At 70.9% G+C, this 57,671-nt stretch carries 43 protein-coding genes and 2 pseudogenes (1 of these 45 only partly in view); 25 read left to right on the top strand and 20 right to left on the bottom strand.

The features are described 5' to 3' along the window. The 5 genes in view from H305_RS0101470 to H305_RS0101450 are tightly spaced (at most 27 nt apart) and all read left to right on the top strand, a layout consistent with a single transcriptional unit that may run on beyond the window. Window positions 1–437, top strand: the end of a protein-coding gene (locus H305_RS0101470) for a beta-ketoacyl-[acyl-carrier-protein] synthase family protein (protein WP_028798843.1). The gene continues 841 nt to the left of window position 1, outside the view; the window shows 437 of its 1,278 coding nt (coding positions 842–1,278); its start codon lies beyond the left edge, outside the window; the stop codon is at window positions 435–437. Next, window positions 434–1,681 (top strand): ketosynthase chain-length factor, encoded by a 1,248-nt coding sequence (locus H305_RS0101465; protein ID WP_028798842.1) that lies wholly within the window; start codon window positions 434–436, stop codon window positions 1,679–1,681. Before H305_RS0101470 ends, H305_RS0101465 begins: the two co-directional genes overlap by 4 nt. A gap of 25 nt (window positions 1,682–1,706) precedes the next feature. Continuing rightward, window positions 1,707–1,964: a phosphopantetheine-binding protein gene (locus H305_RS0101460; protein ID WP_028798841.1), complete on the top strand. Its 258-nt coding sequence runs from the start codon at window positions 1,707–1,709 to the stop codon at window positions 1,962–1,964. Window position 1,965: 1 nt separating this feature from the next. After that, entirely contained in the window at window positions 1,966–2,445 is a 480-nt protein-coding gene (locus H305_RS0101455; RefSeq protein WP_028798840.1) for an SRPBCC family protein, read from the top strand. Between the two features lie 27 nt (window positions 2,446–2,472). Beyond that, a complete protein-coding gene (locus H305_RS0101450) occupies window positions 2,473–2,805 on the top strand; it encodes a TcmI family type II polyketide cyclase (RefSeq protein ID WP_028798839.1) in 333 nt (110 codons plus the stop codon). 86 nt (window positions 2,806–2,891) lie between these two features. On the opposite strand, the gene H305_RS0101445 is transcribed toward H305_RS0101450, so the two are convergent. The 6 genes from H305_RS0101445 to H305_RS0101420 all read right to left on the bottom strand — a co-directional run bounded on the left by H305_RS0101445 (window position 2,892) and on the right by H305_RS0101420 (window position 9,533). Further along, the gene (locus H305_RS0101445) at window positions 2,892–3,920 is read right to left on the bottom strand and encodes a methyltransferase (RefSeq protein WP_028798838.1); all 1,029 of its coding nucleotides are present in this window, start codon (window positions 3,918–3,920) and stop codon (window positions 2,892–2,894) included. A gap of 52 nt (window positions 3,921–3,972) precedes the next feature. Continuing rightward, window positions 3,973–5,037: a right-handed parallel beta-helix repeat-containing protein gene (locus tag H305_RS0101440; RefSeq protein ID WP_028798837.1), complete on the bottom strand. Its 1,065-nt coding sequence runs from the start codon at window positions 5,035–5,037 to the stop codon at window positions 3,973–3,975. Window positions 5,038–5,216: 179 nt separating this feature from the next. Then, the gene (locus H305_RS0101435) at window positions 5,217–5,807 is read right to left on the bottom strand and encodes a hypothetical protein (RefSeq protein ID WP_158690462.1); all 591 of its coding nucleotides are present in this window, start codon (window positions 5,805–5,807) and stop codon (window positions 5,217–5,219) included. Window positions 5,808–5,924: 117 nt separating this feature from the next. Next, window positions 5,925–6,155 carry a DUF397 domain-containing protein gene (locus tag H305_RS0101430; RefSeq protein ID WP_037761976.1) on the bottom strand — a complete coding sequence of 77 codons (231 nt, stop codon included), beginning with the start codon at window positions 6,153–6,155 and terminating at the stop codon, window positions 5,925–5,927. Continuing rightward, window positions 6,152–7,015 carry a helix-turn-helix domain-containing protein gene (locus H305_RS0101425; RefSeq protein ID WP_028798834.1) on the bottom strand — a complete coding sequence of 288 codons (864 nt, stop codon included), beginning with the start codon at window positions 7,013–7,015 and terminating at the stop codon, window positions 6,152–6,154. The genes H305_RS0101430 and H305_RS0101425 overlap by 4 nt, the downstream gene beginning before the upstream one ends. A 298-nt stretch (window positions 7,016–7,313) precedes the next feature. Continuing rightward, window positions 7,314–9,533, bottom strand: coding sequence for an NADP-dependent isocitrate dehydrogenase (locus H305_RS0101420; protein ID WP_028798833.1), 2,220 nt, complete (start codon window positions 9,531–9,533; stop codon window positions 7,314–7,316). 322 nt (window positions 9,534–9,855) lie between these two features. Between H305_RS0101420 and H305_RS0101415 the strand changes: the two genes are divergently transcribed. Further along, a complete protein-coding gene (locus H305_RS0101415) occupies window positions 9,856–11,412 on the top strand; it encodes a M1 family metallopeptidase (RefSeq protein ID WP_037761975.1) in 1,557 nt (518 codons plus the stop codon). A 55-nt stretch (window positions 11,413–11,467) separates the two neighbouring features. Here H305_RS0101415 and H305_RS0101410 read toward each other — a convergent pair whose 3' ends face one another. From H305_RS0101410 to H305_RS0101400, 3 genes are all read right to left on the bottom strand, one after another. Beyond that, window positions 11,468–12,568, bottom strand: coding sequence for a mechanosensitive ion channel family protein (locus H305_RS0101410; RefSeq protein WP_028798831.1), 1,101 nt, complete (start codon window positions 12,566–12,568; stop codon window positions 11,468–11,470). A 410-nt stretch (window positions 12,569–12,978) separates the two neighbouring features. Further along, window positions 12,979–13,743: a crotonase/enoyl-CoA hydratase family protein gene (locus tag H305_RS0101405; RefSeq protein WP_028798830.1), complete on the bottom strand. Its 765-nt coding sequence runs from the start codon at window positions 13,741–13,743 to the stop codon at window positions 12,979–12,981. A gap of 82 nt (window positions 13,744–13,825) precedes the next feature. Continuing rightward, on the bottom strand, window positions 13,826–14,800 hold the full coding sequence (locus H305_RS0101400; RefSeq protein ID WP_234020591.1) for a lysylphosphatidylglycerol synthase transmembrane domain-containing protein: 975 nt from the start codon (window positions 14,798–14,800) through the stop codon (window positions 13,826–13,828). 288 nt (window positions 14,801–15,088) lie between these two features. Between H305_RS0101400 and H305_RS44165 the strand changes: the two genes are divergently transcribed. Next, window positions 15,089–17,011 (top strand): ABC transporter ATP-binding protein, encoded by a 1,923-nt coding sequence (locus H305_RS44165; RefSeq protein ID WP_234020603.1) that lies wholly within the window; start codon window positions 15,089–15,091, stop codon window positions 17,009–17,011. A 143-nt stretch (window positions 17,012–17,154) separates the two neighbouring features. On the opposite strand, the gene H305_RS0101385 is transcribed toward H305_RS44165, so the two are convergent. The 3 genes from H305_RS0101385 to H305_RS0101375 form a co-directional block, all read right to left on the bottom strand. Then, window positions 17,155–17,745 carry a TetR/AcrR family transcriptional regulator gene (locus H305_RS0101385; RefSeq protein ID WP_028798828.1) on the bottom strand — a complete coding sequence of 197 codons (591 nt, stop codon included), beginning with the start codon at window positions 17,743–17,745 and terminating at the stop codon, window positions 17,155–17,157. Window positions 17,746–17,865: 120 nt separating this feature from the next. Further along, window positions 17,866–18,087, bottom strand: coding sequence for an alcohol dehydrogenase catalytic domain-containing protein (locus H305_RS56275; protein ID WP_420707997.1), 222 nt, complete (start codon window positions 18,085–18,087; stop codon window positions 17,866–17,868). Window positions 18,088–18,261: 174 nt separating this feature from the next. Then, a complete protein-coding gene (locus tag H305_RS0101375; protein WP_028798826.1) occupies window positions 18,262–18,960 on the bottom strand; it encodes an NADPH-dependent F420 reductase in 699 nt (232 codons plus the stop codon). 578 nt (window positions 18,961–19,538) lie between these two features. Between H305_RS0101375 and H305_RS0101370 the strand changes: the two genes are divergently transcribed. Then, a complete protein-coding gene (locus H305_RS0101370) occupies window positions 19,539–21,026 on the top strand; it encodes an alpha/beta hydrolase family esterase (protein ID WP_078628824.1) in 1,488 nt (495 codons plus the stop codon). 70 nt (window positions 21,027–21,096) lie between these two features. Here the strand turns inward: H305_RS0101370 and H305_RS0101365 are convergent, their stop codons facing one another. Next, complete coding sequence (locus H305_RS0101365; RefSeq protein ID WP_051370333.1) at window positions 21,097–23,457, bottom strand: glycogen debranching protein; 2,361 nt, start codon at window positions 23,455–23,457, stop codon at window positions 21,097–21,099. Window positions 23,458–24,056: 599 nt separating this feature from the next. Between H305_RS0101365 and H305_RS49170 the strand changes: the two genes are divergently transcribed. Then, on the top strand, window positions 24,057–27,536 hold the full coding sequence (locus H305_RS49170) for a S8 family peptidase (protein ID WP_158690461.1): 3,480 nt from the start codon (window positions 24,057–24,059) through the stop codon (window positions 27,534–27,536). 101 nt (window positions 27,537–27,637) lie between these two features. Then, window positions 27,638–27,769 (top strand): annotated as a pseudogene (locus H305_RS55650) (trehalase-like domain-containing protein); the annotation flags it as partial. A gap of 25 nt (window positions 27,770–27,794) precedes the next feature. Here the strand turns inward: H305_RS55650 and H305_RS44155 are convergent. The 4 genes from H305_RS44155 to H305_RS44145 form a co-directional block, all read right to left on the bottom strand. Beyond that, the gene (locus tag H305_RS44155; protein ID WP_028798821.1) at window positions 27,795–28,784 is read right to left on the bottom strand and encodes a helix-turn-helix domain-containing protein; all 990 of its coding nucleotides are present in this window, start codon (window positions 28,782–28,784) and stop codon (window positions 27,795–27,797) included. 775 nt (window positions 28,785–29,559) lie between these two features. Then, window positions 29,560–30,903, bottom strand: coding sequence for an FAD-binding oxidoreductase (locus H305_RS0101340; RefSeq protein WP_234020590.1), 1,344 nt, complete (start codon window positions 30,901–30,903; stop codon window positions 29,560–29,562). A gap of 406 nt (window positions 30,904–31,309) precedes the next feature. After that, the gene (locus tag H305_RS44150) at window positions 31,310–32,812 is read right to left on the bottom strand and encodes an ATP-binding SpoIIE family protein phosphatase (protein WP_234020589.1); all 1,503 of its coding nucleotides are present in this window, start codon (window positions 32,810–32,812) and stop codon (window positions 31,310–31,312) included. Window positions 32,813–32,928: 116 nt separating this feature from the next. After that, window positions 32,929–33,921 (bottom strand): PP2C family protein-serine/threonine phosphatase, encoded by a 993-nt coding sequence (locus tag H305_RS44145; protein WP_051370332.1) that lies wholly within the window; start codon window positions 33,919–33,921, stop codon window positions 32,929–32,931. 942 nt (window positions 33,922–34,863) lie between these two features. On the opposite strand from H305_RS44145, the gene H305_RS0101325 reads away from it, so the two are divergent. Further along, window positions 34,864–35,436: a TetR/AcrR family transcriptional regulator gene (locus tag H305_RS0101325; protein ID WP_037761970.1), complete on the top strand. Its 573-nt coding sequence runs from the start codon at window positions 34,864–34,866 to the stop codon at window positions 35,434–35,436. Between the two features lie 542 nt (window positions 35,437–35,978). Here H305_RS0101325 and H305_RS0101320 read toward each other — a convergent pair. Beyond that, window positions 35,979–36,773, bottom strand: a complete 795-nt coding sequence (locus H305_RS0101320) for an SDR family NAD(P)-dependent oxidoreductase (RefSeq protein WP_028798817.1) — start codon at window positions 36,771–36,773, stop codon at window positions 35,979–35,981. 715 nt (window positions 36,774–37,488) lie between these two features. On the opposite strand from H305_RS0101320, the gene H305_RS0101315 reads away from it, so the two are divergent. The 9 genes and pseudogenes from H305_RS0101315 (at window position 37,489) to H305_RS0101275 (ending at window position 46,655) form a co-directional block, all read left to right on the top strand. Next, window positions 37,489–38,331 (top strand): GNAT family N-acetyltransferase, encoded by an 843-nt coding sequence (locus tag H305_RS0101315; RefSeq protein WP_028798816.1) that lies wholly within the window; start codon window positions 37,489–37,491, stop codon window positions 38,329–38,331. Window positions 38,332–38,500: 169 nt separating this feature from the next. Continuing rightward, entirely contained in the window at window positions 38,501–39,337 is an 837-nt protein-coding gene (locus tag H305_RS0101310) for a GNAT family N-acetyltransferase (RefSeq protein ID WP_234020588.1), read from the top strand. 82 nt (window positions 39,338–39,419) lie between these two features. Further along, entirely contained in the window at window positions 39,420–39,617 is a 198-nt protein-coding gene (locus tag H305_RS54295; protein WP_078628822.1) for a transposase, read from the top strand. A 199-nt stretch (window positions 39,618–39,816) separates the two neighbouring features. After that, window positions 39,817–40,608: a GNAT family N-acetyltransferase gene (locus H305_RS44140; RefSeq protein WP_051370315.1), complete on the top strand. Its 792-nt coding sequence runs from the start codon at window positions 39,817–39,819 to the stop codon at window positions 40,606–40,608. 159 nt (window positions 40,609–40,767) lie between these two features. Continuing rightward, window positions 40,768–41,019 (top strand): annotated as a pseudogene (locus H305_RS0101300) (ABC transporter permease); the annotation flags it as partial. A 486-nt stretch (window positions 41,020–41,505) separates the two neighbouring features. Continuing rightward, window positions 41,506–41,925, top strand: coding sequence for an aspartate 1-decarboxylase (gene panD / locus H305_RS0101295; protein WP_028798813.1), 420 nt, complete (start codon window positions 41,506–41,508; stop codon window positions 41,923–41,925). Window positions 41,926–41,983: 58 nt separating this feature from the next. Continuing rightward, window positions 41,984–42,328 (top strand): GNAT family N-acetyltransferase, encoded by a 345-nt coding sequence (locus tag H305_RS0101290; protein WP_028798812.1) that lies wholly within the window; start codon window positions 41,984–41,986, stop codon window positions 42,326–42,328. Further along, window positions 42,328–43,038: an aspartate/glutamate racemase family protein gene (locus H305_RS0101285; protein ID WP_234020587.1), complete on the top strand. Its 711-nt coding sequence runs from the start codon at window positions 42,328–42,330 to the stop codon at window positions 43,036–43,038. Before H305_RS0101290 ends, H305_RS0101285 begins: the two co-directional genes overlap by 1 nt. Before the next feature lie 515 nt (window positions 43,039–43,553). Then, window positions 43,554–46,655 carry a hypothetical protein gene (locus H305_RS0101275; RefSeq protein WP_028798809.1) on the top strand — a complete coding sequence of 1,034 codons (3,102 nt, stop codon included), beginning with the start codon at window positions 43,554–43,556 and terminating at the stop codon, window positions 46,653–46,655. 118 nt (window positions 46,656–46,773) lie between these two features. Here H305_RS0101275 and gndA read toward each other — a convergent pair whose 3' ends face one another. Next, the gene (gene gndA / locus H305_RS0101270) at window positions 46,774–48,213 is read right to left on the bottom strand and encodes an NADP-dependent phosphogluconate dehydrogenase (RefSeq protein WP_028798808.1); all 1,440 of its coding nucleotides are present in this window, start codon (window positions 48,211–48,213) and stop codon (window positions 46,774–46,776) included. Between the two features lie 599 nt (window positions 48,214–48,812). On the opposite strand from gndA, the gene H305_RS0101265 reads away from it, so the two are divergent. Continuing rightward, the gene (locus H305_RS0101265; protein ID WP_028798807.1) at window positions 48,813–50,012 is read left to right on the top strand and encodes a transglycosylase family protein; all 1,200 of its coding nucleotides are present in this window, start codon (window positions 48,813–48,815) and stop codon (window positions 50,010–50,012) included. Here the strand turns inward: H305_RS0101265 and H305_RS0101260 are convergent. Continuing rightward, a complete protein-coding gene (locus H305_RS0101260) occupies window positions 50,002–51,264 on the bottom strand; it encodes a DMT family transporter (protein WP_028798806.1) in 1,263 nt (420 codons plus the stop codon). The genes H305_RS0101265 and H305_RS0101260 overlap by 11 nt on opposite strands. Window positions 51,265–51,474: 210 nt before the next feature. Between H305_RS0101260 and H305_RS0101255 the strand changes: the two genes are divergently transcribed. From H305_RS0101255 to H305_RS0101240, 4 genes are all read left to right on the top strand, one after another. Continuing rightward, window positions 51,475–52,224, top strand: a complete 750-nt coding sequence (locus H305_RS0101255; RefSeq protein ID WP_028798805.1) for a (2Fe-2S)-binding protein — start codon at window positions 51,475–51,477, stop codon at window positions 52,222–52,224. Between the two features lie 98 nt (window positions 52,225–52,322). Next, window positions 52,323–53,474 carry a glycogen synthase gene (glgA, locus tag H305_RS0101250; protein WP_028798804.1) on the top strand — a complete coding sequence of 384 codons (1,152 nt, stop codon included), beginning with the start codon at window positions 52,323–52,325 and terminating at the stop codon, window positions 53,472–53,474. A gap of 79 nt (window positions 53,475–53,553) precedes the next feature. Further along, window positions 53,554–54,774, top strand: a complete 1,221-nt coding sequence (gene glgC / locus H305_RS0101245; RefSeq protein ID WP_028798803.1) for a glucose-1-phosphate adenylyltransferase — start codon at window positions 53,554–53,556, stop codon at window positions 54,772–54,774. Between the two features lie 257 nt (window positions 54,775–55,031). Beyond that, window positions 55,032–57,641: a glycoside hydrolase family 2 gene (locus H305_RS0101240; RefSeq protein WP_028798802.1), complete on the top strand. Its 2,610-nt coding sequence runs from the start codon at window positions 55,032–55,034 to the stop codon at window positions 57,639–57,641. Window positions 57,642–57,671: the final 30 nt, after the last annotated feature.

Genomic DNA, 57,671 nt, shown 5'->3' with positions numbered 1-57,671 from the left:
AGGGACTGGAGATGGCCCGGGCGATCGACACCACGCTCGACCAGGCCCGTCTCGACCCCACCCTGATCGACTACGTCAACGCGCACGGCTCCGGAACCCGGCAGAACGACCGGCACGAGACCGCGGCGGTCAAGCGGTCCCTGGGTGCCCACGCCTACGACACGCCCATGAGCTCCATCAAATCCATGGTGGGGCACTCGCTCGGCGCGATCGGCGCGATCGAGGTGGTCGCCTGCGTCCTGGCACTGAAGAACCAGGTGGTGCCGCCGACGGCGAACTACGAGACCCCCGACCCCGAGTGCGATCTGGACTACGTGCCGCGCAACGCACGTCCGCGGAAGCTGAACAACGTGCTCTCCGTGGGCAGCGGATTCGGCGGCTTCCAGTCCGCGGTGCTCCTGACCGGGCCGGGCGGGAGGAGCGGGAGGACAAGATGAGCACTGAGCGCCCCCGGGGTGCGGCCATCACCGGCATCGGTGTGATCGCGCCCAACGGCCTGAGCGCCGAAGCCTACTGGAAGTCCGTCAGGGAAGGCCTCGGTGTACTCGACCGGATCACCCGCGAGGGATGCGGGCACCTTCCGCTCCGCGTCGCGGGCGAGGTCCGGACCTTCGACGCCGCGGCCCTCATCGAGGAGCGGTTCCTCGTCCAGACCGACCGGTTCAGCCACTTCGCGATGGCCGCGGCCGCCCTCGCCCTCGAGGACGCCGGGCTCGGAAACGGAGACGCCGCGGAGCCCTATTCGATCGGCGTGGTCACCGCGGCCGGGTCCGGCGGCGGCGAGTTCGGTCAGCGGGAACTCCAGAAGCTGTGGGGACAGGGCTCCCGCTTCGTCGGCCCGTACCAGTCCATCGCCTGGTTCTACGCCGCGAGCACCGGCCAGATCTCCATCCGCAGCGGCTTCAAGGGTCCCTGCGGTGTGGTCGCCAGCGACGAGGCCGGCGGCCTGGACTCCATCGCGCTCGCGGCCCGTGTGGTGAGGCGCGGCACGGACGCGGTGGTCGTCGGAGCCGCGGAGGCGCCCCTCGCCCCCTACTCGATGGTCTGCCAGCTCGGTTACCCCGAGCTCAGCACCGTGGAGGACCCCGAGCGGGCCTACCGGCCCTTCACCTCGGGTGCCTGCGGTTTCGTACCCGCGGAGGGCGGCGCCATCCTCGTCGTGGAGGACGAGGAGCACGCCCGCGAGCGCGGCACGCCCGTCCGGGCCACCGTGGCCGGACACGGCGCCACCTTCACCGGAGCCTCTCGCTGGGACAAGTCCCGTGAGGGACTCGCGCAGGCGATCCGGGTCGCCCTCGACGAAGCGGGCTGCGCGCCGGAGGAGATCGACGTCGTCTTCGCCGACGCCTTCGGCGTACCCGAGGCGGACCGTGCCGAGGCGCTGGCCATCGCCGACGCGCTGGGCGCGCACGGTACCCGCGTGCCCGTCACGGCTCCCAAGACCGGGATCGGGCGCAGCTACTGCGCGGCACCCGTTCTGGACACGGCGGCGGCGGTGCTCGCCATGGAACACGGTCAGGTACCGCCCACCCCGAACGTGTTCGACATCTGCCACGACCTCGACCTGGTGACCTCCAAGGCTCGCCCCGCCGAGCTGCACACGGCCCTGGTCCTCTCCCGGGGACTCATGGGCTCCAACGCGGCGCTGGTCGTGCGCCGCGGCGGCGACTTTGCCCGGTAGGACCGGGCGGGAAGGGAGAACAGACATGATCACCGAAGTGACTGTCGGCGAACTGGCCACGCTGATGAAGAAGGCGGCCGGTGTAACCGTCGACCCCATGGAGCTCGCGAAGTCGTCCGACTCGCCGTTCGGCACCCTCGGACTCGACTCGCTCGGCCTGCTGGGCATCGTCGGCGAACTGGAGAACCAGTACAGCCGGCCGCTGCCCGTCGACGCGGAGCGCTGCAGGACGCCGCGGGAGTTCCTCGACCTCGTGAACACCACCCTCCAGACTGGAGCCTGAAGTGGCCGGACACACCGAGAACAGCATCACCATCGACGCCCCTCTCGACCTGGTCTGGGACATGACCAACGACATCGAGAACTGGCCCCGCCTGTTCAGCGAGTACGCGTCCGTCGACGTCCTCTCCCGCGAGGGCGACTCGACGACCTTCCGCCTGACCATGCACCCGGACGAGAACGGCACGGTCTGGAGCTGGGTGTCGGAGCGCACCGTGGACCGCGCCAACCGGACGGTGCGGGCGCGCCGCGTCGAGACGGGCCCCTTCGCCCACATGAACATCCGGTGGGAGTACGAGGAGACCGCCGACGGCGTCCACATGCACTGGGTGCAGGACTTCGCGATGAAGCCCGACGCTCCGGTCGACGACGACTGGATGACGGACAACATCAACCGCAACTCCGTCACGCAGATGGCTCTCATCCGCGACAAGATCGAGAAGGCGGCGCGTGAACGCCAGAGCGCGCCCGCCATGCCCCGCTGACCGCAGGACGAGGAAGGACGACCCCCGATGCACCACGCCCTGATCGTCGCCCGCATGGCGCCCGGCTCGGCGCCCGCGATCGCCGACGTGTTCGCCGCCTCCGACCGCGGTGAGCTCCCGCACCTGATCGGCGTCGACCGGCGCAGCCTCTTCCAGTTCGGTGATGTGTACCTGCACCTCGTCGAGTCGGAGCAGGACCCAGCGCCGGCCATCGCGAAGGTGGCCGGGCACCCCGAGTTCCGCAGCATCAGCGAGCAGCTGTCGGCGTACGTCAGCGCGTACGACCCGCAGACATGGCGCAGCCCCAAGGACGCCATGGCGCACTGCTTCTACCGCTGGGAGCGGGAGCCCGCCTCCTGACCCACGCAGCGACAGACCCGAGGCCGCCGGCTCCGCGACGAAGCGGAACCGGCGGCCTCGGGTCTACCGGGAAAGACCGGGGAGGATCAGGCGGGTGTGGTGCACTCGAAGGCGTGCAGATACGGGTTGACCGGGCGGACCTCACCGATGACCAGGCCGGCGTCCGTCAGTCTGTCGACCATGCTCTGCCGGGTGTGCTTCGCGCCGCCCACGTTGAGCAGCAGCAGCAGGTCCATGGCCGTGGTGAACCCCATCGACGGGGTGTCGTCCACGAGGTTCTCGATGACGACGACCCGGGCACCGGGCCGGGCCGCCTTCCGGACGTTCGCCAGCGCTCTGCGGGTGCTGTTGTCGTCCCACTCCAGGATGTTCTTGATGATGTAGACGTCCGCCTGGACGGGGATGTCCTTGCGGCAGTCGCCGGCCACGATGCGCACCCGGTCGGCGAGCGGGCCTCCGTCGCGCAGGCGCGGGTCGGCGTTCTCCACCACCCCGGGCAGGTCGAGCAGCGTGCCGTGCATCGAGGGGTGCTTCTCCAGCAGGCTGGCCACGACCTGGCCCTGGCCGCCGCCGATGTCCGCGACCGAGGACACGCCGCTCAGGTCGAGCAGGGCGGCGACGTCACGTGCCGACTGCTCGCTGGACGTCGTCATGGCCCGGTTGAACACGTGCGCCGACTCGGGGGCGTCGTTGTTGAGGTAGTCGAAGAACTCCTTGCCGTACACGTCCTCGAAGACGTTGTGGCCGGAGCGGACCGCCTCGTCGAGCTTCGGCCACACGTTCCACGTCCAGGGCTCGGTGCACCACAGGGCGATGTACCGCAGGCTCTGCGGGTCGTCCTCGCGCAGCAGCCGGGACATCTCCGTGTGGACGAAGGTGCCGTCGGGGCGCTCCGCGAAGACACCCTGGCAGGTCAGGGCGCGCAGCAGCCGGCGCAGCGTCTTCGGCTGCGTCTTCACCGCCGCCGCCAGGTCCTCCGCGCTCATGGGCTTGTCGTCGAGGGCGTCGGCCACGCCCAGGCGGGCCGCGGCCCGGACGGCGGCGGCGCGGGCCGCGCCGAAAACGAGCTCCCTGAACCGCATGGACGGTGGGGGAGCCTGCTCAACCGTGGTCATCCATTGCCTCGCTTCTGCTGTCGTGCTCTGTGGGGGGTGAGGGAGGGGCCGGTCAGCACATGCCGGAGGGCTGGGAGACCGCGCACCGGTTGCCGAGGAAGGTGTTGCCCTTGCCGGTGTCCCGGTTGGCCAGGTCGGCCGCGCCGTTGCGCAGCACGACGTTGTCGCGGATCACGTTGTTCCGGTTCTGCGCGCCGACGAAGCTCTTGAAGAGGACGATGCCTCCGGACAGCGGGGAGTTGCCGACGTTGTCCTCCACCCTGTTCTTCGTCACGCGCGCGTCCTCGGCACCGGTCAGGACGATGCCCGAGCCTTGGAGGAAGGGCAGGCGGGGGGTCTTGGCGCAGTACTTGTTGTTGGCGTGGACGTAGTTGTGGTCGATGCTCAGGGCTCCGACGCGCGGCTTGTTCTCGTCGCCGACGACGAACACCGCGGTGCAGTTGCCCGTGGCCTCGTTGTGGTCGACGCTCAGGTTGCGCAGCCGTCGCACCGTGACACCGATCCGGTTCCCGGATGTCAGGTTGTGGCTGATCACCGTGCCCTTGGCGTCCCGGGCGCCCTCTTCGGTGTCGACGGTGTTGGACACGAACAGTCCGGCGTCGCCGTTGTTCCTGACGGTGTTGTGGCGGAACACCCCGCGGACGGACCGCTCCTGGGCGATGCCCCACTGGCCGTTCTTCTCGGAGATCACGTCCCGGACGGTCAGCCGGTCGGTGCCGGACGCCCACAGGCCCTGCTTGGCGAAGCCGCTGAGGGTCAGTGACCTGACGGTGACCCCGGTGACGGGGTCGCCCTCGGTGCCCGTCACGCAGATGCCGTTGCCGGCCCTGGCGCACGTGCTGCTCTTGTCGGCCTTGTCCGGCACGATGACGGTGGACCGGGCGTCGGAACCGCGCAGCGTCAGGTTCGACACCGTGACGCTGACGCTCTCGTGGTAGGTACCGGGGGAGAGGAGGACGGTGTCCCCCGGCCGGGCGGAGTTCACGGCCTTCTGGATCGACTCGCCGGGGCTGACCCGGTGCACCGTCAGGTGGTCGGCGGACGGGGCGGCGGCGCCCAGACCCGATGCCACGACGACCGCGGTGCAGGCGAGGTAGGCCATCTGTCGTTTGGTCATAGGCCGAAGCTATGAGGGGGTGTTCCGGGCCGCCACCGCTGATCCCCCAGGCGGGCAGCGCTTGTCGCCCTTCCGCGCGGGCGGTTCGGCCGTACGCGTGTCCGCCACCCGTCACCCGCGCCTTTCCCCGTGTCAGGGGGCCGCCGCGCCGGGTGGCTTCGGCCGTCCCCGCGGCGCGGTCACGGCCTCACGAGGGGGAGCTGGCGGGGCACGCGCCGAGCGGGCGGCACGGGTAACTGCTCGACCCGGACGTCGAGCAGCGAGTGCCGGCAGTGGTACGAGGGGACGGTGTCGACGAGCAGCAGATACGTGATCGTCGTGCCGCTGCCGATCCGCCCGGGGCCGATGCTCAGCTCCGAGCCGAGCACCGAGACCGGCGGGGGCTGCGCCGCGCTCGGCTCCGACTCCGTGGCGACCATTTCGAGGTACGGCACGGCGAGGTCCACGCGGAACGGCTGCCCCCGGTCGAACGCGCTGCTCGGTATGTCGCGCCGGCCGGGGTTGGTGAGCACCAGCCGCACCAGGTGCGGGTCGGTCAGCAGGGTGCCGTTGCGGCGGATCTCCAGACGGCCGCCGAGGAGCTGGTTGACCAGTGGGTCGTGGCCCGTCGTGTACGTCAGGCGCCGCCTGGGGTGCGAGGCGCGCAGCGCGGCCCAGATCGCGCCGCCTCCCATGAGGACGGCCACGGCGACTCCGGCCGCGGTCCAGAAGGTCTCCGCGGTGTAGAAGGCGCCGGACGCGACGGGCGCGAGGGTTCGAACGTGGTACACGGGCAGCCCGACGCGCCGAGGGGCCGGCCGCGCGTCGTACTCCATTCGTACGTGCGGCAACGTTCCGGTACTTTGCTCACCGCCCCGGCCCGCCGACGGTCCCGTGCTGACGAAGGATCAGGTACGGCCCCCGTCGCCGTGGCCCGCCGCGTCCAGGAACGCGGTCCACTCGGCGGGGGCGAAGACGAGCGCGGGGCCGCCGGTGTCCTTGGAGTCCCGTACGGCGACGAGGCCCTCGACGAGGGCGACCTCGACGCACGCGCCGTTCCCGGAACTGCGACGGCTCCTGCGCCACGCGGCGCCGCTCAGGTCGACCTGCCGGCCTGTTTGTCCGTCGTGCCTGCTCATGTGCTGTACATCTCCCTTGCGATCTTCTCCAGGGTGGCGGGGGTCTCCTGCGGATCGGGGGCCGCGGCCCGCACCAGGTCGAAGGTCTGGATGAAGGTGCGGACGTCGCGCTCCTTCTCCAGGTACACGTTTCCCGCGATGGAGTTGACGTAGACGACGGTGGGCGTGCGGGGTTCGAACTCCAGCAGGGAGAACATCCCGGCGAGCGCCGCGTGGGCGCCCTTCGCCGTCGGCATGACCTGGATGGTCACGTTCGGCAGGGCCGTCGTCTCGGCCAGATGGGCGAGCTGGGCCGCCATGACGTCCCGGCCGCCGATCGGGCGGCGCAGCGCGCTCTCCTCCAGCACGACCCACAGCTCCAGCGGTTCGGGCTCCCGGGTGAGCAGCCCCTGGCGTTCCTTGCGGAAGCGCACCAGCTGGTCCACCTCGTACGGCTCGTTGGGCCGGGCGGCGGCGATCACCGCGCGGGCGTAGTCCTCGGTCTGCAGCAGACCGTGGACGAAGGTGGGTTCGTACGAGCGCAGGGCGCGCGCGTCGGACTCCAGGCCCGCGTAGGTGGCCATGCCCGAGGGCAGCACCTCCCCGTAGTGCGCCCACCAGCCCTGCTGCTGGGCGTCCTTGTGGATCTGCATGACCGTCTCGGTCAGCGCGGGATCGGTGACGCCGTACCACTGGAGCAGGTCCCGGACGTCGCGTGCCTTGATGGGCGCCTGTCCCGTCTCCACGCGGCTGATCTTGGACATGGAGCACTCCAGGTGCGCCGCGACGTCCTCGATCTTCTTGCCCGCGTGCTCACGCAGTCTGCGCAGCTCGGACCCGAGCTGACGGCGTCGTACGGTCGGTCCACCGGCTGTGGCCATCGTCCCTCCCCACACCGGACGTCTCGGCGTCTTGCTCAACGCAAGTGTGCCCGCATGCCAACTGCCCTGTCATCCCTTTCAGTTGGTTCGAGACACTTGGCAGACGCACTTGCGTGGAGGAAGTCGCCCGGTCGCGCCGAGGCGTGCGCCCCCGACAGTACGAAACCGCCCCGGCCGGAGGATCCGGCCGGGGCGGCGCGTCACGGACCAGGTCCGCGGAGGTGTCACGGTCACGGGCCGCAAAGGGCCCGCGCGCGTCGCACGGTCACGGACCGGGGTCCGTGGCGGGGCGCGTCGATCAGGCGAGGGTCGCCAGCGCCTCGTTCCAGGTCGCCGACGGACGCATGACCGCGGCGGCCTTGGCGGGGTCGGGCTGGTAGTAGCCGCCGATCTCGGCCGGAGAGCCCTGGACCGCGATCAGCTCGTCGACGATGGTCTGCTGCTGCGCGGCGAGCGTCTCGGCGAGCGGTCCGAACGCCTTCGCGAGGTCCGCGTCGTCGGTCTGCGCGGCCAGCTCCTGCGCCCAGTACAGGGACAGGAAGAAGTGGCTGCCCCGGTTGTCGATGCCGCCGACGCGACGGGTCGGGGACTTGTCCTCGTTGAGGAAGGTCGCCGTGGCGCGGTCGAGGGTGTCGGCGAGGACCTGGGCGCGAGCGTTGCCCGTGGTCGTCGCGAGGTGCTCGAAGCTGGACGCCAGCGCGAGGAACTCGCCGAGGCTGTCCCAGCGCAGGTAGTTCTCCTTGACCAGCTGCTGCACGTGCTTCGGGGCGGAGCCGCCGGCACCGGTCTCGAACAGACCGCCGCCCGCCATCAGCGGGACGATCGACAGCATCTTGGCGCTGGTGCCCAGCTCCAGGATCGGGAACAGGTCGGTCAGGTAGTCGCGCAGCACGTTGCCGGTGACGGAGATGGTGTTCTCGCCGCGGCGGATGCGCTCCACGGACAGCTTCGTCGCCTCGACGGGGGACAGGATGCGGATGTCCAGGCCCTCGGTGTCGTGCTCCGGCAGGTACTGCTTGACCTTCTCGATGAGCACGGCGTCGTGCGCGCGGGCCTCGTCCAGCCAGAAGACCGCCGGTTCGCCGGTCGCGCGGGCACGGGTGACGGCCAGCTTCACCCAGTCCCTGATCGGGGCGTCCTTGGTCTGGCAGGCGCGGAAGATGTCGCCCGCGGAGACCGTCTGCTCCAGCACGGCGTTGCCGGCCTCGTCGACGAGGCGGACCGTACCGGTGGTGGGGATCTCGAAGGTCTTGTCGTGGCTGCCGTACTCCTCGGCCTTCTGCGCCATCAGACCGACGTTCGGGACGGTGCCCATGGTCGACGGGTCGAAGGCGCCGTTGGCGCGGCAGTCGTCGATGACGACCTGGTAGACACCCGCGTAGCTGCTGTCCGGCAGAACCGCGAGGGTGTCCTGCTCCTGGCCGTCCGGGCCCCACATGTGGCCCGAGGTGCGGATCATGGCCGGCATGGAGGCGTCGACGATGACGTCCGACGGGACGTGCAGGTTGGTGATGCCCTTGTCGGAGTCGACCATCGCCAGCTCCGGGCCCTCGGCGAGCTCGGCGTCGAAGGAGGCCTTGATCTCGGCGCCCTCGGGCAGGGACTCCAGGCCCTTGAAGATGCCGCCGAGACCGTCGTTCGGGGTCAGGCCGGCGGCGGCCAGCGTCTGGCCGTACTTCGCGAACGTCTTCGGGAAGAAGGCGCGCACCACGTGGCCGAAGACGATCGGGTCGGAGACCTTCATCATCGTGGCCTTGAGGTGCACGGAGAAGAGCACGCCCTCGGCCTTGGCACGGGCGATCTGAGCGGTGAGGAACTCGCGCAGCGGCGCGACGTGCATCACGGACGCGTCGACGACCTCGCCGGCGCGGACCGGCACGGACTCGCGCAGCACGGTGGTGGAGCCGTCGTCGCCGACCAGCTCGATGCGGAGCGCGCCCGCCTCGGAGATCACCGTGGACTTCTCCGTCGAGCGGAAGTCGTCGGCGCCCATGGTGACGACGTTCGTCTTCGACTCGGGGGTCCACTTGCCCATGCGGTGCGGGTGGGTCTTGGCGTAGTTCTTGACGGACGCGGGGGCGCGGCGGTCGGAGTTGCCCTCGCGCAGGACCGGGTTCACGGCGCTGCCCTTGACCTTGTCGTAACGGGCGCGGATGTCGCGCTCCTCGTCCGACTTCGGGTCGTCCGGGTAGTCCGGAAGCGCGTAGCCCTGCCCCTGGAGCTCGGCGATCGCGGCCTTCAGCTGCGGGATGGACGCCGAGATGTTCGGCAGCTTGATGATGTTCGCGTCGGGCGTCTTGGCGAGCTCACCGAGCTCCGACAGGGCGTCCGCGATGCGCTGGCCCTCCGAGAGGAACTCGGGGAAGAGGGCGATGATGCGCCCGGCCAGCGAGATGTCGCGGGTCTCCACAGCGACGCCGGCCTGCGAGGCGTACGCCTGGACCACCGGCAGGAACGAATACGTCGCCAGGGCCGGGGCCTCGTCAGTGTGCGTATAGATGATGGTCGAGTCAGTCACCGGGTGCTCCGCTCCACGTCTGCAACATTGCTCGACATCAAGATATCTCGTCAGTGACCCCGGATCGACAGGGGTCCGCTCCGGTCCGCCGCTCGGCGGACCCGGTCGCAGGCCGCCGGCCCGGGGAAGCGACCGAGTGTGACGGCCAGGACACCGGTGACAGCAGTAACCGCATGTGAACGGAGAAGTGAACAGAGAAAAGGCGTGCCGCAGGCAACCGCACTCTCCTCTCACGCGTACTGCAAGTGGATCGATCAGCACAGTCGATCACCACATCCGACGGCCCGGCGCCAGACCCTGGCCGTCCGAACGAAAGCGGACCATGAGATATCGCACCAGAGTGACGGCCCCGGTCGCGGCCCTGATAGGCACGGCCGCCGCGCTCGCCACGGGGCCCGCGGCCCACGCGCGGACCTCGGACTTACAGGGTGCCGGCGCGGGAGCCCCGGGCGCGGAGACCCTCGGCGACCCCGTCTTCCCGGCACTCGGCAACGACGGTTACCGCGTGGCGGCCTACCACCTCGACCTCGCGTACGACGCGGCCACCCGCCTCGTGGACGCCACCGCGGCCCTCACGCTGCACACCACCCAGGCCCTGACCCGCTTCTCGCTCGACGCCCTCGGCCTGGACATCCGCGCCGTAAGCGTCGGCGGCGCGCCCGCCGTCTTCGAGCAGGTGGAGGAGAAGCTGCGCGTCACGCCCGCCCGGACCCTGCCGGACCGGGCCCGGGTCACCGTCTGCGTCGAGTACACCGCCGACCCCGCCAAGCCGCTCGCGCACACCGCGTGGGTCCCGACGCCCGACGGGTTCGCCGTGTGCCCGCAGCCGAACTCCGCGCACACCGTCTTCCCGTGCAACGACCACCCCACGGACAAGGCGTCCTTCACCTTCCGCGTCACCGTGCCCGGCGCGCTGCACGCGGTCGCGAGCGGCACCCTCGTGCGCACGGAGAGCCTCGACGGCGACCGGACCGCGTATACCTACCGCTCGCGCTCCCCGATCGCCACCGAACTCGTCCAGATCACGGTCGGCGACTACACCGTCACCTCACGGCAGGGCCCGAACGGCCTGGCGCTGCGCGACGTGGTGCCGACCGCGCGGGCCGCCGCGCTCGAACCCGCGCTCGCCCTGACTCCCGGCCTGCTGGAGTGGCTGGAACAGCGGCTCGGCGCGTACCCCTTCGAGACGTACGGCCTGCTGCCTTGCAACTCGGACGACCCGAACGCCTTCGACTTCACCGGCCTGGAGACGCAGACGCTGACGCTCTACAAGCCGAACTTCCTGCTCCAGGAGGAGAAGAAGATCGGCTCGCACATGATGCACGAGCTGGTCCACTCCTGGTTCGGGAACAGCGTCAGCCCCGCCACCTGGGCCGACCTGTGGCTCAACGAGGGCCACGCCGACTTCTACGGACTGCTCTACCGCTACGAGCGCGGCTGGCCCGACTCGCTCGGCCTGACCACCATGGAAGCCCGCATGAAGGACACCTACGCCAGGGGCGACCAGTGGCGGCAGAGCTCCGGGCCGGTCGCCGCGCCGAACGCCGCGAACCTCTTCGACAGTCAGCGCTACCTGGGCGGCGTGCTGGTCCTGTACGCGCTGCGCGAGGCCGTCGGCGAGGACGTCTTCAACCGCATCGAACGCACCTTCCTGGAGCGTCACCGCAACTCCGCGGCGACCACCCAGGACTACATGGCGGTCGCCTCCGAGGTCTCCGGCCAGGACCAGACAGGCTTCCTCGGGGACTGGCTGTACGGCACCAGGACGCCGCGCATGCCGAACCATCCCGACTGGACGGTCACCCCGGTGACCCCCGGCTTCGTCGCTCCCCGCGACCGTGGGAGCGGCCACTACCGCGACGCGTCCGCCACGCTCTGAGCGGACAGGGGCCGGGCGGACGCGTTCCGCCCGGCTCCGTGGCCGTACGTCGTGGCTACGGCAGCGTCGTGGCCTCGCGCTGGTGGGGGATGCCCGCCTCGGGGATGACGGCCTCGGGGACGCCCGGCCCACCGGGTTGCAGAGCCACCGTGCGCGCGGGCGCCGGAATGCGGATGCCCTCCTCCCGGTAGCGCCTGTGCAGGCGCTTGATGAACTCGTGCTTGATCCGGTACTGGTCGCTGAACTCGCCCACCCCGAGGATCACCGTGAAGCCGATCCGGGAGTCGCCGAAGGTGTGGAAGCGCACGGCGGGTTCGTGGTCCGGCACGGCACCGGTGGTCTCGGTCATCACTTCCGTCACGACCTCGCTGGTCACCCGCTCCACGTGCTCCAGGTCGCTGTCGTAGCCGACGCCGACCTGGACCGTCAGCGTCATCTGCTGTTCGGGCCGGGTGAAGTTGGTCATGTTGGTGCCGGAGAGCTGGGCGTTGGGGATGATGACCAGGTTGTTGGAGAGCTGACGGACCGTGGTGTTGCGCCAGTTGATGTCGACCACGTAGCCCTCCTCACCGCTGCTGAGGCGGATGTAGTCGCCGGGCTGGATCGTCTTCGACGCCAGGATGTGCACACCGGCGAAGAGGTTGGCGAGGGTGTCCTGGAGGGCGAGGGCCACCGCAAGACCGCCCACGCCCAACGCGGTGAGCAGCGGGGCTATCGAGATGCCCAGCGTCTGGAGGACGACGAGGAAGCCCATCGCCAGCACCAGCACCCTGGTGATGTTGACGAAGATGGTCGCCGACGCGGCCACGCCCGAGCGGGACTGCGCCACGGCCCGGACCAGTCCGGTGATCACCCGCGCCGCGGTGATCGTCGAGACCAGGATGAGCAGGACGGTCAGGGACCGGTTGACGTTGCGTCCGACGGCCGAGGTCAGCGGCAGCACCGCGGCGGCCGACGCGACGCCGCCGGCGAACGCCGCCCAGGGCACCAGGGTGCGCAGCGCGTCGACGATGACGTCGTCGCCGCCCCACCGGGTGCGCTCCGCGTGCTTGCCCAGCCAGCGCAGCAGTATGCGCAGCAGGAACGCCGCCAGCAGGCCGGCGGCGACGGCTATGCCCGCGACCATCAGGTCGTCCAGGGTGAGGGCGCGTTTCACCGGTGACCTCCCTCGTGTCCGGGGCCGGGGAGAGGGCCCGCGGGCCGAATGCGCTGTGTCGTCACTTGCCACCTGCTCGAATCCGGGAATGCACGATCGCGCCCGGACCGGTGTTCGCCGTCCGGGGGCGACCGCTCATCCTGCCGTATCCGGCTGTCCACCCGTCACCACCCCCGAACGGAACCGGCCTTGACGTCCGGAGCGGGCGCGGCGAATCCACTTGGCGGTTGGAGCATCCGGGACGGTACCGGACTTGACGTCCGGAGCGGGCGGGACGGAAGCAGCCTCGACGTGCGGACGGCGCCCGGACGGAAACCGGCTCCGGCGTCCGGATCCGCCACCGACGAGGGCCCGAGGCTTCCGGCCGGTCCGTGTCCACCTGCCCCGGAGACCGGGGTGGTGAGCTTCCGTCAGGCCGGGTCGAAGGAACCGTGGCGGCCCGCGCCCGCGCTGAAGCGCGCGGCTCCCTCCCGGCTCTCGGCCAGCACGCCCATGCCGTGCAGGAGTTCCGTGCGCATGGCGGCCTTCTCGACCAGTCCCTCCTGGTCGAGGACCGAGGCGCGGTCGCTGCGCAGGCACGCCTGCGGGAAGTCGGCGATCGCGGCGGCGAGGATTTCCGCCTCCGCGCGGGCCCGGCCGGTCGGGACCAGGCGGTTGGCGAGGCCCATCTCGAACGCCTCGCGTGCGGGCACCGCGCGCCCGGTGAGGATCATGTCCATCGCGCGACTGGTGCCGATGAGACGGGGGAGCCGTACCGTCCCGCCGTCAATGAGCGGCACACCCCAGCGACGGCAGAACACGCCGAAGACGGCATCCTCCTCGGCGACCCGCAGGTCGCACCACAGAGCCAGCTCCAGGCCTCCGGCCACGGCGTGGCCCGCGACAGCCGCGATCACCGGTTTGGACAGCCGCAGCCGGGTGGGACCCATGGGCCCGTCGCCGTCCTCGGTGACCTCGTTGCCGCGCTCGGTGCCGATGGCCTTGAGGTCCGCGCCCGCGCAGAACGTGCCGCCCTCGCCCCAGAGCACGGCGACCCTCGCCGTCTCGTCCGCCTCGAACTCACGGAAGGCGGCAGCGAGTTCGGCGGCTGTCGGCCCGTCCACCGCGTTGCGGGCCGCGGGCCGTGAGAGGACCACCGTGCTGACGTGGCCCTGGCGTTCGATACGGACCGCCATCGGTGGACTCCTTCCTTGGAATTCCTTCGAATTCCTTCGAACGGTGCGCTCGGTGCGGGCCGAGGTTACCCGCGCCGACGGCTCAGATCACCTTCCAGCGGACCAGCGCGCCCAGAGTCAGCGCCCCTGGCACCAGCGGCAGCCACACCGTGATGATCCGGTACGCCAGGACCACCGCCGTCGCCACGGCGGCCGGGCCGCCCGCCGCGACGAGGGCGACGACCAGCGCGGCCTCCACCGAACCGATACCGCCCGGCGTCGGTACGAGCGCGACCGCGGCCGTCGCGGCCAGATAGGCGACCGCCATGTGCGCGGGCGGCACCGGCAACTCCAGGGCCTGCCCCACGGCCGCCAGCCCTGCCGCCTGGAGCAGCGGGAAGGCCAGCGATCCGCCCCACAGGGCGAGCGCCCGTGCGGGACGCGAGTGCACCGAACGCGCCTCGGCGAGCGCGGTGCGCACGAAGGAGAGGACGGCCGCGCGCAGTCGCCGTACGAGGGTGAGGACCGCCACCGCCGCGCACGCCGCCACGCCGACGCACAGCAGCAGCGGGCCGAGCGCCCCCTCGGGCAGCAGGCTGCCGAGCCGCAGCGCGCCCGGGAACGCGATCAGCAGTCCCACGAGCAGACCGATCCGGGCGATGGACTCCGCCAGCATGTACAGCGCGAGCGCGGCCGACGAGCGGGCGAGGGGCACGCCGCACACCGTCATGAACCGCAGATTGACCGCGCCTGCGCCCAGGCCCGTCGGCAGCAGGTGGTTGGCCGCGCCCGCCGCGAACTGGGTCGCGAGCAGCCGCCGTGCGGGCAGCCGCTCCACGACCGCTCCCTGGCGGGTGACGGCAGCCGCGACCCAGGTCAGGCAGGTCGCCACGGCCGCCGCGACGAGCCAGGGCCACTCGGCGGACTCCAGATGGCCGAAGCCCTCGGCGAGCACCGACCGATGGCGCGCCCCGACCACCAGGACCAGAGCGAGCGGGAGCAGACACAGGGCCGGCCGGACGGCAGGCCGCAGGGGGAAGCGTCGGGAGAGTCCCTGGGGGAGTCGTACCGCAGTCACATCGGGAGAGGTTTTCCACACCGCACCAACGTGGGGTTGCGGGAGCGGAGACGGCGGCTGACACGCCGGGCAAGGTGCGGGAGAGGCCGCTTCCCGGTGCTGAGGGTGCATGGGCTCCTTCATGTGGACGGACACGCGTGCGAAGCGCGCGGACCCGGCGCCGGACTTCACGAAGAAGTCCGCGGACTTCTTCGTACAAGGCGGGATGTTTTTCGCGCAACGTTGCGGCTTCTTCGCCCGGTCGTTGACCTCAACATTGCTTGAGGTCCTACCGTCTCTCTCATGAGCATGGAGACCACAGCCTGGACACAGCTGCACAGCGTCATGACCGCGCAGCAGGAGCGCCGGCCCTTCGCCCGCGCGACGCTGCGCCGCATCGGCGCCTTCGCCCGCCCGCACCGCCGCCGTATCGGACAGTTCGTGAGCCTCAGCGTGGTGACCGCGCTGCTCGCCGTCGCGACGCCGGTGCTCGCGGGGCACGTCGTAAACGCCATCGTGTCCGGCGGCGACGAGGACACCGTCATCCGCCTTGCCGTGCTCATCGCGGTCATCGCCGTCGCCGAGGCGGCGCTCGGGCTGCTCGGCCGCTGGCTCTCGTCGACGCTCGGCGAGGGACTCATCCTCGATCTGCGGACGGCTGTGTTCGATCATGTGCAGCGCATGCCGGTCGCGTTCTTCACACGCACTCGTACGGGCGCGCTCGTCAGTCGTCTCAACAACGACGTCATCGGCGCCCAGCGCGCCTTCAGCAACACCCTGTCCGGCGTGGTCGGCAACCTCGTGACGCTGCTGCTCACCCTCGTCGTCATGCTCACCCTGTCGTGGCAGATCACCCTGCTCGCGCTCGTGCTGCTGCCGGTGTTCGTGGTGCCCGCACGGCGGATGGGCGGCCGCATGGCCAGGCTCCAGCGCGAGGCGGCCGACCTCAACGCCGCCATGGGCACCCGGATGACCGAGCGCTTCTCCGCACCCGGCGCGACGCTCGTCAAGCTCTTCGGGCGGCCCGAGCAGGAGTCCACGGAGTTCGCGGCGCGCGCCCGGCGGGTACGGGACATCGGCGTGCGCACGGCGATGGCGCAGTCCACGTTCATCACCGCCCTGACGCTCGTCTCCGCGCTGGCCCTCGCGCTCGTCTACGGACTCGGTGGCTGGTACGCGCTGCGCGGCTCCCTGGACCCGGGCGCCGTCGTCTCGCTGGCGCTGCTGCTCACCCGCCTGTACGCGCCGCTCACCTCGCTCGCCGGAGCACGCGTCGAGGTCATGAGCGCCCTGGTCAGCTTCGAGCGCGTCTTCGAGGTCCTCGACCTGAAGCCGCTCATCGAGGAGAAACCGGACGCCCGCACCCTGCCCGAGGGGCCCGCGTCCGTGGAGTTCGACGGCGTCCGCTTCACCTACCCGTCCGCCGACAAGGTCTCCCTCGCTTCCCTCGAAGAGGTCGCGGCGCTGGACAGCCGGGGCGGCGCGGAAGTCCTGCACGGCATCTCGTTCCGCGCCGAAGCCGGGCAGACCGTCGCGCTCGTCGGCTCCTCCGGCGCGGGCAAGTCGACCATCGCGCAACTGCTCCCGCGCCTCTACGACACCGACGAGGGCGCCGTCCGGGTCGGCGGCGTCGACATCCGCGACCTGAGCGCCGTGACGATACGCGAGACCCTCGGCATGGTCACCCAGGACGGGCACCTGTTCCACGACTCTGTCCGCGAGAACCTGCTGCTGGCCCGCCCGTCCGCGAGCGAGGACGAGCTGTGGGACGTGCTGCGCCGCGCCCGCCTCGACGCACTCGTCCGCTCCTTGCCCGACGGCCTGGACACGGTGGTCGGCGAACGCGGCTACCGGCTCTCCGGGGGCGAGCGCCAGCGCATGACCATCGCCCGGCTGCTGCTGGCGCGTCAGCGCGTGGTCATCCTCGACGAGGCCACCGCCCATCTCGACAACACCTCGGAGGCGGCCGTCCAGGAGGCGCTTGGCGAGGCGCTGGAGGGGCGTACCGCCGTGGTGATCGCCCACCGGCTCTCGACCGTGCGGGCCGCCGACGTGATCCTCGTCGTCGAGGCGGGCCGGATCGTGGAACGCGGCACGCACGACGAACTGCTGGAGGCCGGCGGCCGGTACGCGGAGCTGTACCGGACGCAGTTCGACAACCACGCGGTGACCGAGGCGACGCGGGACGCGGGCGTACAGGACATCGAGGCGGCGGGCGAGGCCGTGGCGTGACCGCCACGGTGGCCGGCCCGTGGCTCCCGTCCCCCGCGGCGCCTTGACCCGGTGCGTACCGGCCCGCTCATGCCGTCCGCCACCGCATTGTGCTCGCCCGGTGAACGCGGGGACCCCTTCCCGCGCCGACCGCGGTCAGGCGATCAATGGTCGACGTGAATTCCGGCGAGGACCAGGTCGACGGCCTCCTCGGCCCACCGCGGGTGACCGCCCCGTCCTGCCATGTAGTCGGCGTAGAACGGGCCGAGGAGTGCCGACACGGCCGCTTCGAGATCAGCGTCCTGGCGGAGGTGTCCGGCCTGCTGGGCCTGTTCCAGGGCATCTCGCAGGAGGGCCCGGCGGGGGAGTACGGTGCGTTCGCGCAGCAGGGCGAGGAGTTCCGGGGTGTGGGTCTCTTCGGCGAGGCAGGTGCCGATGAGCGCCATGCCGTTGACTCGCTCGATGGTGGCGGCGAAGTCCTTGAGGATGTTCACGAGGTCGGTGCGGAGGTCTCCACCGGGGGACGGAGCGTCTGTCATGCGGGCGGCGGCGAGCGCCGCGGTGAGGAGGTCGGCCTTGGTCTTCCACCGCAGGTGGATGGTGGACTTGCTGACCTGTGCGGCAGTGGCGACCTGGCTGAGGCTCATGCGCGTGTAGCCCTGGGAGGCCAGCAGTTCCAGAGCGGCCCGCAGGATGGCGGCGTCCTTCTCGGCGGAGCGTGGCCGCCCCGCGGCTTTGGTTTCCGTTCCACTCACCCGGTCAGAATAGTTGAGCTTCCGTACCGAGCGGTTCGGTACGGAATGCGCGAAGCGCGGATGCGGGTGGCGGTCAGGCCTTGCCCGTGTCGCCGTCGACCCGCTGACGGACGGCGCCGGTCAGGGCGTACGCCTCGCCGGTGCGCCCGCTTCGTCGGAAGCCGGGGCCTGTGCAGCGGCCGCCGCGAGTGCGTACTCGGCGAAGCCACCGCGGCGGTGCGGGCCACCGTGGTGAGCGACGCGCCGCCCGACGTGGGTGTGGGCGACCCCGGCGCCGAGCGCGTCGGCGATGCCCGCGCCGTCGAGACCAAGGCCGTGCGGGCAGGGCGGGTCCGGACGCACGCACGTCCGACCGGGCCCGGGATGGGTACCGACAGTTCGGCCGGACGCAGCGGCCGGGTCGCCCGGGACCGTCGATGACCAGCGCGTCCCTGCGGGAGCGAGCTGCCGTACGAGAAGGAGGAGGCGGGGCGGGCGCAGTCCGGCGCCTTTGTGTCCGGTCGCCGGGACCGCGGGTCAGGCACTCGTGCGGGTGCCCGCGATGTGGAAGTTGAAGTCGGCGTGGCCGAGCGTGCCCCACAGGCGCAGCCAGATGGGCAGCAGCATCTCGGTGCCGCGGGCGGTGGTGATGCCGCCGAGGTCGACGACGCTCGCGGCGGGCCAGCCGAAGGACACCAGCAGTTCTGTGACCTGCTTCTTCGCGTCGGTGTCGTCGCCGGAGACGAACACATCGTGCTCCCCGGCCACCCGGGACGGGTTGACCATGACCTCGCAGTTCATCGTGTTGAGGGTTTTGACGACCCGCGTGTCGGGGAAGGCGCGCTGGATCTGCTCACCGAGGCTGTCGGTGTTGACCGGACTCAGTGACGGCGGCATCCCGGCGGAGAAGTCCAGCGGGTTGGCGATGTCGATGAGCACCTTGCCGGCGAGGTTGTCCGCGCCCGCAGCGGTCAGGGCCTCCAGGCTGGCGGCGCCCGCGGTCGTGTTGACCACGGCATCGGCCCAGGCGGCTGCCTCGGTGAAGGTGACGAGCCGCACGGCGGAGTCGTCGGCCTGCCACTGCGCGAACGGTGGATTGCCGTAGCCGTCGGGTTCGGTGCGGGCCAGGGTGGCCTGCGGGTCGCGGGTGCCGACGACGGTCTCGTGGCCGAGGGTGGCGAGCTTGGCGGCTATGGTCCGGCCGACGACGCCGGTGCCGAGAACGGCGTAACGCATGAGGGCTTCCCTTCGAGGAAGGCGGACACGACGACCGGTCCGCCCCATGCAGAGAAACTAAACCGAGTGGTTCGGTATTGCAAGTGCCACCCCTTCCCGCACGCATCTGCACTCCGGGCACGCCGGAGGGGGTTGCGGGTGCCCCGGGCCATCAGGCCGGTCCGGTCGCTGCCGACAACGCACCGGGCCGCCGGCACCGGATCACCGTCCCCGGTGTCGAACCGCCGTGCTGCCAAGCCGCTTTCACCGCCATGACGGACTGGGGGGAACGCCACGAGGAGCCGCCGCCGGCCGGACCGTTCCCAGGCCCACCTCGGGCGACCTCGTCAACACCGGCTCTCTGGACTGATCGTCCGCCGCACGAGACCCCGGCATCGGCTTCCCCCGCCGGGGTCTGCGCATGCCACAACGGTGAGGACCCACACGCCCGACCGCGGCGAGGTGGGGTGCGACTCCATTACGGCCTCAGACGGGCCGGACGTAACGTCCCCGTAACCCCCAAGCCATGCAACCGCATTCGAAGCAGGAGCACGGCTGCTCTCGACCTCCCCACCCGTCGCGATCACCCAGGTGGCACGATGAACCCGACATCCCCCCATCCGCTGCCGCGCCGCACGTGGCGCCGGACGCGGCCGCGCCCCGCCTCCGCGGCGACGCTGGTCCTGTCCCTGATAGCCCTGGTCCTGGGGCTCTCCCCGGCCCCGGCGCAGGCCGCGAGCCTGCTGCAGGTCACGGGCTTCGGCTCCAACCCGGGCAATCTGCAGATGTTCCAGTACGCCCCCGACAACCTGCCGTCCGGCGCGCCCCTGGTCGTCGCCCTGCACGGCTGCACCCAGAGCGCCGGCGACTACTACAGCCACTCGGGCTGGCCCAAGTACGCCGACACGTACGGCTTCGCCGTGGTCTTCCCGCAGACCACCAGCTCCAACAACGCCAACTCCTGCTTCAACTGGTTCCAGTCCTCCGACTACACCCGGGGCCAGGGCGAGGCACTGTCGATCAAGCAGATGGTGGACTACGCCAAGTCCCACTACGGCAGTGATTCCAGCCGCGTCTATGTCACCGGGCTGTCCGCCGGCGGCGCGATGACCTCGGTGATGCTCGCCGACTACCCTGACGTGTTCGCGGGCGGCGCGATCGACTCCGGCATCCCGGCGGGCTGCGCGACCAACCTCTCCAGTGGCCTGACCTGCCAGAACAGTGCGGTCAGCAAGACTCCGGCGCAGTGGGGCGACGCGGTCCGCAGCGCCTCCGGCGGCTGGGGCGGGCCCTGGCCGCGCGTCGCGATCTGGCAGGGCACCGGCGACACCACGGTCAACCCGGCCAACGCCACCGAGGAACGAGACCAGTGGACCGACGTCTGGGGCATCAGCCGGACCCCGTCCTCGACCACCACGCTGACCGGCGGCACCACACAGGCCGTGTACAACGACCCGAACGGCAAGCCCGCCGTGGAGACCTTCTCCGTCTCCGGCATGGCACACGGCCTCGCGGTCAACCCCGGATCCGGCACCGACCAGTGCGGCAGCACGGGCACGTACTACCTCAACTACATCTGCTCCTCGTACTGGACCGCCAAGTTCTGGGGTCTGGACGGCGCGGGCGGGGGAGGCACCGGCAGCCTCCCCGCCCCCGCCGGGCTCACCGTCACCGGCACGACCGACACCACCGTGGCGCTGGCCTGGTCCGCGGTGACCGGTGCGGCGTCGTACAACGTGTACCGCGGCGGCAGCAAGGTCGGCTCGGCGACCGGCACTTCGTACACCGACACGGGGCTGGGCTCCGGCACGAAGTACACCTACACCGTCGCCGCCGTGGACTCCGGTGGCGCGGTCGGCACCCGGTCGTCGGCGGTCGCGGCCACGACAACGGGGTACCAGCCGCAGTGCTTCACGGACAACAACTACAACCAGGTCGCGGCGGGCCGAGCCCACCAGAGTCTCGGCTACGTCTACGCCAACGGCTCCGACCAGAACATGGGTCTCTACAACGTCGCCGTCACCCACACCCTCGAGGAGACCTCGTCCGGCTACTACGTGATCGCCGACTCGGGCTGTCCGTCCTGACGGACGAAACAGGCCGTGCCATGCGGCGGTGGCTTCACCCTCGTCCGGTGGAGCCACCGCCGCATGTCGGTCACTTGGCGATCAGCAGCAGCGTCGCGCGGGCATGGAGGGTGTAGACGGTACCGGCGCCGCCGACAAGGCTCTCGGAGCCGGGCCGGGCGACCTGGTCGGGGCCCTCGGCCCAGGTGGAGGTGTCGGTGACGCGGTACCAGTTCTTGCCGGCTCCCGGCGAGGGCAGGGCGAAGTCGACGTCTCCGGACCAGCCGTTGTAGCCGACGTACAGCGCGGCGTTCGGGTCGGAGAACTCGGTGCCGTCGATGCGCCAGGCGAGAGCGTGGTTGTTCGGGTCGGACCAGTACGTGCTGTCCGGGGTGGTGCCGGCGGGGGTGAACCACTGCAGTTGGCCCATGCCGTTGCCGTTGCTGTCGGAGGCCGTGTAGAAGGCGGCCGGGCGCAGCGCCGGGTGAGCCTTGCGGAAGGCGCTCAGCCGCTGGGTGTAGGTGCGGAAGGTGCTCTGGTCGCCTGTCCACGCCGTGGTGAGCCAGTTGGCGGAGGAGTCCAGGTTGTAGGGATTGTTGTTGCACTTGAGGGAGCGCAGGTACTCGTCGCCGCCGGTCATCATCGGGGATCCTGCGGACAGCATCAGGAACGCGAAGCCGTTGCGGGCGGCCTTGCGCTGGTCGGCGGCGACACCCCCCTGGTCCCAGGAGAGGTTGTAGTCCGAGCCGCCGTCGGAGGGACCGTACGGCCAGGCCTGGTTGTTGTTCTTGGTGTTGCACCGGTAGAGGTCGGCGAGGGTGAACCCGTCGTGGGCGACCATGAAGTCGATGGAGTTGGAGGGGGCGCGGCCGTCGTCCTGGTAGAGGTCCGAGGATCCGCTGAAGCGGGTGGCGAGCTCGCCGGGGGTGACATTCTCCACGCCGAGGGCGTTCTGGCTGCGGCGCAGCGTGTCGCGGAACTTGTCGTTCCATTCGGACCAGCCGACCGGGAAGTTGCCCACCTGGTAGGTGCCGCTGCCCAGCGCCCAGGGCTCGGCGATCCAGTCGGTTCCGGTGCCGCCGCCGACGGGCCGGGCCGGCATGAGGGCCGTGATGCGGTTCAGGGCGGTGCCGGGGTCGGTGCGGCTGTACTGGAAGCAGCCGTGCTGGCAGGTGTTGCCGAGGACCGGCGCGAGGTCGAAGCGGAAGCCGTCGACGCCGAGGGAGTCCTTCCAGTAGGCCAGCGAGTCGGTGATCAGGCCGCGGGCGACCGGGTTGTAGGTGTTGACGTTGCCGCCCACACCGGTGTTGTCCCAGGGGCTCTGCATGTCGGACGTCAGCGAGTAGTAGGCGGGGTTGTCCAGGCCGCGCAGTGACAGAAGGCTGTAGGTGTTCTTGTCGCTCGCGTTCCAGGGACCGCCCTCGCCGGTGTGGTTGTAGACGACGTCCGTGAACACCTTGATGCCGGCGTCGTGGTACGCCTTGACCATCGCCTTGAACTCGCGGGTGGGGCCGCCCGGGCTCCTGTCGGAAGCGTATCTGCGGTCGGGCGCGAAATAGTCCAGGGTGGAGTAGCCCCAGTAGTTGTCCCCGGCGGTGGAGGTCGGGTCGACGTCGTCGGCGTCGTTCTGGGTCTCCTGGACCGGCAGGAACTCCACGGCCGTGACGCCCAGTGCGACCAGATCGGCCGCTTTGCGGGCGGCTCCCGCATAGGTGCCGCGTTCGGCGGCGGGCACGGAGGGGTCGTTCGCGGTGAGGCCGCGGAGATGGACCTCGTAGACGATGTCGTCCTTGAGAGCGCGGGTGGGCTTGGTGCCGGTGCTCGTGGTGTCGTCGTGCAGCACGATGCCCTTGGGGGCGAGGGCGCCGTCGTCCACCGCGCGGAACTGCGGGCCGGTCCCGTAGGCCGTGCTGTCCGCGCCGCCCGGAGTGCCGGGGTCGTGGCTGAGTTCGCGGGCGTAGGGGTCGGTGAGGAGTTTGTTGGGGTCGAAGCGGTTGCCGGCCGTGTCGACGTCGCTGACGAAACCGGCGCTCGATCCCTTCGTCCAGGCCGGGTCGTACGGCCAGTTGGGGCCCCAGGCGCGGTAGCCGTAGTAGACGGCGCCGGTGATTCCGTACCGGTCCTGGACGGTGGACACCGGCACACTGGCGGACCAGACGTTGGTGGTGGAGTCCTTGGTGAGCGGGACGACCGCGGCCTCCTGGCTGCCCAGCGCGGTGCGGTAGAGATACAGGTCGATGCGCGTGGCCCGGGACGAGAAGACCCGGAAGTCGATCGACGTCCCCGTGGCGTCGTAGTGCGCGCCGAGCGTCCCTCCCGTCGCCGCCACCGCCCGTGCCACGAAGGGGCCGGGGAGGGTCGGACCGCCGAAGCCGGTGGCCAGAACCACGACCGCTGCCACGGTGGCGAGACGGCGTCGACTTCGCGGCAGGGCAGGGCGTATCGAGGTCATGGCGGCTCCCCGGAGCAGGCGTGTGGATACGGCCTCGGCGCCGTCCACCACGCCGATGGCTGAAATCCTTTGCAGAACGTTGCCGCAAGATAGTGCAGTAGCCGCGAGCGGTGAAGACCTCGCGCAGGGTTCCATGCTCCGCAGCCGGCTCGCCGAAGACGGCCCGCGGTTTCGGTCGCTGTTGTGCAGCTGCTTGTCGAAGACCTTCTTCGTGATCGCTGCCAAGAGCCTCGGACACGTGGGCGACGTCAGGCGCTTTCCGACTGAGCAGCACTTCGCCAGCCATACCGGTACGGCCCCCGCTTGACACCTCCAGCGGGATGGACACCCGCCACCGCCTCAACACCGGAGTAAACCGAGCCCTCAACTCGGAGCTGCGCATTGTCGCTGTCCGCCAGATCCGCGACGGCGGCCGTGGACAGGAGTACTACCTGCGCGGTGTGTCGCTGCGAATGGTGGCAGCTTGCTGTCAGTGCCGCAATCGGCCATGGATTGGTCTTCCTCCGGGTCGGCCCGGCCAGCACGATGATCGCTTGTTTGCTGCAGGAACCCGCTGTTCCCGGCGGGTTCTTATGACGCTCAGTCAAAGGACATGAATCGTGCAAGCTTTGAGAAGGGCGGCGTTGGTGCTTGCGGCCACCGGCGCGCTTTCCACCGCCGGGTGGCTGCCCGCGTCGGCGGCTTCCGGCCATCCGGTCGCCAAACCGGTGCCCATAGCCTCCGGCCAGTCCGTGATGGTCACCCTGGTCACCGGAGACCAGGTGTTGGTACGAAATCCGAAGTCGCCCCACCCGATGGTGAGTGTGACTCCCGCGGCCATCCCGGGCCGCTCCGTGTTCTTCACCACCTCGACCGGGAGCGGCGGGCACATCAGCGTCGTGCCCAGCGACATGATGCCGCTGATGGGCTCCGTGCTGGACCCGAAGCTGTTCGATGTCACCGAACTGATCGGTGAGGGGTACGACAATGCCCACGGCGCGGCTCTCCCGCTGATCGTGCAGCACGCCGCCGGCGTGCGCGGCGCAGCAGGAACGCTTGCGGGTGCGTCCCTGCACACGGTCCGGGAGCTGGGCAGCATCCATGCCACTGCCGTCCGGGAGTTGCACAAGGACGCGGCGCAGGGCCTGGGCAAGTCCCTCTTCGATGCCGGCCGTTCGGCGATGAACCGGCACCGTGCCGTGCGGAACCTGGGCACCGCAGGCCCGCTGGCAGGCGTGACCCATATCTGGCTCGACGGCCAGGTCAAGGCCTCTCCCATCGCCAAGCACAGCGCGGGCAAGAAGGCCGCCGACGACGCCCTCGACTGGAACCTCACCAAGACCGATGCCCCTGGGGCCTGGGCCACCGGCAACGTGGGCAAAGGTGTCAAGGTCGCCGTCATCGACACCGGTATCGACACCACGCACCCCGACTTGGTGGGCAAGGTGGTCAACTCCGCCAACTTCACCGGCTCGTCCGACGTGAGCGACCACTTCGGCCACGGCACCCACGTCGCCGGAACCATCGCCGGCACGGGGGTGGCCTCGGGCGGTCACCGCAAGGGCATCGCCTACGAGGCGGAACTGCTCAACGCCAAGGTTCTCGGCGACGACGGCTCGGGCACCATGTCCGGGATCATGGCCGGCATGGAGTGGGCCGCCAAGCACGGTGCCAAGGTCGCCAACATGAGCTTGGGCAGTCTTGCTGCCAGCGACGGCAAGGACCCGATCAGCCTGGCCCTCAACCAGCTGACCGAGCAGTACGGCACCCTCTTCGTCGTGGCGGCCGGCAACCAGCCGAATGTGACGGTGTCCGCCCCCGCGGCTGCAGACGACGCCCTGTCGGTCGGCGCGACGACCTCCGACGACGAGATGGCGCCCTTCTCCTCGCCCGGCCCCCGCCTGGGCGACTCGATGCTGAAGCCGGAGATCTCCGCTCCCGGCAAGGACATCATCCAGGCCCGCGCGGCCGACGGCATCATCGGCGACCCGGTCGACCAGTACTACACGATGATGTCCGGCACCTCGATGGCCACTCCGCATGTCGCGGGCGCGGCGGCCACGCTGGCCCTCGCGCACCCGGACTGGACCCCGGCGCAGCTCAAGGCCGTGCTCCAGGACAGCTCGGACGCCTTGCCCACCAGCGTCTACCGCTCCGGTTCGGGTCGGCTGAACGTCGCCCAGGCCCTGCAGCAGCAGGTGGTCCCGGACCGCGGCGCCTTCGATTTCGGCATGCTCGACTGCACCGTCAAGGCGCCGCTCTCACGCCAGGTCACGCTCAGCAACACCGGTGGCAGCGACGCCACCTACGAGTTGGGCCTGAAGATCAGTGACTTCCGGGGCCGTACGGCCCCGTCCGCTGCGGCGAGCCTCTCCGATTCCCGGATCACCGTTCCGGCTGGCAAGTCGGTCTCGCTCCAGGTGACCGTCGACCCGTCCCAGCTGGGCACCGGTCCCTACTCCGGACAGGTCGTCGCCACGCCGGTGGGTGACGGCGTCCCGCTCCATCTGGCCGTCGCGCTGTGGTCGTCGCCGCAGTACTGCCCCGTCCACTTCTCCGCGCTGGACCGCAACGGGGCCCCGACTCCTGCCGTGATCCAGATCATGAACAAGGACAACGGCGACTTCGGCTACCAGTCCATCGACCCGGCCGGTACCACGGTGTACATGCAGGAGGGGCAGCACTTCAGCATCGCCGCATCCCTGGCCGGCTTCTCTGCCGACGGCAGACCCGAGGGCGTCCTGCTGGACCTGCCCGAGGTCAAACCCTCTTCGAACGACCACATCGTCCTCGACGGACGCAGGACGCACCCGTTCTCCGTCAGCATCCCGGGGCGCAAGGCTGCTCCCAGCATCAATCAGGTCAGTGTGCGTCACGATGCCGAGAGCAACCCCGGGTTCTACGCGAACCTGGCGCTGGGTTCGGTCTACGGTTCGCTGGACGGCGGCGTGGACCTGTACGCCGGAGAGGGTTCGGACGTCCCGGCGGCACCGGGTACCTCCCACACCATGGCGTACATGCGGCTGAACGACGCCCAGGCTGCCAACCGGCCGTGGACCGCCACCACTGTGTACGACCTGGCCTGGGGCGGTAGCTCTTTCGGCGACGACCTCGCGCACAGGCTCACCTCGCGGGACCTGTCGCGACTGGCCCGGATCGAAACGGACTTCCGCCAGGCGGGTGCCCAGGGTGACCGCCTGAAGGAGTCCCGTGGCCCTGCGATGACGGGTGCGGCGTTCGAGCAGATCCTGACGGCCCCGAGCCACCGCACCGACTACGTCACCCCCGGAATGGACTGGGAACACGCCTTCCGCGTACAGGGCTCCTACGCCGCCGGCACGGTGGACTTCGACGAGACCGAGCGGTACTCGCAGGGCGAGCAGAGCGAGACCAGGCTCGGCGGACCGTTCGGTGCCACCCTGAAGGGCAGGGTCGAGGACCCGGGCGGCCGCCGCAACATGGACCTCGACTTCACGCACATGGCCTCCTCCGGCGGAGAGGGACTCGCCGACAGCGCGCCGGGTGTCGGCGAGAACGACCGCAGGCGTTTCGTCTACCAGATCTCGGAAAACGGCGAGCTCCTGCTCAACCAGGAGGGGAGCACGCCGCTCGACTGGACCGTGCCGAACATCCCCGCCGAGAAGACCGACTGGGAGGTGCACGGCGACCTCAACCTGCCGGGCGTGTTCGCCGGATCGGGCACCGAGGCCCACACCACCTGGAACTTCAGCACCGACCTGACCTCTGCCGGCAGCAAGCCGTACACCGCGCCGCTGCTCAACCTCGGCTACAGTGCGGCGCTTGACGGGAACAACAAGGCGAAGGCCCGGAAGGCGATGGAGATCGGGCTTTCCGCGCAGCGCATCGCGGGCGCGGCGCCCGGCAAGGTCACTGCGATGAAGGCCGCCTGGTCCACCGACGGCGGAACGCAGTGGCACAACGTCCAGCTGGTCCGGACCGGTGACGGCCGCTACAGGATGCACCTGCCCGCTGCGGCGCTGGTCAAGGGTGGCACCGTCTCCCTGCACGTGAGCGCGCGGGACGCCGGTGGCAGCAGCATCGACCAGGTCCTGCCCAAGGCGTTCTTCGTGACAGGCTGACGCGGAGAGCCCCAGCGCCGGTGGGCCGGGCATCCGGTCCGGCCCACCGGCGCTCCCCGGCCGGTCGCCGACCGCACCGGCGGCCGGCTGTCTGACGCCGCATCGACTGGCTGTGCTTTGCGCACTTCGACTCCCGGGCGGTCCTTGCCCGACTTTTGGGAGCTCACGCAGGCCATTGGTCGATCCGCCCCGCCGGCCCCTACACCGTCAGGCGGCACTATCTCGAGCACAGCTTGGTGCTGTGCACGGGTCCTCCGGTCAGTCGGCCGGGCGGCTGGGCGTGCGGCCGGGCGCAGTGGTGGAGCCCAACCCCAGCAGGTATCCGGCCTGGAAGCGGGTGTTCGCCTCGGTCCGGTCCATCAGGGCGGCGACACGGCGGCGCACGGTGCGCAGGCTGAGTCCCAGGTGCCGGGCGGCGGCCTCGTCCTTGAGGCCGGAGGTCAGCAGGTGCAGCAGTCGCCGATCGTCCTCGGTCAGTCCGGCTGCCCGCGGCAGCTGATCTGCACCGGTGTAGGGCTTGGCCTTCTCCCATAGCGAGGCGAACAGGCTGCACAGCGCGTCCAGCAGGCCGCAGGGGTGGACGACGATGGCTGCTGCGTCCTGTCCGGAGGACAGCGGTATCAAGGCGATCCGCCGGTCGGCGATCAGCATTTTCATCGGCACCTCGGGCAGGATCCGCGCTTCGTCGCCCGCCTTGCGGAACTGTTCGAGCGTCTGGACGGCGTGGTCCTGGCTCAGTGCTTCGCTGGAGTAGATCACCCGGCTGCGGACCCCGCGGGCCAGCAGGCCCAGCTCGTCCTCACTGGGGGTGAAACCGCCTGAATACGGTGGAGCGCTCAACACTTCTATCTGGCCGGTGACTTGGCGCTCTATCAGGCGAACGCGCGCGTCGACCTCACTGGGGCCGCGGACCACCTCCACGATGTCCCGGGCCTGCCGTCCATGTGCGGTCAGGCGATAGCGGTCGGCCAGCAACGCCGAATGCAGCCGCATGCGTTGGAGCTCCCCCTCTTTGCGCCTGATGAGCGCCTCGAGCGAGAGGTCTGGGGCGATCACCGAGAAGGCCGCCGGGTCGTCGGGATCCTTCACCACCAGTCCCAGCTCCTGCAATGCGTTCAGCAGGTCCTGCACCACGGTGTCCTCCAGGTTCAGCTCCCGGCTGATCTGGGGGCGGTGGCGGACCTGACCTTGCACCAGGTACTCGTACAGGTCAGCCTGGCGGTCCGTCAGGCCCAATGCCTCGTACACGATGGGTTTCCTTGCTCGGGGGTCATGCCGGCTTCATGCCGGCGTCCGAAGAGGACGAGGCGCCATCCTGCTGGTGGAGGCCGGAGCATTCAAGATCTGTTCCGGCGCCTGCGGAGCGGCAGGGCGTCCTCCGACCAGCGGCCGCAGAGGGGCCGGACACGGCCCAGCAGAGTTGGCCGGACCGTCTGGAGGGCCGCCCACCTGCCCATGAAGGAATCCCAAGACCACCGCGACCCACCCGCGCCCCTGCCGCAACCGGCGTCGCGGCGGAGCCCGCCTGGCCCGATCCGAGGGAATTGCGTCCATGTGACGAGCCATGAAGTGGCCAGCCCGGGTGGTTGAACTCCACCAGCGCGTGCACAGCGCTCTGATCCACGCGTGGGGCGACCCGGAAAGGCAGGTGGCACGTGGACAGCTCCATCAACGTGCACATCATTCCTCGCCCCAGGCCGCGGAAACCGAAGGCGGTTACGCCCATCGTGGTCGAGCGCTTCTTGGACGAGTTGGAGACGGATGGAGTGGGGCGCGGGAACCAGCAGTCCGCCTCCGTCCATCCGGGCCGGCACTACTTGAGCGGGCTCCTGCCGCAGCCGCACCGCTGCGGCAGGAGCTCCGGTCTCCCGCGCTCGGTCTGAGCCCGGGGGCACTCCTCAGTGGACCGACAAGCCGCTCATCGCCGGAGCAGGTCATCCCCCTGGTGGCTCCCGACCCCGGGCGTCCAAGGGGCCCGACAGGTCAATCCGGTATCAAGCCCGATCCCGGCGGGCGTGCCCCGTCAGCCGGGCAGGATGTTGTGGTTCACCCGGAACACGTTGGTGGGGTCGTAGGCCTTCTTCGCGGCAGCCAGGCGCCGGTAGCGCTCGGCGCCGTAGACCTCGCTCAGCCGCTCCGGGTCGGTGGCCTCCTCGACGGAGAGGAAGTTGACCATCCTGCGCCTGTCCGCCCAGGGCTCCATCGCGTTCATGAGCTCGTCGAGTGCGCCGCTCAGGAACCTGGCCTGGTCCGGGCCGCCCACGCCGAAACCGAAGAGGACGAAAGGAAGCCCTCGGCTGGAGACGGCGTTGGGTACCGCGGGCTCGCGGTCGAGTGCGCCGCCGAGCGCGCGGATCTCGACGCTCACCAGCGGGGAGTCCGAGTCGGGACCCAGTAGCCCGATCAGCTTGTCCGCAGCCTCGACGGGAAACGCTCGCAGCATCGTCGTGCGGTCGAAATAGGGCATCGGCTTCGGCGGGTCCATGTGGATGGCACCCATGGCGGTGTACGGCATCTCGCCCACTGTGTCGATGAGCGCCGGGGCGGCCGCGCGCAGGGATGCGATCAACCGCTCGCCCTCGGCGGCCGGACCGAGGTGGGCGATCCGCACGTGCACCACGAACGCCCCTCGCAGCGGCTCCGGCAACTCGGGCAGCGGGGGCAGCCGTTGCACGGCCAGCGAGGAGGACATCGCCTCCGGCATCTCCGACTGCCAGGTGCGCCAGGCGTGCAGCACATCGGCGAGGTGCTCGCCGGGGAAGTAGATGCCGCCGCCGTAGAAGTGGGTCAAGGGGAACAGGTCGAACTCCAGCGCGGTGACGACGCCGAAATTGCCCTTGCCTCCGAGCAGGGACCAGAAGAGTTCGGGATCGCTGTCCGCCGTGACATGCCGCAACTCGCCGTCAGCGGTCACCACGTCCAGCGAGCGGACATGATCCGCCGCGTATCCCCGGCTCCGGCCGAAGACCGGACTGAGTCCACCCCCGAGGGTGTAGCCGGCCACGCCCACCAGCGGAGCCGAGCCGCTCACCGGGGCGAGCCCGACGGCGGCGGCCTCGTCGATCACCTCCTGCCAGATCACGCCGGCCCCGACGCGTGCGCGCCGTCCGGCGGCGTCTATGACGATGCCCTTCATGCGACGGGTGCTGATCAGAATCCCGCCCCGGGCGGGGCTGACCTGCTGGTGGCCTGTGGTCTTCACCGCCACGGGCCGGCCCTGGCGTGCGGCGAAACTGACCGCCGCCTGTATGTCGGCCGCTTCGGCGGCACCGACTACCAGAGCCGGTTCCACGGGAACGTTCAGGTTGTAGATCTGGCATTCGGCCTCGTAGCCCTCGTCGCCGGGCAGCAGAACCGGGCCGCTCACCCGTGACCTCAGTTCCTCTGCCTCCGTGGGCGACACTCGTGCGAACGCATCGTCAAAAGTCATGTGAGGTCCCTCATGGGATGGTGCCGGAACGAATGGACGTGAGTCCGCTGCATCCAGCGCCTGTGAATGTTTCCGCATAGGTGGCGGCGGCCGCATACGGTGCGGCCCGGCCGACCCTCGGAGAGTATTACACCAATAATCTAAGTGGTCGGCGGTGCCCCGGCCCCTGGCAGGGGAATGTCTCCATCACCGCGCCGAGCACCCAAGATCGGCCGCGGTGTCCGACCCTTCACTCCGCGCCGCTGCCCTCCGGCGTTCAGGATCCGTCAGGCGCGCCCGCGCCGAGGACGCACGTCGACCCGGCGGGGCACTTCCTCTGAGACGACACACGGTGTGTCTCCTCCTATGTTTCGTGTTGCGGGGTGTGTTCGGCCCAGATGGTCTTGCCATCGGGGTGGTGGCGAGTGCCCCAGCGGCAGGTGAGTTGCGCGACGATGAAGAGCCCGCGGCCGCCTTCGTCGAGGGTGCGGGCGCGGCGTAGGTGAGGAGTGGTGGTGCTGCCGTCGGTGACCTCGCAGGTGAGACGGGTGTTGCAGCGGATCAGGCGGAGATGCAGCGGTGGCTGGGCGTGGCGGATGGCGTTGGTGACCAGCTCGCTCACGATCAGGACGGTGGTGGGGGTCGCGTCGTCCAGGCCCCAGTCCGTCAGCTGTGCGGTGACATGTTTGCGCGCGGCGGAGACGGCCGCTGGATCGGCGGTGAGGTCCCACGCGGCCATGGTGGTGGTGTCGAGTGTGCGGGTTCGTGCGGCGAGCACACGCAGTTGACGAGGGCCACCCTCTGCCGCGAGGGCCTGCAGCGCGGTATGGCAGGTGGCTGCGAGCGAGGACTGTGGTTCGATGCGTCCTCCGGGCACGGTGGATCCATCGGTCCTGAACCCGGAACCGGCCGGCTTCGCGGAGTGCGTGTGCAGCAGGAGCACGCTGCCTTTGCTGAGCCGGATCTCCGCGGTCGCGACATGCGTCCGCGCGCGTCCGAGCGGTGTCCCGGAGGAAAGGTCGACGGCGATGGGCGAACCTTCGGAGCTGATGACGATGGGGGCGGGGTGACCGGCGGAGGCGAAGGTGCAGTCTGCCGTGACGGGGTCGTAGATGGCGTACAGGCAGCTCGCCGTGACGTCGTGGCCGGCCTCGTCCGGCCGGAGCCGGTGGAGGACGTCCTGGAGGTGGGTCAGTCTCTCGTCCGGTTGCATGTCGATGTCCGCCAGGGTTCGTACCGCGGCGCGGAGTTCGGGCACCAGGGTGGGGGCCGGTTCTCCGTGCTCGGTCACGCTGCCGGCGACCAGCGCCACCCGGGCTCCGGGCAGGGGGATGGCGTCAAGCCAATGGGCCTGCGGACTTCCGTCATCGGCCCGGCCGTACGCGAGTTCCACCGCCGCCAGTCGCGGGAGGTGCCCGGTCGGGGGTCCCCCGGCAAGCGGGGACGCGCAAAGATTTCCGGTGTCCTGGCGTGGTGCAGGAGCGATGCGGCCCTTCTCCTCACCGCCCGGGGGAGGCGCGGCGAAGGCGCACCTGGCCTGCCGGCGGATCCGGACTCGGCAGATGAACAGGCTCATGACCAGAGACAGCAAGGCCGCGGTGACGACAACCGTCCGGCCGCCCTCCGACACACCCCGGATCGCGAAACCGTAGATGGCCACGCTGGTCGCCAGCGTGCAGGCTCCGATGATCAGGGTGTGCCTGATGGGCAGCAGCGCTGCCGCTATCAGGGGTGCCAGGACCGAGTAGTCCGACCAGCGGACCAAGCCCACTGCAGAGGCGTTCAGTTGCAGTGCGCAGGCCGCAGAGAGATAGACCGCGAGCAGTGTACTTGGATGCCGGAGCAGGAGGAGTCTGGGCGTGGCCAACCTCGTCACCGTCGCTTTTGATGTCGTGCGCAGAGCCTGTGAGATGGTGCGCATGATGTGCGGCGCAGGGTTCGGGGTTGTCTGCGCGGGCGTGCGGGCCTTCGGGCTGTGGAAGTTCACGGTGGCGCCTGTTCGCAGTGGGCGGGGTGCGTTGGGTGATGGACAGCGACAAGGGCCAGGTCGTCCTGGAGGTTCTTGCCCGCATGCCGGTCCACGTCGACGCTGATGTGCTGTACCAGGCGGCTGGGGCAGTCCCACGTCCACGTCTCGGCACGTTCGAGGACGGGGAAGAAGCGGCCTGCGGAGTCGCGGGCCTCTGCCAGGCCATCGGTATACAGGAGCAGGGTGTCTCCGGGACCGAAGGCGACGGTGTCGAGGCAGAAGGCGTTGGGAGTGTCTGCTGAGAGCCCCAGCGGCGGGGCGGGTTGGGTGACGGGCAGCAGGGTGAGCCGGCTGCCCTGGTGCAGCAGAGGCGGCGGGTGCCCGCAGCTGACCACTCTGGCGATTTCTTCGTCGTCGGGGAGTTCGATCAGCAGGGCGGTGATGAACCGCTCGCTGCTGTCAGGGGCGATACGGGTCAGCTCACTCAGGTGCCTGCGAACGCTGCGTTCCAGGGAGGCCGCGAATTCCGGGAGCGTGCGGTACTGCTGAGCTGACTCCCGGAAGGCGCCTAGGACGGCGGAGGCGTCGTCGATGGCCGGGAGGCCCTTTCCGCGGACGTCTCCGATGAGGATGCGTGTGGTGTGCGCGGTGCGGGCGGCTGCGAACAGATCGCCCCCCACCAGAGCGTGCGCCGCCGCGGCGCGGTACATCGATGCGACGTGGAGGGGGCCCAGCTCCGCCGGGATCGGCCGGAGCAGCACTCGTTGGGCTGCTTCGGAGACGGCCCGTACCTGGGCCAGTTCACGCAAGTCGCGGTCGTGCACGGCCCGGGAGGCGATGACGAACGCGGAGACGATGAGGACTGCTCCGATGTGAATGGGCAGCAGCGGCGAGTGGAGCAGGCCGTCGTGGCGGTCCACGAGGAGCACTGCCGCGGCTGCCAGGAGCGCGACGACGCTCGTGAAGCGTGTTCGTGCGAACTTGCCCGTGCACGTGGGGGCTGCCACGAGCAGTGGGGACAGGTGAACCGCGAGTGGGGCGAGCGACGCACCGGAGGTGATGGCCGCGATCAGTAGCAGCGGAGGGACTACGTGGCCGCGCAAGCCCAGGGGTCCGGTGCCGCGGCCACGAGCCTTCGGCCGCTTGGGGACTTCGGGGCCTGGGAGCGAGCCGGCTCCGTCATCGGTCGCGCGCCGGGTGGCGGGGGTGCGCGGGAAGAAGCGCATCACGAGTCCGGGGTGCGACCGGATTCTTCCGGTAGGGCTGCGTCGTATCAACATGGCGGCTCTCGTGCCATCACGGCGTTGAAGGGTGGAGTTGCGCCCCGCCGGTTTCGCCGGCGGTTCGTCTCCGGCGAGCGGTCTTCTTGTCGGGGCGGCGATGTCCTGGGTCTCGCCTGACCGGCCCCGGAGGGCGGTATCCCGTAGGAGGGGGTCTCGACCGGGGTCCTGCTGAGGGGACGGCTTCACGGGCACTGCTGCTCGGGCGGGAACGGGAATCGGCGGCTGGCCGGCCGGATCGTCCCGCGACTACTCGGTGACAGTCGCCACTCGCCCCTGAAGCACGAGGATCGGTGTCTGTCCGATGGCGCTCTCGAGGCTCCACTTCCCGACCACGCCGCCCAACGGCGCACGACTCACGGGCGATGTGCCGAGGGGCCCGCTTCGGCTCTCGAGCAGAGGGATGCCGGCTCCAGTCGATCCGGGCGGCGATGCGATATTAGATTCCGCTCGCCATCTTACATGCGGGCCGTCGTCCGTGCCCTCTGGGGCGTGGACGTTTTCGCGTGCATCCGCTGGTGCGACGGATCGGCGGCGAGTGCCGGCCGGCAGGGAGCCGCGGCACCCTATAGACAGCAGGCGTAATCTTAGAAGCAGGGTGTCGTTCGGCTGGTCGTGGTGACGACTCGCGACGTGAAAGTGGCTGGCCGGTATTACGGAGGGTGATAGGTGAGTCGCGTCTCGCAAGCAGAAGCGAAGGTCAACCGGGAGCGAGTGGTGCTGGCGGCCTCTCGGCTGTTCCGCGAGGACGGCGTGGCCAAGGTCGGCATCGCGGATGTGATGAAGTCGATCGGACTCACTCAAGGCGGCTTTTACAAGCAGTTCGCCTCCAAAGCCGCTCTCGTCGACGAAGCGATCGCCAAGGCCGTCTCCGACAACTTGCAGGACCTCGTGGCTCTGGACCGTGAGACCGGGGAGCATCAGGCGGCGTGGCAGTCGCTGCTCGAGTCCTATTTCTCCGTCGAGCACCGCGACAACCCCGGCACCGGTTGTCCCGCCGCCGGTTTCGCGGGCGACGTGGCACGTGAGCCCGAGCACCGGGAGACGTACGCCAGGGGCATCCAGGAGCTTGCGGGGTGGATCGCGCCCGGTGAGGCCGGCCTGGCGGCCTATGCCACGCTCGTCGGCGGCATCCTGCTTGCCCGTGCGACCGCGGGCACACCCTTGTCCGAGCAGATCCTGCAGGCCGTGCATGCGGCGGTGGCGAGGGACGCCGACAGCGGTCAGGCGGCGACCGGCTGACGTGTACGCCTCCGCGTCCTGACCCCTCGACGTCCCGCCGCGGCACATGCGCGTAGTGCGGTGCGTCAAGTGTCGCCCGCCTGCGGCCGGTTCGTGCGCGGTCCCGTGCTCGCGGCCTGTCCCGCCCCTCCTGCCGCGGCGGCCGCACCCGCCGCCGCCATCCCCGGTCGCGGGAATTCCCGGGCGCGATGCGGTTCTGCCCCCCGCCCGGCGGTATGACGGTCGGCAGGGCGTGCGGCGGCCCGGCGGACGGCCGACCCTCTGGTGCGCCACCCTCGGAGGGAGGGCGGTACCCGGGCTTCGCCGTCGCCTTCCGGAAATGACGGTCTTCGACTACGGGGCCGGGACCCGGGAGGCGCGGTGCCGACCGGTGTGCTGACCGCGTCCCACCCTGTCGAGGACGGAAACAGAAGAAGCCCGTCGCCGAGGCGCCGCATGGCAGGCCGCCCGCTGTCCTGCCGGGTCTCCCTCACCGGCGCAGGGTGCCAGAACGGAGGGCGTGCGGCCCCCGGCCCTCGGCAATGAGCGTGCTCGCCCCGCGGTCAGCGGGCGTAGCGTTCGGCGGGGTGTGTGAGGGACAGGCCCGGGACGAGTTCCTGGCGCGCGTTCTCGTACTCCTCCCACTTGGCGTACTCCGGCAGCGAGGGAATCGTGACCAGCTCACCGGCGTCGAGACCGGCGAGCCCGGCCCGCGCGGCGACGAGGGGTGCCATGACGACCTCGCTGGGCAGCTGGTCCCTTTCGACTCCCGAGCCGTTCCAGATCGCCGTCTCCAGCGCTCCCGGCACCACGACCTGCACGCGGACGCCGGAACCCGCGAACTCCTGAGCCAGAGCCTGGGTGAACGCGATCACGTACGCCTTGGTGCCGCCGTACACGGCGCCCACGGGCAGGACGTTGAGGGCGAGGGCGGACGAGATGTTGACGATCGTGCCCGAGCCCCGGCCGCGGAACGCCTTGGTGGCGGCGGTCGCAAGCCTGGTGGCGGAGGTCAGGTTGAGCGTGATCAGCCACTCCAGCCGGTCCGGGTCCGCCTCGGACAGGGGGCCGAAAACGGCGCTGCCGGCGTTGTTCACCAGCATGTCGATGGAGGGGTCGGCCGCCAGACGGTCCTCGACGCACCGTACGCCCTGCGGCGTGGCCAGGTCGGCGCTCAGCGTCGAGACCTCGACGCCGGAACGCTCCGCGAGGTCGGCTGCGGCGGATTCCAGCCGCGCCTGGTCACGAGCCACGAGCAGCAGGTTGTGCCCCCGCGCCGCGAGTTCCTCGGCGTAGGCGGCACCCAGACCCGCGGTCGCGCCGGTGACGAGCGCCGTCCCGGCCTTCTGTGTGGACATGGTCGTCCTCTTTCCTCGGTATATGGCGACGTTAGAGTGTAACTGTAATCTAAGAGCCGCGCGCCTTTGCGCCTGCGGAACGGCCTGGAGCCGACGGATGCTGTCTGGGGGTGGTTCCTCGGTGCGGTCGGTGCCCCAGTGGGTGTGGTGGCTGCCGGGGTGGTCGGTGCGGCGGAAGGTGCGGGCGGCGGGCGGGGGCGGGGGCATGTCCGGGCGGGCGCGTACGCCCGGACGGCCGGCGTCCGCGGCGCCCCCAGCGGGTGGCGCGGATGGCGGGGTCGCCGGGACCTGGACGCTCCACCCTGAGTGTGCCGCCGGCGGGTCGGGGTGGCCCCGTCTCTCGCGGTAGGGCGATCCGGTCCCGACGTATAGATCATTCGTGACATCTATCACGTGGACGCTGTGCGACGGGGCCTACATGATGGGCCGCACATCCATGTTCAACGCAGCACCTGGCCCATGAGGTTCGAATGCATTGCCGTCGCCGTCGCCGGCACCCGGAGTACGAACAAGCCCGGGCATCCGCAACCCCTCGGACGTGGGAGCGGGGCCCTGGAGCCGGCGGTTCGCATTCGCCCTCGCCTTCCCGGCCCTCCGCGGCTGAGGCAGACAAGGACAGGACCGTCAGCCGCACGTGCTGCGGCTGGGGGCACCGACCACCGCTGCGGCGTGGTGCATTCCTACCGCGCCCCGGGCGAGCAGGAGACAAAATCCCGTGACCTGGTTCACCACGGACGAGCCCGAGGTGTTTCGATCCGAGGCGGGGACATTTCTCGCCGCCCGGCCCGACTGGCACACCATGCTGCTGTCCGGGCTGGACACGATCGAGCGACTGCGGTCCGAAGGGAAAGCCCCGCCCACGGTGCTGGGCTGGTGGCGGGAACCGGATGAGACGGCGACGACGGCCGCGTTCGTGTGGATGCCTCCGCACCTGCTGGCAGCGAGCCGTCTTTCCCGGGACGCGGCCGCACACCTGGCCAACGTCCTGTCCGACCGGACCCCGCCGTTCACACAGCTCGTGGCCGACGACTCATCGGCCCGTGCCTTCTCCGATGCGTGGCAGACGACCACCGGCTCCCAGCCGAAGAGCGGACCGCACCTGCGCCTCTATCGGCTCGACGGGCTTGTGCGCCCTGCCCTCGCAGCGCCGGGGGCACCGCGGACGGCCACCGACGACGACCGGGCTCTGCTCCACGACTGGTGCACCCGTTTCGTCACCGAAGCCGGCTCGCTCGGGGCCGATCTCGACGCATTCGTCGACGAGCGGCTGAGCCGGGGCGGCTGGCGGTTGTGGACGGTGGAGGAGGAGCCGGTGGCCATGGCCGCCATGACGTCGGTGGTGGCCGGCACGGCTCGCCTCACCCCCGTCTACACGCTGCCGGAACAGCGCGGCCGGGGCTACGGCTCCGCCGTCACCGCAGCCGTTTCCCAAGCGGCGCGTGACGCCGGTGCGGAGCACGTGCTCCTCTTCACCGACCTCGCCAACCCGACGAGCAACAGCGTCTACCAGCGCATCGGATACCGCCCCGTCTCGGACTTCCGCATCGTGGTGACCTGAGACCGCAAGAGCCGGCGCGGCCGACGGCCGCAGGCAACGGCCGTGCGCGGAGACAGGGACCCAACGGCTGCATCACACGGTCGGAAGAACGGCCGTGTGAAGCCGGCCGGACAAGCCGCATACCTTCGGACCGCCCCAGGTCCGAGGCTTTCAGACAGAGGTAACACCCATGACGAACGTATCCAGCGGAGCCGGCGAACCCTCTGTGGCGGGCGCGTTGCCGGGCAGGCGCGTACCGCACGACCTGTGGCATCCCGGGACGATGGCCGGCGTGACCGCGAACTTCCGGCAGTACTTGACCGGATGGGGCGTGGTGGACGCCGGTGACAGTGACATCGACTGGTTCCGCAGCGGGTTGGCGCAGCCGCAGTTCAACGGAGTGGTGAGGGTGCGCTCCTTGGAGGAGGTCGAGCAGATCACTGCCACCGCGCGAGAGCGGCTCGCCGGAGTGCCCTGGTGGTGGTGGGTCGGCCCGGACAGCCCCGCGGGCACGTCGTCGGCCCTCGCCGAGCACGGAGCCGAGGAATTCGCCACGATCCCGGTGATGGTCAGACCGCTCGACCAGGCGGTGGATCCGATGGAATCATCGCCCGGCCTGCGGATCGATGAGGTGAGCGGTGACGACCGCTTGCGGGAACTGGTCCGCACCTACAGTGCCTCGATGGGCGTCGCCGTGGGCCTCGAGTCCGACATCGTGCGCATCGAGGCACAACGTCGGGACAACGCGGACATCGTCCGCCTGGCGGCGGTTCTCGAGGGTCGTGTCGTCGGGACGACCGTGGTGATCACGGCCCACGACGTGGCCGGGATCTTCATCGTCCATGTGGCCGAGACGCGTCGCCGACTCGGCATCGGCACAGCGTTGACCGCGGCGGCGCTCCGCGTGGGACAGGACCGTGGAATGCGGCTGGCAGCACTCGCCGCGAGCCCGGCCGGCGAGCCGCTTTACCGGAGATTCGGTTTCGTCGAGGTTTCGCAGTACCGCCTCTTCACCTTCCCCGTTTAGTGCGACCTGCCCCTGTACGGACTTGGGGCGAGGGGACCGTTCTGGCGAGCAGTGGCGGTGCTGAACCGTTGCTGCCGGTGCAATGCGGGGCAGGCCGGCGGTCGGCCGGCGGCGATTGGTCGACGGGACCCGGTGGCGGGTACGGACCGGAGCTCAGTGGCGTGAGGTGCCACGGGAGTACGGGCCGTGGCAGGCCGTCTGCGAACTCTTTCGGCGTTGGCGGTGGGGTGGTGTCCGGCCGGTGCTGCCGACCAGGCTGCAGGCCCGGGCCCCCGGGTAGTTCACCGCCACTTCTGCCGCTGCCTCGCGGACATGCGGCTTGCCCCGCAATAGATTTTGGATACCATCTAACTGGCGATCCGCGTGATCACGGACATCTCCTGGAGCTGTGCCCATCAGGCGCGCGCTTCGCCTCACGATCGCTTCTCTCCTCGTCCGGCGTCCTGCCGGTGTCTAAGCACCTCGCAAGTGGAGTTCACATGGATCCCAAGTCTCTCGGTTCCCGGGCGGACGCGGCCGCGCACGCTTTCGGATCGGCGATGGAGAGGCTGGTGAGCGTCGTTCCCGGCGCCACCGGCCGCAGCGGCCCCGAAGGCACTCTCCTCGCCCTCACCCGTTCGCAGATACCCGCTCTGAACGTGGTGATGAGCACGGCGAGGGAACCCGATGCGGGGAAGATCGCGGACCTTGCTGCCGTGGCCGCCGAGGAGGCGGGCCGAGACGGATTCCCCTGGAGCATCCGCCTTCGCGGCGGCCCGGACGACGCGATCACGCGCAGGGCCGGTGAGTACGGCCTGACCGGCAAGTCCGAGCAGCCCTTCATGGTGATGTCACTGAAGGACGCGTCCGTGCGCGCCCGGGAGGGCGAGCAGGTACGGGTGCGCGCCCTCGGGGGTCACGAGTACAACGACTTCGCCGAGGTGCTGGCCGCGGGGTTCGGTGCCCCTCCGGTGATCATTTCGAGCCTGTACACACCGGCTGTTCTGGACACGCAGGGGATCAACGCCTACGTGGCCGAGGCGGATGGGGTCGCCGTAGCCGCGGGCCTGGGGGTCGTCGTCGAGGACCATCTCGGCGTCATCAACGTCGCCACGACGCCGCAGCACCGCAGAAAGGGTCACGCCCGGGGCATGGTCGAAAAGATCTTGGCGGACGGGCGGGCCGTCGGCGCGCACACGGCCTACCTGCACGCGACCGATGAGGCGGTCGGCCTCTTCGAGAGTTTCGGCTTCCGCACCGCGGAAACCTGGACGTCATTGATCGGAGCCTGACCGCCGCCGCGTTGGCGCGGTCAGGCTCGGGCACCGTGGGCGTCACCGGCGACGCCGACGGTGCCGGATGCGCCCCGACCTGCCGCGCGGAGTCGTACTCCGCGGCGGTGGCATGTGCCGGGCCGACCGCGGCCACACAGGGTTCCAGGGGTCCGTACCTGGGGAGACCTGTGGGCATCGCCCCTCCAGCAGACCGCGGTCCCCGTGGTCCTGGGACTCGCGATCGCCGTGGTCGGCGGGCTCGGCCTGGGCGTCGCGTTGCTGCAGATGGTGCACGCCACGTTCCACGTCGATTGGGCGAGCGTCGGCGCGATGGCCGGGGTGGGCGGCGCGGTGATCCTCGCGGTCACCCTGCCGGCCATGCCGGCGCTGTGGCGGATGATGCGCCCGGACGGCCTGCGGACGGAGTGATCCGCGGGGGGTGCGTGCAGCACCAGTCGATGCGGTGACGTCCCGTCAGGACGGGCTCCTGCTGCAGTCGCTCGACTGCAGCAGGAGCCCGTCCTGACAATGCGCCAGGCCTGTCCGCTCACGTCCTGGGTAGGCCGGACCTCAGGGCGAGGAGCGGCGGCCCAGTATGTCGCTGTGGTGCCGCACCAACGGCGGCAACCGGCGGCATCCCCTCTTCCCGTATCTGGTGGCCGTCGGCGCGCAGGTCCGGCCGGCCCGACGGCCGCACCGTCGGTCCTCAGCGCGGGCTGGCCAGCCGTGCGCCGTACATGCTCTTGGTCGACGGCTTCGCGACACCTTGGCTCGCGCAAATCGCGCAGGTGAGAAGCCTGCTCGCGCAGCGCGCGATGTTCAGGAAAGTCTTCGAGTCGAATGCATGCCGATGTACAGTGAGCGACGCCTCCGACCTGCAGAAAGCCGGCGGGGAGCCGTCTTCGAGGAGTTCAAGTGCTGCGCACCATGTTCAAATCCAAGATCCACCGTGCCACCGTCACCCAGGCCGACCTGCACTACGTCGGATCGGTCACGATAGACGCCGACCTTCTCGACGCCGCCGATCTGCTCCCCGGCGAGCTCGTCCACATCGTGGACATCACCAACGGCGCCCGGCTGGAGACGTACGTGATCGAGGGGGAGCGCGGCTCCGGAGTCGTCGGCATCAACGGAGCGGCCGCCCACCTCGTCCACCCGGGGGACCTGGTGATCATCATCAGTTACGCTCAGGTCTCCGACGCCGAGGCGCGGGCGCTGCGGCCGCGGGTCGTGCACGTGGACGGCGACAACCGCATCGTGGACCTCGGCACCGATCCGTCGGCGCCGGTGCCGGGCTCGGACCAGGAGCGCAGCCCGCAGGCTGTCTCCGCCTGACATCGGCCGAGGCCAGCAGGACAGAGCGACCGAGGCCGCGACGACCCGAGGAGCGTCCATGAGTGACATCGAGATCCGCGACGACCGGGAGGCCGGCCGGCTGGAGGCGTTCGCCGGGGAGGAAGTGGTCGGCCACATCGAGTACTTCGTCCTCGACACTCCCGCACGGGCGCTCGTCCCGGTGCACACCATCGTGGAGCCCGAGCACGAGGGCCAGGGCATCGCGGGCTCGCTCGCCCGCGAGCTGTACGCGATCGCCGGGCGTGAAGGCGTGGTCGTCGCTCCGCTGTGCCCGTACGTCGTGAAGTGGGCGGCCCGGCATCCCGAGGAGGCGCCGGCGGCCGACCCGGAGCTGCTTCGGTCGGCGGTCAAGTGGCTCAAGGCGCATCCGGGACGCTTCTGATGGCGGAGCCCGGAGCGCCCGGCGCGGGGGACGGACCGCCCGCGAAGGGGCCGGCGTGGCCCGGGCCGCTCGCGCTGCTGCACACCTCGCCCGCGCACATCCCCGTGTTCGAGGCGCTGCGCGACCAGGACCATCCCGGTCTGGAGCTGCGGCACACGGTGTCCGAGGAACTGCTGGCCCGCGCCCGGGCCGAAGGCCCCGACTCGGTGGCCGCCGCGGTGCGGGCCGCACTCGATGCGGCCCTCGCCGACGGCGCGCGAGCCGTGCTCTGCACCTGCTCGACGATCGGCGCAGTCGCGGAGGACGCGGGCGTCGCGCTGCCCGTGCTCCGCGTCGACCGTCCGATGGCCGCCGCGGCGGTCGCCGCGGGCGCCCGGATCGTCGTCCTCGCCACCGTCGAGAGCACCTTCGCGCCGACGGTCGCCCTCGTCGAGGAGGAGGCGCGCCGTGCCGGGCGTCCCGTCGACCTGCGCACCGTGCTCGCCGGGGACGCCTGGGCCCTCTTCGAGGCGGGTGACATGGACGGCTACGCCCGCGCCGTGGCCCGTGCCGCCGACGCGGTCACCGGCGCCGACGCGATCGTCCTCGCCCAGGCGTCCATGGCCCCGGCTCAGCGGCTGACCGGCACCTCGGTCCCCGTGCTGTCGAGTCCGCGGCCGGGTCTCGCCGCGGGGGCGGTGGCCGTGCGCGCCGCGCGGAGCGTCGCCTGAGCGGGCGCCCGCTCAGGCCCACCTGGTTGCCATCCCTCACGCGACGGGGTGAGTGGGTGCGCCGGTGCCGGGTACGCGTGGGACAAGTCCAGGGCCGACGTACCGACTGGCTGGAGGACACCATGACGCATCCGTTCCCCGACCCGGTGAAGCCGGGACCCACCCCGGGGCCGGGCCCCGACCGCCCGCAGCCCTTCCCCGACCCCGCACCCGACCCGGGTCCGCACCCCGGACCCGAGCCCGTGCCGACCCCGTCCCCGATCCCGAAACCGCCGGGCCCCGACCCGGTACCGGAACCGGATCCCCAGCCCGGGCCGATCTCCTGAACCGAGCCCGGCCCCGGGCACGGGCCGACGCCCCGCGCAGGGTCGGAAGCCGAGGCTTGCCTAACAGAGGGTGAGTATTTCTCATCCCGTAACTCCATTGCGTGACCGTCCCGTCCCTGTCAACGTGGTCTCCAGGGGCGCGTACGACGTGTCCTCGAGGGGCGTGTGGTACGGGGACGGGGGTCCGCGATGGGGGACGGGGCGAGCACGGGCGCGGGCGGGCCGAAGGCCGAGGACACCGAGGTCACGGAAACCGACGGCACCGGTGCGACGGCGGCCGGGACGGCCCGCGTGAAGGTCGGCGGCATTGGAGTCACGGGGCAGGACGGCACCCACGCGGAAGGCGAGCGTGTGGGCGTCGGCGGAGTGGCGTCCGAGTGCCAAGGCGTCGGCGGAGTGGTGTCCGAGCACGAGGGTGTCGGCGGAGTGGTGTCCGAGCACGAAGGCGCCCACGAAGCGGAGGCCGGGTACGAAGGCGGGCTCCCGGGGCGCCCGGCGCGCGTGGAGGTCGTGGAGCTGCTGGTGCCCGGCCTCGGACCCGTCGACCGGGAGCGGCTGATCCGGCCCCCGGCGGCCGTCGGGAGGGTCAGTGGGGACGAGAAGGCCGGCCTGTACCGGACCGTGGTCGACCTGAACAAGGCACCCCACAAGGTCGTGCGCGAGGTCTACGACTGGACGCGGCTCACCATCGGTGGCGCGTCCCGCGCGCTGTGGCTGTTTCTGATGCCCTTCCTGCTCATCAACCTCGTGGCCTGGATGCAGCCGCGCTGGCCCTGCGGCAAGGACAAGCGTCGGCGCAAACTGGCGGGCGGGGTCTACGAGTTCGGCGCCCGGCTGCTGGCGCTCTCGCTCACGGTGCTGGTGGTGGGCACGGTCGGCCAGCTGGCGATGGACCAGTTCGCCTGGCAGTGCAGGCCCCAAGCCGGCCGGCACGTGTGCGCCGACGACAATCCGGCCGTCCGCATCCTTCGGTCCTGGGACACCGCCGGACCTCAATGGGGGTTCGTGGCGGCCGCCCTGGCCCCCGCTCTCGTCGTGTTCGTCCTGCTGCTCGCGGCCCGCGACACCAAGCAGGAGTACCTGCCCGTACTGGAGACCGTGTCGGAGGAGGAGGCCGAGCTGGCCCGGCTGCAACGGGCCGGGAAGGGAGAGGACGGCCACCCGCTGGAGCTGCCCGGATTCTGGGAGCACAACCGCCGCGACCCCGGCATGGCGGCCCAGCACGTATGGGCCGGACTCCTCACCACCGCGGGGCTGCTCACCTGGACCCCGCTGCACCAGGACCTCCACGGGAACGGCCCCGAGGGCCTCGGCCGCGCCCTGTTCGCGGTCATCCTGTTCATGACCCTGGTCCTGCTGATCTCCGTCCCCTGGGTGCACCGCAAGACCTGCCTGCCGCTGCCTCCGTCCTCACTCCGGTCGCGAATCCTGGAGCGGATCCCGCTCGTCCGGGGAAAGATCGGTGAACGCCGGGGCGGTGGGCGGTACTTCCCGCTGTGGCCCACGCACTATCCGATCGTCGCGGGCATCCTGTGCGCCTGCGTCAACGTGGCCGCGGTGCTCTACTGCCTGGTCCCCGACCGGCGTTGGACCGTGGACCGGGTGCTGCCCGGGATGCAGGTGCAGTCGACGGTGCTGCTGCTCGTCCAGGCGTTCGGCGTCTGCCTGCTGACCCTCGCCTCCCTCGTGCTGCCCGTGGCCGGGACACGGCGCGGCATGGCGCTGCTCGGCCTCGCGGGCCCGGCCATGGCGGTCCTGGCCTGCTTCGTGGCCTGGCTATACACGACGGCGTCCTCCCAATGGACGGGCTCCTGGCTCGCACGGACCGGCAGGCGTACCGACGTGCCCCAGCCGGTGGACGTCATGGGCATGGTCCTCGCCCCCGTGCTGGCGCTCGGCGCGGTGTGCGGCGCGGTCGTGTTCGCCGTCGTCTGGTTCGTCCACGTCGCGGGACCCGCCGCTCCGGGGCCCGACGGCCGGCCGGGGCCGGGCCTGGTGAAGCGGTTCGTCCGCGAGTACCGGGCGGACTCCCGGGAGGAACGCGACGACCGGCGGCACCTGCACGAACTCAGGGCCGCCCGGCGCAAGCACACCTATCTGCTGCGCGAAGCGGACTGGATGATGGGCACCGCGGCGGTCCTGGTCGTGGTCGTCACCGGAGCGTTCTACTTCCCGCTGGGGATCCGGCCGGGGCTGCGTGACGCGCGCGACCTCGCGGCCGGGGCGCTGGGCTCGCTGAGCATCCCTCTGCTCGCCGGCCTGGCCGCGCTGATGCTGCTGGCGTTCCGGATGTTGGCCATCCGCTCCGACATGCGTCAGAACGCCGGTCTCGCCTGGGCGTTCGGGGCGTTCTGGCCGCGCGCCGCGCACCCCTTCGCGCCGCCGTCCTGGACAGTCAGGGCCGTCCCCGAACTTGTCCACCGGCTGCACGTGCTGCTGAAGGACGAGCGGGGACGGGTCCTCGTCCGGGCCAACTCCATGGGCACCGTCCTGGTGATGGCGGCCGTGTGGCAGCTGGACGCGGCGTTGCGCGCGCGGATCGCGCTGATCACCACGGGTTGTCCGGTCGGCATGTTCTTCTCCCGCAACTACCCCGCCTTCGTCTGCGTCGAGTCGATCGACGCGCTCGGTCCGCGCGGCGAGCGGCCCGGGCTGGCCGGCTGGATCAACGTCTGGCGCGACACCGACCCGCTGGGCGGCCCCGTCGGAATCGAGGACGTGGACGTCCGCTGGGCCGACGACGCGGAGGGCGCGGACGGGGGCCCGGGTGCGTACCGGCGGACGCGGGAGGCGCCGGTGTTCCCGCCGATCGAGGGCCATCGCGGCTACACCGGCGACAGCCGACTGATGCCGCTGCGCAACCGGCTCCTGGCCGAACTGGTCGCCTCCCACCCACCGGAGCCGCCCCCGGGACGGGAGCCGAAGGGGTCGCCCGAGCGGGCCGGTTCGCCCGAGTCGACGTGCACGCCCGAGTCGACGTGCACGTCCGAGCCGACGTGCACGCCCGAGCCGCCAGGGGCGCCTGAGACGATCGAACTGCTCGAGCCGGCGAGGGCGACGACAGGTGAGGCGACCAGCTCGCCCGAGTCGGCCGACCTGGCCGATGCGTTCGGTGCATCCGGCCCGACCGGTGCATCCGGCCCGACCGGTGCATCCGGCCCGACCAGTGCATCCGGCCCGACCGGCGCGACCGGACCGGACGCTCCCGCCCCCGTGGCCCCCGACGGCCCCCCGGTCGTGCCCGGCCCCGGACGCGGAGAAGCCGCCCCGGCCCCGGGACGAGGCACGTGACGGCTTCAGTGACGGGCTGGCGCCCCCGCGGTGCGCTCTGGAGCGCCGTTACCGGCGCCGACGTCAGCGCCGGACTGCGGCGCACCCACGTGCGCCGCCGCGGGGAAATGCCCGTGTGCTACGCCTCGACCTCCGACCGGTCCCCGCCCCACAGCGTGTGGAACGAACCCTCCCGGTCCGTCCGCCGGTAGGTGTGCGCCCCGAAGAAGTCCCGCTGCCCCTGCGTGAGGGCGGCGGGCAGCCGCTCGGCGCGCAGCGCGTCGTAGTAGGCGAGGGCGGCGGAGAAGCCCGGCGCGGGCACGCCCTGGCGGGTGGCCGCGACGAGCACCTCGCGCCAGTCGTCCTGGGCCGCGGCGATCTCCTGGGCGAAGGTCTCGTCCGACAGCAGGCTGGGCAGGTCGGGCCGGGCGTCGTAGGCGGCCCGGATCCGGTCGAGGAAGGCCGCCCGGATGATGCAGCCGCCGCGCCAGATGGACGAGACGGCGCCCAGGTCGATGTTCCAGTCGTACTCGTCGCTGCCCGCCTGGATCTCGTGGAAGCCCTGCGTGTAGGAGACGATCTTCGACGCGTACAGCGCCTGCTCCACCCGGTCCGCGAAGGCCGCGGCCTCCGCCTCGTCGAGCTGCTCGGCCTTCGGACCGGCGAGCCCGCGCGACGCGGCGCGCAGGTCGGCGTGCCCGGACAGGGAGCGCGCGAAGACCGCCTCCGCGATGCCGGACACCGGTACGCCGAGGTCCAGGGCGATCTGCACGGTCCAACGGCCCGTGCCCTTCTGCTCCGCCCGGTCCTGGACGACGTCGACGAACGGCTTGCCCGTCGCCGCGTCCACGTGCGACAGCACCTCGGCGGTGATCTCGATCAGGTAGGAGTCCAGCCGGCCGGTGTTCCAGGTGCGGAAGATGTCGGCGATCTGCGCGGGGGAGTACCCGGCGACGTCGCGCAGCAGCTGGTACGCCTCGCCGATCAGCTGCATGTCCGCGTACTCGATGCCGTTGTGGACCATCTTCACGAAGTGTCCGGCGCCGTCGGGGCCGACGTGCGTCACACAGGGCGCCCCGTCCTTCGCCTTGGCGGAGATCTTCTCCAGCATCGGTCCGAGCGACGCGTACGACTCCTTCGAGCCGCCCGGCATGATGCTCGGCCCGTTCAGCGCGCCCTCCTCGCCGCCGGAGACGCCCGTGCCCACGAAATGGATGCCCTGCTCGCGCAGGGCGCGCTCACGGCGCCGGGTGTCGGCGAAGTGTGCGTTGCCACCGTCGATGATCATGTCGCCGGGCTCCAGGAGCGGGGCGAACTCCTCGATCACCGCGTCGGTCGGATCGCCCGCCTGCACCATGATCACCAGGCGGCGCGGCCGTTCCAGCGCGGCCACGAAGTCCTTCGCGGTCTCGGCGGCCACGAACTCGCCCTCGTGGCCGAACTCCTCGACCAGCGCGTTCGTCCGCGCCACGGTGCGGTTGTGCACGGCGACCGTGTAGCCGTTGCGCGCGAAGTTGCGGGCGAGATTGCGCCCCATGACCGCGAGACCCGTGACGCCGATCTGGGCTGAAGTGCTCATACGGTTGGCTCCTAAGGATCCTGGAATCGGTGTTGCCAGTCGTGCTCGTCAGTGCTGCCGGTCCTGCTCGCCCAGTATTGCCCCCTGCCATCCTGACGCGTGGTGGGTGGGTACGCACGGGAACGCCGGGCCGCGCCGTGCGCCGCCCGCGGAGCGCGCACGGGCCCCTCCACACGGCCGTGGGCCGTGGCCGGGTACGGCGCGGTCCGTCGACGCGCTCCGCACCGCCCGCTGCCTCGGGAATCGGCGGATCGACGGCCGTCGAACGTTTTGCGCCGCGCCGCCGAGCGGACGTCCGTGCCGTCGAACGGGCCCCGCGCCGGCGTTCCGCGCCGGCCGGCCCGCCCACTGCGACGCCCCCGGAGGGTGGCGTGGAACGGGCCGACTCGCCTCTCTACTGCGTCGGGTCGGTGGCCCACTGCACGAAGTACGGCCCAGACGGGCTCCGCCCGCCCCCGCGTCCGCTGCCGGAACGACCCGCCCGCCCCCTGCGCTTCACCGCTCAACCGCCTTTCCGGAGCGACCGGTTGCCGTCTTGTCCTGGCCTGTTCCGCACGCTTACTTTTGCCGCTCCTGACGCATGTCGAGGGGGCTCGCTCATGGCCGAACGCGGTCGGCACCGCCGGTATCAGCCGAACAGGATCAACCGGGCGTCGCTGACCGTCACGGCGGGTGGCGCGGGCCTCGCACTCCCGCTCGTCGGGGCCGGCTCCGCGCATGCGGCCGACGTCGGCACCTGGAACAAGGTCGCCGCGTGCGAGTCCAGCGGCAACTGGAGCATCAACACGGGCAACGGCTTCTACGGTGGTCTGCAGTTCACCCGGTCGACCTGGGCGGAGTACGGCGGCACGGCCTACGCGCACCGTGCCGACCAGGCCACCAAGGACCAGCAGATCGCCGTCGCCGAGAAGGTGCTCAGAGGCCAGGGGCCCGGCGCCTGGCCGGTGTGCTCGGTCCGCACCGGGCTGACCAGGGGCGGCGGCACCCCCGACGTCCACCCCGCCGGCACGGCGCCGCGGACGGCGCAGCGCACCGTGCGGGACGTGAAGCCGCAGACGACGCCGCAGTCGCAGGCCGGCACCGCCGAGATGTACACCGTCGTCCAGGGCGACACACTGTCCGGCATCGCTGACTCACGGCATGTCCGGGGCGGCTGGCAGGGCCTGTACGCCGCGAACCGCGGGACGGTGGGTGCCGACCCCGACCTGATCCTGCCCGGCCAGCGCCTCGACCTGCACGGCACGCACCGCACACCCGTCCGCAAGGAGCGGTCGCCCGCCCCCGCGCACCGGTCCACGGCCGACAGGACCAAGGCACAGAAGACCGAGGAAGAGCGGGCCGCGCAGGAGAGGGCCAAGCAGGAGAAGGCCAAGCAGGAGAAGGCCAGGAAGGCCCCGTCCGTCGTCGCCCCCGTGAACGCGGCGACCGGCACGCCCTATCGCGCCGCCGGGTCGTCGTGGTCGAAGGGCTACCACACGGGAGTGGACTTCCCCGTGCCCACCGGCACGTCCGTGAAGGCGGTCGCGGCGGGCCACGTGGTCAGCTCGGGCTGGGGCGGCTCCTACGGCTACCAGGTGGTGATACGGCACGCCGATGGCCGCTACACGCAGTACGGCCATCTGTCGGCGATCTCCGTGAAGGCGGGGCAGAACGTCGTCGGCGGCCAGCGGATCGGCCGCTCCGGGTCCACGGGCAACAGCACGGGCCCGCATCTGCACTTCGAAGTGCGGACGGGGCCCGGCTTCGGGTCCGACATCGACCCGGTTGCCTACCTGAGGGCGGGCGGGGTCAGGATTTGACCCTCGTGCGGTGGTGGTTCACGAACGGGATCGGCAGGTAGGGCCCGCCGTACATGGCCGTGTAGCGCGGCAGTTCGTCGACCGGGGACTCCTGCGACGCGCCCTGCGCCGCCGCGGTCGCCGGCGTCCGCCGCGGGGCCGGCAGCAGGACGTCCTCGACCACGGACGGCTCCGGAAGCCCCGCCAGGAGCTTCTCGACGTCCGCCTCGCCCGCCGTGAGGGCGGCGAGACCCGAGTCCGCCTCCGCGGCCGCGGCGACCGCCAGGTCGGCGTCCAGCCCTAGAGGCACCTGGTCCGGCAGGGCCAGGTCGGCCGGGAGTACCGCTTCCGCGACGACGGCGACCGCGAGGGGTTCACCGCCGAGACCCCGAGGGGCCGCTTCCCGGGTGAGCTGCGCCGGCACGGGCGCGCTCTTGGGACGGCTGCCGCCGATCCGCTCGGTCGTGAGGAGGATCAGCCCGCCCGCGGCGACGACGCCGCAGCCCAGTGCGAGGGCGGTGCCGGTCGTGCCGTAGCGGAAGGTTTCGCCGAACATCGTGATGCCGACGGCCGCCGCCACCACGGGGTTCACCACCGTCAGGGTCGACAGCGGCGCCGCCAGACCGCCGCCGCGGTAGGACGCCTGCGACAGCAGCATGCCGGCCGTCGCGAAGACGCCGATCACGGCGAGGCTGGACAGGTCGGAGAGCGAGACCTGCTGCGACCAGTCCACGGCGACCGTCTTGGTGAACACCGAGGACATGCTGAACGCGACGCCCGCCGCCACGGCGAGCAGCACACTGCGCACCGCGGGGTGCCGGTGCGCGGCCCGCCCCGCCACCATCAACGCGGCGACCGCGCCTGCGCAGACCAGGGCCAGTGCCACACGCTCGGCACCGCCCAGGGACTGAGCGTCGGAGGAGCCGACGAGGGACAGCAGGCCCGCGAGGCCCACGGTGGCCATGATTGCGCCGCGCCATGCGGTCGCCCCGGCCCTGCGGCCCACGAAGAGGGCCGCCATCGGCAGCGCGAAGACGATGGTCAGCGCGCCCAGCGGCTGTACGAGGCTCAGCGGTCCGTAGGCGAGTGCCGCCACGTGCAGCAGCCCGCCGAGGCCGTTGAGTGCCACCGCGGCCCACCAGCTCGGCCTGCGCAGTGGTGCGTAGGTCTGACCCGGAGAGGTCAGGGCGACCTGCTCCTGCACGATCGCACCGCCTGCGTACGCGACGGCGGAAACGAACGAGAGCAGCACGGACAAAGCGAGGGCGCTCATGGGTCCCTCCTCTGCGTACGGCGTGGGCGCTGGGCCCGGCGCGACGAACGGTCGGCTTGCATGGCAACAACGATGCCTCGTGATTTAGTTCTCGTCGTCGTCCCTGAGCAGTCATTGGGTCCTACTGCCGATGGAGTACGAATCGCCCTCGCTCCTCCCCAAGGTGGGCGACATGAGGCCCGGACCCGCTGGTGGTCACCCCTAGGGGGCTTGGTACTACTGCTCTTCGTGGACCTCGACCCCCGGCTCACGGCGCTCGGCGCGCTCGGCGGCTTCTCCGTACTACGCACCGGCGTACCGCCGCGCGGCCCGCTGCCCACCCTCCGGGAGGCCTACGCGGCGACTCCAGAAGATGCCCGGGAAGATGTTTACGAGGATCCGGTAACTTTCCGCGTCCGCAAGGTCACGCAGAGTCTCCGTGCACCCGAGGTGCGCGTCGCGGTCTCCGTGGCCCAGCAGGCCCTGGCCGCCCGGCTGTGGTCCGTCGCGCTCGGTGCGGCAGCCCTGTACGGACAGGTACCCGACCTCGACCCGGAGCTGCTGCACTGGGACCCGGACGGCAGCGCCCCGGAGGACCTGTGGCTGGCCGAGGTGCGGCCCCTGCCCGACACCGCCGTCGGCCGTCTCGTCCTGGACGCCCACCTCGCCCCGCTGGCAGCCGTCCTGCACTCCCGCTACCGCGTCTCACCAGGACTGTTGTGGGGCAACGCGGGCTCGGCCCTGGCCGGCGCGGCACGCCAGCTCGACCGGTGGGCCCTGGCGCACGGGCGCAGTGACGTCGGGGAGCGGGCCCGGTTCCTCGCCGCCGGGCTCCTCACGGATCCCCGCCTCGCCGCCACCCTCGCCCCGGCAACGCTCCGGCGTCGCAGCTGTTGCCTCTACTACCGGCTGCCCGGCGGCGGGCTGTGCGGCGACTGCTGTTTCGACCGCCCGCCTCGCAAGGAGCCCGCAGGTCCCTGAGCGCGCCCGTCGTTCGCCGCAGCCCCGGCCGGTGGTCTTCCCCAACCGCCCCGACTGGGTGACCATGAGGACACCAGTCGCCAGATGGGGGGTTCTGTGTGCGCGTGGGACTGCTGACCCGGGAGTACCCGCCGGACGTGTACGGCGGCGCGGGCGTCCATGTCGAGTTCCTCGCAAGGGAGTTGCGCAGCCTCACGGAACTCGACGTGCACTGCTGGGGCGAGGGAGGCGCGGGCGGGGTCGTCCGCCACCGGCCCTGGTCCTCGCTCGACGGCGCCAACGACGCCCTGCGCACCTTCTCCGTGGACCTCTCCATCGCCGCCGCGCTCGAAGGCCGCGAAATCGTCCACTCGCACACCTGGTACGCCAATCTCGCGGGCCACCTCGGCAAGCTCCAGCACGGCATCCCGCACGTGGTGACCGCCCACTCGCTGGAACCCCTGCGACCCTGGAAGGCCGAGCAGCTCGGCGGCGGATACGCCCTGTCCAGCTGGGCCGAGCGCACCGCCATCGAGGCCGCGGACGCCGTGATCGCCGTCTCCGGCGCGATGCGCGAGGACATCCTGACCTGCTATCCGGCCCTGGACCCGGCCAGGGTCCGCGTCGTGCACAACGGCATCGACACCGCGCTCTACCGGCCCGACCACGGTACGGACGTGCTGGACCGCGTCGGCGTCGACGCCGGCCGCCCCTACGTCCTGTTCGTCGGCCGCATCACCCGGCAGAAGGGTGTGCCCCAACTGATGCGCGCCGTACGGGACATCGACCCTGCCGCGCAGGTGGTGCTGTGTGCGGGAGCCCCCGACACCCCGGAGATCGACCGCGAGTTCCGCGAACTCTTCCGGGAGCTGAGCGCCGTGCGGGAGGGTGTGCACTGGATCCCGCAGATGCTGCCGCGCCCCGACGTCATCCAACTCCTCACGCACGCGGCCGTGTTCGTCTGCCCGTCGGTCTACGAACCGCTGGGCATCGTCAACCTGGAGGCGATGGCCTGCGGCACCGCGGTGGTCGCCTCACGGGTAGGCGGCATCCCCGAGGTCGTCGACGACGGGTCGACCGGCGTTCTCGTGCCGGACGACGACGAGTTCGAGGCGGGGCTGGCCCGCGCCCTGGACGCGCTGATCGCCGACCCGGGCGCCGCCCGGCGCATGGGCGAGGCCGGACGGGCGCGCGCGGTGCGGGAGTTCGGCTGGGACGCGGTGGCCCGCCGGACCGTCCAGTTGTACGAGGAAGTCCTCAAAGCGGGGTAACCATCGGACAGGCACAGTTCAGCGACAGGGCCGGTCCGGGACCGGGCACGGCCCGACCGGGCGTAGAGGGGCGGCGGTTATGCGGCGCGGTGGGCCTTCGGTGCTGGGAATCGTACTGGCGGGTGGAGAGGGCAAGAGGCTCATGCCCCTCACCGCGGACCGCGCGAAACCCGCGGTCACCTTCGGCGGCACGTACCGCCTCGTCGACTTCGTGCTCTCCAATCTCGTCAACGCCGACATTCTGCGCGTCTGCGTGCTGACGCAGTACAAGTCGCACTCGCTGGACCGGCATGTGACGACGACCTGGCGGATGTCCAGCCTGCTCGGCAACTACGTCACGCCCGTCCCCGCACAGCAACGGCTGGGCCCGCGCTGGTACCTGGGCAGCGCCGACGCGATCCTGCAGTCCCTGAACCTCGTGTACGACGAACAGCCCGACTACATCGCCGTGTTCGGCGCCGACCACGTCTACCGCATGGATCCGCGCCAGATGCTCGCCCAGCACATCGAGGGCGGCGCGGGTGTGACGGTGGCCGGGATACGCGTGCCGCGCGCCGAGTCCTCGTCCTTCGGGGTGATCAGTCCGGGCTCCGACGGGCAGACCGTACAGGGCTTCCTGGAGAAGCCCGCCGACCCGCCAGGACTGCCGGACGACCCGGGGTGCGTGTTCGCCTCCATGGGCAACTACATCTTCACCACCAAGGCCCTCATCGAGGCGCTCCAGCGGGACGCCGAGGACGAGCACTCGGTGCACGACATGGGCGGCTCGATCCTGCCGATGCTCACCGAACGGGGCGAGGCGCAACTGTACGACTTCAGCGACAACCACGTCCCGGGTGAGACCAGCCGGGACCAGGGCTACTGGCGCGACGTCGGCACCCTCGACGCGTACTACGAGGCCCACATGGACCTGATCGCCGAGCGGCCGGCGTTCAACCTGTACAACCGCAGCTGGCCCGTCTACACCCACTCCGGGCAGCTGTCGCCCGCGAGATTCAACGCCGGTGGCATCGCGGGGGAGTCCATCATCAGCGCGGGCTGCCTGATCCGCGGGCAGGTCACCCGGTCCGTGCTCTCGCCCGGCGTCGTCGTGGACCCGGGAGCGGTGGTGCAGGGGTCGGTGCTCCACGACAACGTGCACATCGGCCGGGGCGCCGTGGTGCGCGGCGCGATCCTCGACAAGAACGTCGAGGTGCCGCCGGGGGCGACGATCGGCGTCAACCCGGAGCGGGACGCGGACCTCTACACGGTCTCCAAGGGCGGGGTGATCGCGCTGGGCAAGGGCCAGCGCGTGTCGTAGACCCGCCGGTCCCACGGCCCCCGGTGCGTCTCTCCGGCACCGGGGCCGTCGCCGTGCCCGCGCGCCGCCGCGATCGCGGCGGCGCGCGGGCGTCCGTCTTCTCCGGCCGCCGCCACCGCGCCGTGCGGCGCCGTCCCGCCCTTGTCAGGTCCCTGGACAGGAAGCGGAACCCCGTGCTGTCATTCCAACTGCTCGCGTTTACAACGTTATTCCACACGTGCAAGTGCCCACACACCCGTCCTCGACGAGGAGGATTCGTGCGCACCACCAGACTCGGAAGACTCAGGGGCCGCCTCGCCGCGCTGCTCGCCGTGGCCCTGGGCCTGGGCGGACTGACCGCCGCGCCGGCGGCGGCCGACGCCCCCGTGGAGATCCACGGGCTGAAGGGCGAGTACTACACCCAGTCCGCACCAGGTGCCTTCGACTTCCACGAGCTCAAGGCCACGGGCTTCGACGCCCAGCTCGACTTCGCCGACCTCGAACCCCGGCTGCGCTTCACCACGGGCCAGGACAACGATGTCAGCGTCCGCTGGACCGGCAGGATCGTGCCCGAGAAGACGGGCCCCACCACCTTCTCCGTCATCGGTGACAACGGCTTCCGCCTCTGGATCGACGGCAGGCTCGTCATCGACCACTGGGTGGACGACTGGGACCGCGAACAGATTGCGCAGCCCGTCGATCTGACGGCCGGTCACGCCTACGACATCAAGCTGGAGTACTTCGAGCACTACGGCGGCTCCAACCTCCATCTGCGCTGGACCGAGCCGGGCGGCAGCAAGGTGGCCGTGCCGCAGTCGGCGTTCCGCCTGCCCGACGGCTACGACTACGACGGCGCCCTCGCCGCGACGGTCCTCGCCGACGGGCGCACCCTCGAACTCGACTTCGCACGCCCCCTGGACCGCCTGCCCAGCGGTCTGACCGAGCACGTCAAGGCGGTCATCGGCGGCACCGAATGGCCGCTCGGGAAGGCCCGGCCCGACCCGGCGGACCCCAGGTCCGTGCTCGTCGCGCTCAAGGAACCCGTCGTCGGCAACAAGACCGGCACCGCGCGCGGCACCGCCGACATCCGCTACGACGGCGACGGCGGGCTCGCCGGCGGCGGGAAGGTGATCGGCCCCTTCTGGAGCAGCGGCCCCAACCGCTCCACGTACGAGCTGCGCACCCGGTGGGCCGACGACGTCGGACCGGACAACGCCCTGCCCGAGTATCCGAGGCCCCAACTGACACGCACCGCCTGGAAGAACCTCAACGGGCGCTGGCAGTTCGCCGCGGCCGGGGCCGGTGAACGGCCGCCGGTGGGCAGGACCCTGGGTGAGCACATCCTCGTCCCGTACCCCGTGGAGTCACAGCTCTCCGGCCTCGAACGCCACGAGGACCGCATGTGGTACCGCCGCACGTTCACCGTTCCGGCGGACTGGCGGATCGGCTCCGGCAAGCGGCTGCGGCTCAACTTCGGCGCCGTCGACTGGCAGGCGAAGGTGTATGTCAACGGCGTCGAGGTGGCCGAACACCGGGGCGGCTACGACAAGTTCTCCGCCGACATCACCGACGCGCTCCGGCCGGGCCGCACCCAGGAGCTGATCGTCGGGGTGTACGACCCGACCGACGCGTCCGACGGGGAGAACCCGCCCGTCGGCAAGCAGCGGCTGGACCCGAGCGGCATCTGGTACACCCCGTCGTCCGGGATCTGGCAGACGGTGTGGATGGAACCGGTCGCGGCCGACCACGTCGACTCGCTGAAGCTCACGCCGGACGTGCCGGAGGGCAAGGTCACCGTGGAGCCCGGGGGAGTGCGCGACGGACTGCCGTTCACGGCGACCGCCTACGACGGGAAGCGGAAGGTCGCGACCGCGACCGGGCGCACCGGGCAGCCGCTGGCCCTGGACATCGCGGAGCCTCACCTGTGGTCCCCGGACGACCCGTTCCTGTACGACCTGGTGGTCACCGTGGGAGCGGATCGCGTCGGCAGCTACTTCGGGATGCGGTCGATCGCCGTGCGGAAGGTGGACGGCACCCCGCGCACCGTCCTCAACGGCAAGCCCGTGTTCATGATGGCCACGCTCGACCAGGGCTTCTGGCCCGACGGTCTGCACACCGCGCCGACGGACGAGGCCCTCGCGTACGACCTGCGGATGCACAAGCAGCTCGGCTACAACGCGGTGCGCAAGCACATCAAGGTGGAGCCCGACCGCTGGTTCTACTGGGCTGACCGGCTGGGCCTGCTGGTCTGGCAGGACATGCCCGCGATGACCGCCGGGGTGAACCCGAGCGCCGCGTCGCGCGCCGAGTACGAACGCGAGATGAAACGGATGATCGAGGACCACGTCAGCAGCCCGTCGGTGGTCATGTGGGTGACGTTCAACGAGGGCTGGGGCCAGTACGACGAGGCCCGGATCGCCGACCAGGCCAAGGCCTGGGACCCGACGCGGCTGGTGAACGGCATGTCGGGCCTCAACCTCGGCGCGGACGGCGGCACCGGCGACATCATGGACGAGCACGGCTACCCGAGTCCCGCGCTGCCGCCCTCCCCGGACGGCGAACGCGCCCTCGTCAGCGGCGAGTACGGCGGTCTCGGCCTGGCGGTGCCCGGGCACGCCTGGTCCGTCCAGCAGTCGTACGTGGACGTGGACCCGGCGGCGTACACCGACGGCTATCTGGCCCGCCTCGACGAGGTGCGCGCGCTCGCCTGCCGCGGCGGCAACGGCGCGGTCTACACCCAGATCTCGGACGTGGAGGGCGAGCTCAACGGCCTCATGACCTATGACCGCCGGGTCGTGAAGCCGGACGTGGCCCGGGTGCGGGCCGCGCACGAGGCGCTCATCCGCGACGCGTCCCGGGCCGCGCCCGCGGGCTGCCCCGGAACCTGATCCGGCGCATCCTCCCGGGCGGCCCACGGG

Source organism: Streptomyces sp. 142MFCol3.1 (assembly GCF_000424945.1).
In the GTDB taxonomy this organism is placed as follows: domain Bacteria; phylum Actinomycetota; class Actinomycetes; order Streptomycetales; family Streptomycetaceae; genus Streptomyces; species Streptomyces siamensis.
This window is presented reverse-complemented; position numbering and strand designations above follow the sequence as displayed.

What these genes read in the sequence shown, in the direction of transcription:
- H305_RS0101365 (WP_051370333.1), bottom strand. Translation starts at nt 23,457, where the DNA reads ATGACCTCGATACGCCCTGCCCTGCCGCGAAGTCGACGCCGTCTCGCC.
- H305_RS44165 (WP_234020603.1), top strand. Translation starts at nt 15,089, where the DNA reads ATGGAGACCACAGCCTGGACACAGCTGCACAGCGTCATGACCGCGCAG.
- H305_RS54295 (WP_078628822.1), top strand. Translation starts at nt 39,420, where the DNA reads ATGCGGGGCAGGCCGGCGGTCGGCCGGCGGCGATTGGTCGACGGGACC.
- H305_RS0101260 (WP_028798806.1), bottom strand. Translation starts at nt 51,264, where the DNA reads ATGAGCGCCCTCGCTTTGTCCGTGCTGCTCTCGTTCGTTTCCGCCGTC.
- gndA (WP_028798808.1), bottom strand. Translation starts at nt 48,213, where the DNA reads ATGAGCACTTCAGCCCAGATCGGCGTCACGGGTCTCGCGGTCATGGGG.
- H305_RS0101310 (WP_234020588.1), top strand. Translation starts at nt 38,501, where the DNA reads ATGACGAACGTATCCAGCGGAGCCGGCGAACCCTCTGTGGCGGGCGCG.
- H305_RS0101370 (WP_078628824.1), top strand. Translation starts at nt 19,539, where the DNA reads ATGAACCCGACATCCCCCCATCCGCTGCCGCGCCGCACGTGGCGCCGG.
- H305_RS0101405 (WP_028798830.1), bottom strand. Translation starts at nt 13,743, where the DNA reads ATGGCGGTCCGTATCGAACGCCAGGGCCACGTCAGCACGGTGGTCCTC.
- H305_RS0101465 (WP_028798842.1), top strand. Translation starts at nt 434, where the DNA reads ATGAGCACTGAGCGCCCCCGGGGTGCGGCCATCACCGGCATCGGTGTG.
- H305_RS0101440 (WP_028798837.1), bottom strand. Translation starts at nt 5,037, where the DNA reads ATGACCAAACGACAGATGGCCTACCTCGCCTGCACCGCGGTCGTCGTG.
- H305_RS0101265 (WP_028798807.1), top strand. Translation starts at nt 48,813, where the DNA reads ATGGCCGAACGCGGTCGGCACCGCCGGTATCAGCCGAACAGGATCAAC.
- H305_RS44140 (WP_051370315.1), top strand. Translation starts at nt 39,817, where the DNA reads ATGGATCCCAAGTCTCTCGGTTCCCGGGCGGACGCGGCCGCGCACGCT.
- H305_RS0101320 (WP_028798817.1), bottom strand. Translation starts at nt 36,773, where the DNA reads ATGTCCACACAGAAGGCCGGGACGGCGCTCGTCACCGGCGCGACCGCG.
- H305_RS0101375 (WP_028798826.1), bottom strand. Translation starts at nt 18,960, where the DNA reads ATGCGTTACGCCGTTCTCGGCACCGGCGTCGTCGGCCGGACCATAGCC.
- H305_RS0101285 (WP_234020587.1), top strand. Translation starts at nt 42,328, where the DNA reads ATGGCGGAGCCCGGAGCGCCCGGCGCGGGGGACGGACCGCCCGCGAAG.
- H305_RS0101415 (WP_037761975.1), top strand. Translation starts at nt 9,856, where the DNA reads ATGAGATATCGCACCAGAGTGACGGCCCCGGTCGCGGCCCTGATAGGC.
- H305_RS0101460 (WP_028798841.1), top strand. Translation starts at nt 1,707, where the DNA reads ATGATCACCGAAGTGACTGTCGGCGAACTGGCCACGCTGATGAAGAAG.
- H305_RS0101275 (WP_028798809.1), top strand. Translation starts at nt 43,554, where the DNA reads ATGGGGGACGGGGCGAGCACGGGCGCGGGCGGGCCGAAGGCCGAGGAC.
- H305_RS0101450 (WP_028798839.1), top strand. Translation starts at nt 2,473, where the DNA reads ATGCACCACGCCCTGATCGTCGCCCGCATGGCGCCCGGCTCGGCGCCC.
- H305_RS0101425 (WP_028798834.1), bottom strand. Translation starts at nt 7,015, where the DNA reads ATGGCCACAGCCGGTGGACCGACCGTACGACGCCGTCAGCTCGGGTCC.
- H305_RS0101290 (WP_028798812.1), top strand. Translation starts at nt 41,984, where the DNA reads ATGAGTGACATCGAGATCCGCGACGACCGGGAGGCCGGCCGGCTGGAG.
- H305_RS0101430 (WP_037761976.1), bottom strand. Translation starts at nt 6,155, where the DNA reads ATGAGCAGGCACGACGGACAAACAGGCCGGCAGGTCGACCTGAGCGGC.
- H305_RS0101445 (WP_028798838.1), bottom strand. Translation starts at nt 3,920, where the DNA reads ATGACCACGGTTGAGCAGGCTCCCCCACCGTCCATGCGGTTCAGGGAG.
- glgC (WP_028798803.1), top strand. Translation starts at nt 53,554, where the DNA reads ATGCGGCGCGGTGGGCCTTCGGTGCTGGGAATCGTACTGGCGGGTGGA.